A 56,850-nucleotide genomic window follows, 5' to 3' on the forward strand; every position below is an offset into this window, starting at 1 on the left:
GTCAGCGCCGCCTTGCAGCCGCCGCACAGGCCATGGCCCATGACGACCACTTCCTTCACCTTGAGCACCTGCACGGCGAACTCCAGCGCGGCGGAAACGCCGTGATGGCCCGGCGTGGTCTCGAAGGGCGGAACCAGAGCGGCGACGTTGCGGACCACGAAGATCGTACCGGGGTCAACGTCGAAGATCTGGCTGGGGTCGACGCGGCTGTCGGAACAGGCGATGACCATCACTTCGGGCGACTGGCCCTGACCCAGTTCGTCCCAACGGGCGCGGTTGGCGCTCCATCCGGTGTCGCGGAAACGGCGGTAGCCCTCGACCAGGTGGTTCAGCACGCGGTCATTGGATTCGCTCATGGGGGGACTCCATTGCTGTTTTTGAAACCTGCGGTTCGCCTTAAGCCGGATATTCGTGCTGGCAAGGTTGCGTGCATATGACTATCTGGACGACATGAACGATCTCTCCTCCGTCCCGACCCCGGAAGATACCCCCGTGCGGCAGCGCAAGCCCGACTGGATTCGCGTCAAGGCGCCGACCAGCAAGGGTTATGGCGAGACGCGCCAGTTGATGCGCGACCTCAAGCTGAACACGGTGTGCGAGGAAGCGGCCTGCCCGAACATCGGGGAATGCTGGACGAAGAAGCACGCCACGGTGATGATCCTGGGCGACACCTGTACTCGCGCCTGCGCGTTCTGCAACGTGAAGACCGGGATGCCGGGTCGCGTCGATGCGGCGGAGCCGGGCAACGTCGCAGAGATGGTGCTGAAGACCGGGCTGGAGCATATCGTCGTTACTTCGGTCGACCGCGACGATCTTCCGGACGGCGGCGCCAGCCAGTTCGTCAAGGTGATCCAGGCGGTACGCGCAGCCTCTCCGACCACCACGATCGAGATCCTGACGCCCGACTTCCGCAACAAGATGCAGCGCGCGGTCGAAGCCATCGTCGAGGCGCGCCCGGACGTCTACAACCACAACCTTGAGACGGTGCCGCGTCTCTATCCCACCATCCGTCCCGGCGCGCGCTACTACGCCTCGCTGCGGCTGCTGGAGGAGGTCAAGCGCCACGATCCGTCGATCTTCACCAAGTCCGGCGTCATGCTGGGCCTTGGCGAGGAGCGTCTGGAAGTCCATCAGGTGATGGACGACATGCGCTGCGCCGACATCGATTTCCTGACCATGGGCCAGTACCTGCGCCCGACGCCCAAGCATGCCGAAGTCAAGGAATTCGTCACCCCTCAGGCGTTCAAGGCTTATGGCGCTATCGCCCGGGCCAAGGGCTTCCTGCAGGTCGCGGCGTCGCCGCTGACGCGTTCCAGCTATCACGCGGGCGACGATTTCGCCCAGATGAAGGCTGCGCGCGACGCCAAGCTGGCCAAGCAGCAGCTTCAGACGGTCTGACGTGCCAGGCATCCACGAAACCAAGCGCCTGCCTTACAGCGCAGAGCAGATGTTCGACCTCGTCGCCGACGTGGGGCGGTACCAGGAATTTTTGCCTTGGGTGGTAGCCACCCGCGTGAAGTCCGACGATGGGCACGAGATGATCGCCGACATGCTGGTGGGCTTCAAGGCGCTGCGCGAAAAGTTCACCTCGCGCGTCGAGAAGGAACGCCCAAGGGTCATCAGGGTCCATTACGTGGACGGCCCCATGCGCGATCTGGACAACGTGTGGACCTTCCACCCGGTGGACGAGAACGCCTGCGACATCGAGTTCGACGTGAAATTTACCTTCCGCAACCCGCTGTTCGAGAAGCTGGCCGGTCAGTATTTCGACAAGGCCTTCCGCAAGATGGTTGCCGCGTTTGAGACACGAGCCTCGGAACTTTACGGAGTGACGCAGGCGGGTTGAGGCAGGCAAATCCGTAGCGGGCGCAGCGGCGAGGATAAGGCTACAGCGCCCGACATTCCCTACGGCAGCAGCAGTTCAAGAGCGATGATAGCCGCCTGGTGCCGGATTTCAGTCCGGGTCTGGCCGTCCAGCAGCTTCTGTTCCGCATTGACGTTCTCCTGCCCGCGCTGGGCACAGGCGAAAACGACCGTGCCAACCGGCTTCATCTCGCTGCCGCCGCCCGGCCCGGCGATGCCGCTGATGGCCACCGCGATGTCCGCGCGGCTGCGGGTGATCGCGCCCTGTGCCATCGCCCAGGCCGTGGCCGGAGAGACTGCACCGAACGAATCGATGATGTCGGCATGGACGCCCAGCATCTCCATCTTCGCTTCGTTGGAATAGGTCACGAAGCCGCGATCGAGCACTGCGGACGACCCGGCCACTTCCGTCAGCGCCGCGCAGACGAGGCCGCCGGTGCAGCTTTCCGCCACTGACACCATCCGACCCTGTGCCTTGTTCTCGGCAATGACGCGCTCTGCCAGAGCGTAGAGATCTGAGGGGAACAAGGCGCTCATCGCCCGTCCTTGCAAAGCGATACGCTGCCCAGTTTGGGATCTGCGCTACCGGCTACATCCATGGTCAGGGCGATCAGCCCGGCGGTGTTCTCGGGCGGCAGGGGGGAGAGAAGGTCGATGGCGAGGTCCAGTTGCTTGCAGGACTTGGGCGCAATGCGCTGGGCCACGAATCCTTCGACGAACGTGTCCGCCAGCTGTTGCAGGGTGTCGTCTGGCAGGCCGGCGATGGCATTCCCTTGCGATCCCAGCGCCTTGAGAACAGCGGGCTTCGCCTTGGGCCAATAGCGTCCCTTCTGGCCCGCATAACGGCTGGCGAGGGCGGGAGCTTTGGAACTGCGCAGGAAGGCATCGGCGGGCAGCGACGCGGCGCACCGTTTGGCGGTACCGTTGATCGCCTGGGGCAGGGCATAAGCGATGAGGGATGTTGCTTCGGTCTTGCTCAGGCAGATCGGCTGCGCGGCCATAGCGCTGCAGGGCACCATGGCGAGGAGAAGGACGGTGGTTCGGAAAAAAGCACGCATGGAAAGATCCTTACACCCCACTCGTTACAGTCGTTCGAGACTTACTACCGCCTGTGCCGCGATCCCCTCGCGGCGGCCGGTAAAGCCCAGCTTCTCGGTCGTCGTTGCCTTCACGCTGATCGCGCCGGTGTCAACGCCAAGGATCTCGGCAAGTCGTCCCCGCATGGCATCGCGGTGCGGGCCGATCTTTGGCGCCTCGCAGATGATGGTGACGTCGGCATTGCCTAGTGCATAGCCCGCTTCGGCCACCAGCCCGGCAGCGTGTGCCAGGAAGCGGTCCGACGCAGCGCCTTTCCACTGCGGGTCACTGGGCGGGAAGTGCTGGCCGATATCGCCCGCGCCGATCGCGCCCAACATCGCATCGACCAGCGCATGAATGGCCACGTCGGCGTCGGAGTGGCCGGACAGGCCGTGCGTGTGGTCGATCCTGACGCCGCACAGCCACAACTCCTCGCCCAATTCCAGGGCGTGGACGTCGTAACCGGTGCCGACGCGCACCAGCGGCCCGGTTCCGGCAGAACGCTTGGCAAAGTCGGCGGCATAAGTCAGCTTGTGCAAGATTTCGTCCCCTTCGACGAGCGCCACGTCCATGCCCCATGCCTGCGCCACTTGCGCATCGTCGCCCGCAGTGGCTTCGCCTTCCCAGCCTCTGTGTGCAGCCAGCGCGTCGGAGAAGCGGAAGGCCTGCGGGGTCTGTACGCGGCGCAGTTCCTCACGCGCGGCGGGAGCGCCCATCAGCGCGCCATCGGCATGCGTCAGGCTGTCCGCCACCGGCAGCACCGGAATAGCGCCTGCATGGGTGTCCAGCGCCCGATGCAGCCGATCGATCACCTCGGCAGGGATGAGCGGGCGGGCGGCGTCGTGGATCAGCACGCGTTCGGGCGCGGTTCCGGCAAGCACCTCCAGACCCAGCCTCACCGATTGCTGGCGCGTTGCCCCGCCGATGGTGAATTGGATCTCTGATATGCCTGCAAGTGCTTGTCGCGCTACGGGTTCCGCCCCTTCAGGGATCACCACCAGCACCGGCTTGCATCCGGCAGCAGCCAACGCTTCCACTGAATGGCGTACCACCGGCTTCCTCCGCCAGAGGGCGAACTGCTTGGGCACCGGCTGCCCTGCACGAAGCCCCTGACCGGCTGCGACGACCAGCGCGGCTGTGCGTGGCAACACGCGTTTCTCAACATCTGTGACGTTTTGCGACATTGCCCATGCCGGTAATCGCTTGCCCGGGCGAGGGCAATCCACTATGCGCTGCCTGTTTTTTAGGCAGCACTGCGCAGATCATGACATCCATGCCCAATCCTCCGACGCTGAAGCCGATCCAGGTCGGTCCCGTCGCAATCGACTGCCCGGTCGTGCTCGCGCCGATGACGGGCGTTTCCGACCTGCCGTTCCGCCGCATGGTGCGCGCATTCGGGTCCGGCCTCAACGTCACGGAGATGATCGCCAGCCCCGCTGCCATCCGCGAGACTCGCGTGTCGCTGCAGAAGGCGATGTGGGACAAGGTCGAGGATCCGGTCTCGATGCAGCTGGTCGGCTGCGATCCCGAGCAGATGGGCGAAGCGGCCAAGCTGGTCGAGGATCGCGGTGCCGCCATCATCGACATCAATATGGGTTGCCCCGTGCGCAAGGTCGTGAACGGCGATGCCGGATCGGCGCTGATGCGGCAGGTGCCGCTGGCAACCAGGCTGATCGAGGCCACCGTCAAGGCCGTGAAGGTGCCGGTGACGGTCAAGATGCGCATGGGCTGGTGCCATGACAGCCTCAACGCTCCGGAACTGGCGCGCATCGCCGAGGATCTGGGCGCGAAGATGATCACCGTCCACGGTCGCACCCGCAACCAGATGTACAAGGGTGAGGCGGACTGGGCCTTCGTGCGCAAGGTCAAGGACGCGGTGTCGATCCCGGTCATCGTCAACGGCGACATCTGCACGATCGCCGATGCCGCACAGGCGCTGCAACAGTCGGGTGCCGACGGTCTCATGATCGGGCGCGGGTCGTATGGCCGGCCCTGGTTCCTGGGGCAGGTCATGCAGTGGTGGCGTGGCGAGCAGGTCGATGCCGACCCGTCGATAGCGGGTCAATACGCCATCATCCGCCGACACTACGAGGATATGCTGGACCACTATGGCGCCGACACCGGGGTCAGGATGGCGCGCAAGCATCTGGGCTGGTACATCAAGGGCGTGCGCGGCTCGGCCGAGTTCCGGAACAAGCTGAACTTCATCGCCGATCCGGCTGAAGTTCTTCGCGAACTTGAGGCGTTCTATGCGCCTTACTGCAATGGCGATGCGTCCGTCATGGCCGGCGACGACGGGCATCTCCGGGCCGCATGACGCTCGCGGCCGCCACCGCATTTCCCGATCCGCAAAGGCTGCTCGCCAGCCTGCCACACGCCGTGGTCCTGCTGGAGAACGGGCGCACTATCGCCTCGCTCAACCAGGCGGCGGAGCAATTCTTCGGCCAGTCGGCAAGGCGGCTCGTCGGCACGCGGCTGCGGGATATCATGGCGATCTCGGACCGCCGCCTGCTGGATCGCCTTTCGGACTCCGATGCGCCGGTTTCGGCCCGTGAGGTGGTAGTCCAGCTTCGTGGACGCGGCGCGCGGCGCATCGACATCAACGTCGCGCCCGTGGCTGACAGTCCGGGGTGGCAGATCGTCACGCTGCACGACAATGCCGGGGCCGAGGCTCTGGGCGACGATGCCGGCGGGCCGGACAATGCGGTGCTGCGCGGGCCGGAGATCATCGCGCACGAAATCAAGAACCCGTTGGCCGGCATTCGCGGCGCCGCGCAACTGCTCGCGCGCAAGATCGAGGATCGCGACCGCGCGCTGACCGATCTCATCACCGGCGAAGTCGATCGCATTGCGGGCCTGATAGAGCGCATGCAGAAGCTGAGCGGGCGCACCACGCCCCCGGTGGAACCGTGCAATCTGCACGAAGCCGCGCGCCGCGCGATCGACGTCCTCAGCGCGGCCAAGGCGGAGACGGCGGGCTTCCGCCTGGTCGAGGAGTTCGACCCCTCGCTGCCGCCGGTGCTGGGAAGTCCGGATGAACTGGTGCAGGTCATCATGAACCTGCTGTCCAACGCCGCCGATGCCTGTAGGGGCGTGGCCGAGCCGCGCGTCACCATCCGCACGCGCTTCGCCAGCGGTCTGCAACTGCATACCGGCGACGATGGCGCGCCGTTGCGCCTGCCCATCGAAGTCCGTGTCAGCGACAACGGACCTGGCATCGATCCCGCTATGCGCGACCATATCTTCGAGCCTTTCGTCAGCACCAAGAAGACAGGACAGGGCCTTGGCCTGCCGCTGGTGCGCAAGCTGGTGCGCGACATGAACGGTCGCATCACGCACGACCGCGACGACGAGAGCGGCCTCACGCACTTTCGCATCCACCTGCCGCTGGCCCGCGAACCGCGCAGCCGCCCCCGGAGAAAACCGGAATGAACGTCCTTCTGGTCGAGGACGACATGTCCATCGCCATCGTCATTACCGCCGCGCTGGAAGCCGAGGGCTTCGCGGTGGTCCACTGCGATACGTTGGCAGAGCGTGACCGCCAACTGGCGCATAGCGGGTTCGCGGCGCTGGTGACCGACGTGATGCTGCCCGATGGCGACGGGATCGAAACGATCGACCGGGTGCGCTCGCTCCACCCGCAGATGCCGATCGTGATCCTGTCGGCACAGAACACCCTCGACACCGCGGTGCGCGCTACGGATACCGGCGCCTTCGAGTATTTTCCCAAGCCCTTCGACATCGACGAACTGGCACGCACCGTGCGGCAGGCCGCCGGTGCCGCGCAGGGTCTGGCCTCCGACGAGGAACCGGTGGCGGATGGGCTGCCGCTGGTCGGACGCAGTGCGGCAATGCAGTCGGTTTTTCGTATGATAACCCGCGTCCTGCGCAATGACCTGACGGTGTTAATTCTGGGCGAATCGGGCACTGGCAAAGAACTGGTCGCAGAAGCGATTCATCAGCTGGGCAAACGGCGCGAAGGACCGTTCATCGCCGTCAACACCGCCGCTATCCCCGCCGAGCTGATCGAAAGCGAGCTGTTCGGCCACGAGAAGGGCGCATTTACCGGCGCGGTGGCGCGCCATGTCGGCAAGTTCGAGCAGGCGGCGGGCGGCACCCTGTTCCTTGACGAGATCGGTGACATGCCGATGCAGGCGCAGACCCGGCTGCTGCGGGCGCTGCAGTCCGGTACCGTGCGCCGCGTTGGCGGGCGCGAGGAGATCCGGCTCGACACGCGCATCGTCGCGGCCACCAACAAGGATCTGGAACCGGAAATCGCCGCAGGGCGCTTCCGCGAGGATTTGTACTATCGCCTCAACGTGGTGCCGATCCACATGCCCCCGCTGCGCGACCGGCGTGACGACATCGATGTGCTTTCGCGCCATTTCCTGCAGCACGCGGCGAACGAAGGGCTTCCCAGACGCCAGTTGACGACCGACGGAGCCGAACTGCTCAGCCGTCAGCCATGGCGCGGAAATGTCCGCGAACTCAAGAACTTCATCTACCGGCTTGCGCTGCTGGCGCGCGAAGATGTGATCGATGCCGAGGCGATCGTGCCGCTGCTGACGCAGGAGCCGCCGCAGGTTCAGGGCGTGGGAGACGGCGCAGTCTTCGACATCGCCGCAACCGTGGCGCAGTGGCTCGCCAGCACCCGCCCGGCCAGCGGTACCATCTATGACAGCGCCATGGCAGCGTTCGAGCGTCCGCTCTTCGCCGAAGTCCTGCGCGAGACGGCGGGCAACCAGTTGCGTGCAGCGCAGGCATTGGGGATAAATCGCAACACCTTGCGCAAGCGCCTGGGCGAACTTTCGCTCGATCCGGAGGAATTCACTCGTCGATCGTAGAAGTGCCCTCGTGGATTTACTCTTGCAGGTTGGTCACACTCCTGTTGTAACGGCGCAACGATGAGCGAAGTCGCAGTGCAGAATGGTGGCCACAAACAGGCCTGGCCGCGATGGTGGCGGCGGATGCAGGTGGCTGCTCGCCGGGCGAACTTCTTTGCGGTTGTCGAAGTGCTCTCCGTCGTGGCGTTCGTGGCCATGACGGCAACGACATGGCTGGCGCTCAACAGTGGCAGCGACCGACGCGGGCTGCTGCCCTCCAATCTCACAGCTAGCCTCCTGATCGGAACGCTGGTCCCGGCGATGGCGATCCTCGTGCTGCTGGGCAGGCGCATGGCGCTGCGCCGCGCGGTGGAACATGCCACCGGTGGTACCAGTCAGATGCACGTCCGGCTGGTGTTCATCTTTTCGATCATATCCGCGATACCGACGCTGCTGGTCGTGCTCTTTGCGTCCTGGCTGTTCCAGTCGGGTGCCGAGTTCTGGTTCTCTGACAGTTCGCGCGGCCTGCTTGAGAATGCGAACAAGTTGGCGCGCGGCTATTACGAGCAAACCCTGCGCGACGTCGGGTACGAAGCGGCTGCCATGGCCCCCAATGCCGGGGAGTATCTCGCTGCCTACCCCGTCGCCAGTCCCCAGTTCCAGAGCTTCCTGTCGTACCATGTCGTTCGTCGCAACCTGAATGGTGCCGCCATCGTTCAGGTCGATCGCAATGGAGAGCAGCGCACTCCTATCATCGCAGACCCCGATGGCGTCGCCGAGAACAACCGCATCAGCGCTGACTGGCTCGAGCGGATGCGCAAGAACCCTTACGTGGTGGCTGCCAAGGGGCGCAGTATCGTCGCTGCGGCACCGATCGACAGGGCTTCGGGCGTTTATCTGGTGGTCACGCGGGCATCCGATCTTGTATCGCTGAGCCAGGGCCAGCGCGCCCAGAACATCGTGCAGGCCTACGAAGTGCTGACGACGCGCGCGCGTGTGTTGCAACTGCGCTTCAACGTGGCCCTTTTCGTGCTGTCGCTGGTGCTGGTGGGGCTTTCGGTATGGTTCGCGCTCCGGTTTGCCGACCGGCAAGTGGCGCCGCTGTACGAACTTGTGGACGCGGCGCGCGGCGTGGGCGCGGGCAACTATGCCCTCCGGATCGAGGGTCGCACCGGCGCTGACGAGATCGGCCTGCTCAACCGCGCGTTCAATCGCATGACCGCGCAGATCGACAAGCAGACCCAGGCCCTGCTGAGCGCCAACGGCCAGCTTCACGAACGCAGCGTCTTCATCGAGGCGGTGCTGGAATCGGTCACCTCAGGCATCATTTCGCTCGACGAGCAGGGCCGCATCCTGCTGATGAACTCGACCGCGCAGAAGCTGCTAATGACCCCGGCGGAGGAACTGCCTGAGAACATGCCGATTGCCGAACTCACGCCAGCCATCGCCGCGCTGGTGGAGCAGGGGTCGGCCAGCGGTATTGTCCAGTACAACCGCGGCGGCGATCTGCTGACGCTGGCGGTGAAGACCGCGCGCGACGCCACCGGCCATGTCATCACGTTCGAGGATATCACTCGCCAACTGCTCGACCAGCGCAGTGCCGCGTGGTCCGATGTTGCCCGCCGCATCGCACACGAAATCAAGAACCCGCTTACGCCGATCCAGCTGGCGACCGAACGGCTCAGCCGCCGCTATCGCAAGCAGATCACTGACAATCCCGAACTGTTCGAGGATCTGACGCGCACGATCATTCGGCAGGTCGGCGACTTGCGCAAGATGGTGGATGAGTTCTCCTCGTTCGCGCGCCTCCCCAAACCGGTGTTCCGCACCGAAGACCCGGTGGCGCTGACCCGTCAGGCGCTGTTCCTCCAGGAAGTGGCCAGGCCCGACATCGGCTTCCGCTTTTCTTCCACGCCCGGCATCGGCCTGATTGCCTGCGACCGGCACCAGTTTGGCCAAGCGATGACGAACGTTCTCAAGAACGCCGTCGAAGCTACTGAAGCGAAGGCGAAAGACGTTGAGATGAGGGCGGGTGACACGCCCCCATCCGAGCCGTATCGCGGCGCGATTGCCGTCGAAGTCGTCGGCAGCGGTGAAGCCATCCTCGTGCGTGTGACGGACAATGGCATCGGCCTGTCGCAGGACAAGGAACGTCTGATCGAACCCTACGTCACCACCCGTGACAAGGGCACCGGCCTTGGCCTCGCGATCGTCAACAAGATCGTCGAGGAGCACGGCGGCGAAATGACCTTCACCGCTGCACCCGGCGGCGGCACGACCGTGACGATGCGCTTCGCCAACGATCCGCTTTCCCTCGAATCCCCCGGCACTTCGCCTGCCCGCAAGGCCGAAGCTGCCCAATGACCCGTTTCACCGGAAGAAGAATGGCCCATGGCACTTGATATTCTGATCGTCGACGACGAACGCGACATCCGCGAACTGGTCGCCGGCGTATTGAGCGACGAAGGCTACGATTGCCGTACCGCCGGCGACAGCCAGTCCGCGCTTGCTGCCGTGGATGCACGGCGCCCCTCGCTGGTGCTGCTTGACGTGTGGCTGCACGGCAGTCCGATGGACGGGCTGGAAGTGCTTGATGCGATCAAGGCGCGCGAACCGGAACTGCCGGTCATCATCTTCTCCGGGCATGGCAACATCGACACGGCGGTGGCGGCCATCAGCCGCGGCGCCGTCGATTTCATCGAGAAGCCGTTCGAGGCGGAGAAGCTCCTGCACCTTGTTGGCCGTGCGACCGAGACGGAGCGTCTGCGCCGTGAGAACCAGCAACTCAAGCAGGTCTTCTCGGGCGTGGAGGAGTTCACCGGCTCCAGCGGGGCGATCAACCAGGTGCGCGCCACGCTGAAGCGTGTGGCCAACACCGGCAGCCGCCTTCTCATTACCGGCCCCGCCGGCTCGGGCAAGGAAGTGGCCGCCCGCCTGCTCCACGCCTGGAGCCCGCGCGCCGACAAGGCTTTCGTCAGCGTCAACTCGGCCCGCATCACCCCCGAACGCTTTGAGCAGGAGTTGTTCGGCGAGGAAGCGGACGGCACCCTGATCCGCTCCGGCCTGCTGGAAAGCGCGGATGGCGGCACGCTCTACTTTGACGAAGTGGCCGACATGCCGCTTTCCACGCAGGCACGCATCCTGCGCGTGCTGACCGATCAGGCCTTTGTCCGTGTAGGCGGCACCCGTCAGATTCGCGTGGACGTGCGCGTCGTTTCCTCCACCTCGCGCGATCTGGAAAAGGAGATCGCAGAACGCCGCTTTCGCGAAGATCTGTTCTATCGTCTCAACGTGGTGCCGATCACCATCCCCGCCCTTCGCGAACGGCGCGACGATATCCCCGCGCTGATCGACCATTTCTTCGCCCGCTACGCCACGGAGCAGGGCGTCACGCCGCCGCAGGTCAGCGGCGATGCGATGACCGCGCTGCAGGCCTACGAATGGCCCGGCAACGTGCGCCAGTTGCGCAATGTCGTCGAGAGGACAGTCATCATGGCCCCGCGGGAAAAGCTGGCCAGGATCGAGGCGGACATGCTCCCGCCCGAGATATTCAACAGTCAGGGCGGAGCAGACGCGGGCGTCACAGTGATGATGAGCGCCCCCTTGCGCGAAGCGCGCGAAGGCTTCGAGCGCGAATACCTGCGCGTCCAGATCCGGCGGTTTTCGGGGAATATCTCCAAGACGGCGGCCTTCATCGGAATGGAAAGGTCCGCGCTCCATCGCAAGCTCAAGCTGCTCGGCATGTCCGAACGCCGCGATGACGAGGGCGATCTTGACGACAGCGATTGAACCTTGGCACAGCCAGGTTCAAATTCCGGTGTAACATTTCTGCTACAAAAACCCCGTTTACTGCATTGCAGCAAATGGGTAGTTTCCGATTCGAGAACGGCCCGCACCTACTGCGGGACCAGATCGCGGACCGCATGAGCGGCCGCCAAAAAGAAGGAGCATACACATGGCTGGTCGTACCCTCTCCGCGCGCCCCAAAGCCACGCCGCCGGCCCCCGAGGTTGATGCCGCCGAGCTGGACGCGCCCGTCGCTGAAAAGGCTTCAGGCAAGACTGCTGCGCCTGCTCCTGTCACGGGCGGCAAAGGTGGGCAGAATCTTCAGGACCAGTTCCTGAACCTGCTGCGCAAGAACAAGACCCCCGTCACCATGTTCCTCGTCAAGGGCGTGAAGCTGCAGGGCATCGTCACCTGGTTCGATAATTTCTCGATCCTGCTGAGGCGCGATGGCCAGTCGCAGCTCGTCTACAAGCACGCGATCTCCACGATCATGCCGTCGACCCCGGTCGATGCCGCCCAGTTCGGGAGCGGCCCGGAAAACGCCAAGAAGCAACGTGTCCTGCAGGACGTGTTCCTGTCCAGCATCCGCAATGCCGGCGTGCAGGTCACGATGTTCCTGATCAACGGCGTCATGCTGCAGGGCCGCGTCGCCGCCTACGATCTGTTCTGCATGCTGCTGGAACGCGAAGGTTACGTGCAGTTGGCCTACAAGCATGCCGTCTCGACGATTCAGCCCGTGACTCCGGTCGACCTTCAGGCGCATGAAGAAGCCGACGACTGAGAGAAGCTGACAAAACTTGAACGATGAACTTAAGGGCGAGGTCACGCGCGGCGCGCGTGCCCTCGTCGTCTATCCGCAGATGAGGGGCCCTCGGGGCGACCGTAGCGATCTCGATCCCGAGGCACGCCTGGAAGAGGCGAAGGGCCTGGCGCTCGCGATCGGCCTCGAAGTGGTCGAGGCGATGGCGATCGTCATCCGCGAGGCGCGGCCCGGTACGCTGTTCGGCGAAGGCCAGATCCAGAACATCGGCACCGCCTGTACGCTCAACGAGGCGGAGCTGATCATCGTCGATGGTTCGCTGTCGGCGATCCAGCAGCGCAACCTCGAAGAAAAACTCAAGCGCAAGGTCATCGACCGTACCGGGCTGATCCTCGAAATCTTCGGCGAGCGCGCGGCGACCGCCGAAGGGCGCCTGCAGGTGGAACTGGCGCACCTCGATTATCAGGCCGGGCGCCTTGTCCGCAGCTGGACGCACCTTGAGCGTCAACGCGGCGGCTTCGGCTTCCTTGGCGGCCCCGGCGAGACGCAGATCGAGGCGGACCGCCGCATGATCCGCGACCGCATGGCCAAGATCCGCCGTGAACTGGAGCAGGTGCGTCGCACGCGCGGCCTCCACCGGGACCGCCGCGAAAAGGCGCCCTGGCCAATCATCGCGCTGGTCGGATACACCAACGCCGGCAAGTCCACGCTGTTCAATCGTCTGACCGGGGCGAATGTGATGGCGGAAAATCTGCTGTTCGCCACGCTCGATCCGACGATGCGCGCGATCCGCCTGCCAGGGCTGGAGAAGGCGATCCTGTCGGACACGGTGGGCTTCATCTCCGATCTGCCGACCCAGCTTGTAGCCGCCTTCCGCGCGACGCTTGAGGAAGTGACTGCCGCAGACGTCATCGTCCACGTCCGCGACATCGCCAATCCGGATACGGAGGCGCAGAAGAAGCAGGTTCTGGACGTGCTGGCCGATCTCGGCGTGATCCAGCCTCCGGTCGATGACCGCAAGGCGCGTCAGGCTCCGGCGCTCGACTGGTCGGACGATGAGCCGCAGGAACAGCCCGAACCGCAAATCCCGATCATCGAGGTCTGGAACAAGTGGGATCTGCTCGAACCCGAACAGGCGGCTGCCCTGCGCGAAGCCATCGCCCATCGCGATGGAGAGACCATCGTCCCCGTGTCCGCGCTCACCGGCGAAGGCTGCGACGACATGCTGGACATCGCCAGCCGCAACCTGACTTTGGATTCACGGGTCTACCACTTCGTCATCCCGGCTGCCGATGGCCAGCGCATGGCCTTCCTTCACGCCCGCGGCGAAGTCGTGTCTGAGGAAGATGCGGGCGAGGGTGAAGAAGGGCCGCAACTGCGGCTGGGCGTAAGGCTCACGGAACGCGAGTTCGGGCGGTTCAAGGCGCTTCAGGCCTAGCGACTTCGTCCCACGCGGAGGTATGAACTGGCCGGGTCTGCGGCCAGAACACCCATTCGCAAGCGGCGTTTTGCCGGGCAGTTGTCATGGATGATTGTCCTGCGGTAAGGGCCTGATGTTGTATAATCCGCACTGGTGCCCCCCCACATTGACGCCGCCCTTCTACCAGACCCGCGCCGGCATGTTTGCGCTTGCTACATTGTGCTGCCTGCTGTGGGGCAGCGCCTTTCCCGCCGTGAAGAACGGCTATGCCGCGCTGGGTGTCGGCCAAGGGGATACCGGCAGCCAGATCCTGTTTGCCGGCTACCGCTTCGTGATCGCGGGCAGCGTCCTGCTGGGGGCTGCGCTTGTGACACGCCGACCGGTTCTGTCGCTCACGCGCCGCCGGTTCGGAGAAGTCGCCTTGCTGGGACTGGTGCAGACCACCGTTCAGTACGTGTTCTTCTATGTCGGGCTTGCCCATGCCACCGGCGTCAAATCGTCGATCATGAACGCGACGGGCGTGTTCTTCAGCGTGGCGCTGGCGCATGTTGTATATGCCGATGATCGGCTGAACAGGGGCAGGGCGCTGGGCTGCCTGATCGGCTTTCTGGGTGTAGTTGTCGTCAATCTGGGAGGCAGCGGAAAGCTCGATTTCGAATTCAGCCTGCTGGGCGAGGGTTTCATCGTCATAGCCGCATTCATCCTTGCCGCAGGATCGATGTACGGGAAGCGCCTGTCCCGTGACATGGACGCCATGGTGATGACGGGCTGGCAACTGTTCATGGGCGGTGCGCTGCTCACCATCGGGGGTTTCGCCGCCGGCGGGCGCCTTGTCGGTTTCGATCTGCGGGCCGATGGGCTTTTGCTGTACCTTGGATTGCTTTCGGCGGTGGCATTCGGGCTGTGGAGCCTGCTGCTCAAGCATCACCCCGTGGGGTTGATCGCCGCATTCAATTTTCTGGTGCCGGTACTCGGGGTTACGCTGTCTGCCGTCTTCCTGGGCGAATCGCTGGCGCGCTGGAGCTATCTGGCAGCCCTGCTGCTGGTTTCGGTCGGCATCCTTCTGGTCACGCGACCAGCGCGCGCAAAGCGCATCGAAAGTCCGCCGCAGCCGTAAAAAGCCCCGCCGGAGCGGGGCTTTTGTTTTTATTGGTCCAGGAACGAGCGCATCTTGCGTGAGCGGCTCGGGTGCTTGAGCTTGCGCAGCGCCTTTGCTTCGATCTGGCGGATGCGTTCGCGGGTCACCGAGAACTGCTGGCCGACTTCTTCCAGCGTGTGATCGGTGTTCATACCGATGCCGAAACGCATGCGCAGCACGCGTTCCTCGCGCGGTGTGAGGCTGGCGAGCACGCGGGTGACGGTTTCCTTGAGGTTCGCCTGGATCGCCGCATCCACCGGGATGATCGCGTTCTTGTCCTCGATGAAATCGCCCAGATGCGAATCTTCCTCGTCGCCGATCGGCGTTTCGAGGGAGATCGGCTCCTTGGCGATCTTCATCACCTTGCGGACCTTTTCGAGCGGCATCGACAGGCGCTCGGCCATTTCCTCTGGCGTGGGTTCGCGGCCCTGTTCGTGGAGGAACTGACGGCTGGTGCGGACCAGCTTGTTGATCGTCTCGATCATGTGGACCGGGATGCGGATCGTGCGCGCCTGATCCGCGATCGAACGCGTGATCGCCTGTCTGATCCACCAGGTGGCGTAAGTGGAGAACTTGTAGCCGCGGCGGTACTCGAATTTATCGACCGCCTTCATCAACCCTATGTTGCCTTCCTGGATGAGATCCAGGAACTGCAGCCCGCGGTTGGTGTATTTTTTGGCGATCGAGATCACCAGCCGCAGGTTCGCCTCTACCATTTCCTTCTTGGCGATGCGCGCTTCACGCTCCGCCTTCTGGACCATGTTCACGATCCGCCGGAATTCCGGCAGCGCCATACCGGTGGCGGCGGCGATGTCCGAAATTTCCTGCCGGATACGCTCGACCGAATCGGCCTCGTTCTCGGCGAAGGCGGCCCACTTCTTGTCCTTCTTCGCGTTTTCGGCAAGCCAGGTATCGTCCAGCTCGCGGCCAACGTAGACTTCGAGGAAGTCGGCGCGCTTCACCTTATGACGCTCGGCCAAGCGCAGCATCTGACCGCCCAGCGTGGTCAGGCGGCGGTTGAAGGCATAGAGGTTGTCGACCAGATACTCGATCTTGGTCGCGTGGAACTTTACCGATTCCACCTGCGCGGTCAGGTCTTCGCGCAGCTGCTGATACTGGTCTTCCTTGGCAGCCGGGAAGCCGATGCCCAGCGCGAGCGCTTCGAGGCGTTCGGACTGCAGGCGCTCGAACGTCTGGAACAGTTCGGTGATCTGCTGGAACTTCTCAAGCGCTTCGGGCTTGAGGGCCGCTTCCATCTGGGCAAGCGAAAGAGTGTTGTCGTCCTCCTCTTCCTCGGCCTGGCGCTTGGGGATCGGGTTGCCGTCCTCGTCGACTTCCTCGGAGTTGTCCTCGTCGTCCGAATCGTCGTCCTTGAAAGAGGGGCCGGCGGTCTTTTCGCTGATCTCGCCGTCGTCTTCGGTTTCGCCGTCCTCGTTGAGGTTCTCAGGCGCGGGTTCCTTCGACAGCATGGCGTCGAGATCGAGGATCTCGCGCAGTTGCATCTCGCCGTTGTTGAGGGCTTCGGACCACTGGATGATGGCGTGGAAGGTGATCGGGCTTTCGCACAGGCCCAGAATCATCATGTCCCGGCCGGCTTCGATGCGCTTGGCGATGGCGATTTCGCCTTCGCGGCTGAGCAGTTCGACTGCGCCCATCTCGCGCAGGTACATGCGCACCGGGTCGTCGGTACGCTCGACCGTCTCTTTTTTCTTCGCAGGGTCGACGTTGACGCGCGGCGAGACTTCATCGCCGTCTTCGTTATCTTCCTCGGAATCGCGATCGTCGTCGGCCTGATTGTCGGCGTCTTCGTCGCTTTCGACGATGTTGACGCCCATTTCCGAGATCGCGGCCATGATGTCCTCGATCTGGTCGGTGGACATCTGATCCTGCGGCAGCGCCTCATTCAGTTCATCGACCGTGATGACGCCCCGGCGTTTGGCGCGCGAGATCAGCTTCTTGATGGAAGCCTCGTTCAGGTCGATCAGCGGCGCGTCCATGCCCTCGTTGTCCGCGCCGTTGGAGTCGTTCTTGCTCATCAGTTCGCCGTTATCCCGTGCCGTCGTTAAGTCTTCGGACCTGGTATAATTATACAATCACGACGCATGTCTGGTTGCCATTTGCCTGAGACGGCTGTCGAATTCCAGCTTTCTCTTGAGCAGGCGCTGCTGCTCAGCGAACGCCGATTCGGAGAGCTCCGATTCGAACCGTGCAGTTGCCGTCGCCAGCGCCGCTTCGAGCACCGGACGCTCGACCAGGAGGTCGATCGCCTGGGCCAGTTCGGCAGCCGCCTGTTCCTCGCTGGTGTCGGGAAGCAGGAAGCCGAAGCGCAGGCCCGCGTACTCTGCAGCGCTGGGCTGGGCCAGGCCACTTTCATGCAATATGGTGGCAAGGACGCCGGTTTCAAGCGAGTCCGCTGCGCCGTAGCAATCCACCAGCGTTTCGAAACGAGGGTCCAGCCCGGGCGTGCGGGCCAGTGCTTCTGCATGGCGGGCAAGTTGTGCAGGCCAGCGAATCAGTCCAGCCACGATAGCGGCGGACAGCGCATCGCGACTGCCGCTCGCGGTACCGCCCGTGCCGTAGCGGGTGTTCAGGCGGCTGATCGATTCTGGCGAAGACGGTGCTGGTGCGGGCTTGCCGTTCCATTTTCCGGAGCCACGCTGATTGGATCTGGGCTGGAAGTTCTGGCCCCCGCCCTGCTGCCAGCGGCTTTCACGCCGGGGGAAGGCGAATTCGGAATAGCGGTCCTGCAATTCGCGGCGATAGAGGCCGGCAATGTCGGGGTGCTGGATCGTCTCCACATGCGCCATGAGCCGGGCCTTCAGTCCTGCCTTGTCCTCGGGCGTGTTGAGGGGCACGGCGTCGCGCTCGGCCTCCCACAGCACTTCGACGAGGGACTTCGCGTCACCCAGCACATCCTCCATCGCTCTGGCTCCGCGCGCCTTGATGAGGTCGTCCGGATCAAGCCCCTCCGGCAGGCGGACGATCCGCAGGCTGTGGGCAGGGCGCAGCAGGGGCAGGGCGCGGGTGATCGCGCGCATGGCCGCGCGCTGTCCGGCAGCGTCTCCGTCAAAGCACAGCACCGGCGTTTCGACGTGGCGCCACAGCATCTCGATCTGCTGCTCGGTCAGTGCCGTACCGAGCGGCGCCACGGCGTCGGCGATCCCCGAAGCGGCAAGGGCGATGACGTCCATGTAGCCCTCAACCACCACCATCCGGCCTGACTGGCGCGCGGCAGGCGCGGCGCGGTGCAGGTTGTAGAGCGTGCGCCCCTTGTCGAACAGCGGCGTATCGGGCGAATTGAGATACTTGGGCGCATCCGTCTTGCCCTTGGACAGGATGCGCCCGCCAAAGGCGATGACCCTGCCGCGCGCATCCTCGATCGGCAGCATCAGGCGGCCCCGGAAGCGATCGTAAGGGTCGCGTTCCTCCACCGCGATGCGCAGCCCCGCCTCGATCAGCATCGCCTCGGGAAAGCGGGAGAGGGCGTCCTTCAGCGCCTGCCGCCCCTCGGGCGCATAGCCGAAGCCGAACCGCTGCACGGTATGCGCGTCGAACCCGCGCGTGGCCAGATAGGCCCGCGCAGCAGCCCCTTCCGTGCCGGACAGGCTGGCCTTGAACCATTCCTGCGCGGCGGCCATCACGTCACGCAGCGAATCGCGCTTTTCCGCTGCGCGCGCCATCTGCGGATCGGGCGCAGGGACGTCCATTCCGGCTTCCGCGGCCAGTTCCTTGACCGCGTCCATGAAGGCCAGGCCCTGATGATCGGTCATCCAGCGGATCGCGTCGCCATGCGCGCCGCAGCCGAAGCAGTGGTAGAACCCCTTCTCGTCATTGACGTAGAAGCTGGGCGAGTTTTCGTTATGGAACGGGCAGCAGGCGCGATGCTCTCGCCCCGCCTTCTGCAACCTCACTGAACGACCGATCAGCGCGGATAGCGCGGTGCGGGATCGAAGCTGGTCGAGCCATTGGGGAGTGAGCATGACGCCTGCCGCCTGTCAGCAAATCAGGCCAGCGCTTCCTTCACCCAGCCGCTGGCCCTGGTCATGTCGAGCACGGTGCCGTGGCGCGTCTTCAGTTCGCCCATGACCTTGCCCATGTCCTTCATGCCCGAAGCGCCGGTTTCAGCCTTGATCGCCTCGATCGCGGCCTTCGTCTCTTCCTCGGTCAGTTGAGCGGGGAGGAAGGTTTCGATCACTTCCAGTTCGGCCTGTTCCTCGGCGGCCTTCTCGGGGCGGCCGCCCTGTTCGAACAGGGTGATCGATTCGCGGCGCTGCTTCACCATCTTCTGCAGCACGTCGATCACCAGCGCATCGTCGTCAGGCGTGGTGTCGGCGGTGCGCAGTTCGATGTCGCGGTCCTTGATCTTTGCAAGGATGAGGCGGACAGTGGCGAGGCGCTGCTTCTCACCCGCCTTCATGGCGGAGATCTGGGCGGCCTTGATCGAATCACGAAGCATGGGTTTCCTGGCAATCTTGAGTTGAACGGGTATGGTGCGTGTCGCAAATCTAGCAACCTGCGCGCCGATTTGCACGTGTGCGCCCAAATTGCACCCCCACACCTTGACGCGATGCACAACGCTGTCTAGCGGCCACGTCTTAGCACACACTGTTAGAAACGCCGTCAACGGAGCGACCCACCATGGCCGACGCCGCATATTCGCTTGCGCCCAAACCCGAAGGGGCCACGGGCGTTCTGGTTCTCAGCGACGGGCACGTCGTATGGGGACGTGGTTTCGGTCATGTCGGCGAGTCCGTGGGTGAAGTCTGCTTCAACACGTCGATGACCGGCTACCAGGAAGTCATGACCGACCCGTCCTACGCGGGCCAGATCGTGACCTTCACCTTCCCGCACGTCGGCAACGTCGGCGTGAACGAGGAAGACCTTGAATCGCTGGTCGACGGGGCCGTCGGCTGCGTCGTGCGTGAAGACGTGACGCTGCCGTCGAACTTCCGTTCGGCAGGCGGTTACGGCGAATGGCTGGCCAGCAAGGGCAAGGTCGGTATCTCGGGCGTAGACACCCGCGCGCTCACCCGCCGTATCCGCACCGCCGGCGCACCCAACGCCGTGATCGCCCATGACCCTGAAGGCAACTTCGACATCCCCGCGCTGATCAAGCGCGCGCAGGACTGGCCGGGCCTCGAAGGCATGGATCTGGCAAAGATCGTCAGCCGCGAAATCCAGCAGGGCTGGGAAGGCTCCGTCTGGACGCTGGGCCAGGGCTACGGAGCGGGTGAGGGCGAGAGCCGTCCGCATGTCGTCGCCATCGACTACGGCGCGAAAGACAACATCTTCCGCAACTTGGTGAAGGCGGGCGCCCGCGTCACCGTCGTTCCGGCGGAAACGTCGCTGGAAGACATTCTGGCGCTGGAGCCTGCGGGCGTGTTCCTGTCGAACGGCCCCGGCGATCCGGCGGCAACCGGCGTCTATGCCGTCCCCGTGATCCAGGCGCTGCTGGAGCGCGACATTCCGGTGTTCGGCATCTGCCTCGGCCACCAGATGCTCGGCATCGCGGCAGGCGCAAAGACCGCCAAGATGTTTCAGGGCCACCGCGGCGCCAACCACCCGGTCAAGCGCCATGCCGACGGCGTGGTGGAGATCACCTCGATGAACCACGGCTTTGCGGTGGACAACACCAGCCTGCCCGAGAACGTCGAGGAAACCCACGTCTCGCTGTTCGACGGCACCAACTGCGGCATCTCGATCAGGGGCAAGCGCGCCTTCGGCGTCCAGTACCACCCCGAAGCGAGCCCCGGCCCCCAGGACAGCTTCTACCTGTTCGAGAAGTTCGTGGGGATGCTGGGCTAAGGCCCGGCGTCCAAAAGCTGCGGAATCGCCCGCAGGTCGCGTTATACACACTTAAAGTTATCCAAGGCGGAACCCGAGCCCCATGCCAAAGCGCACTGACATCTCCTCGATCCTCGTCATCGGCGCCGGCCCGATCATCATCGGTCAGGCCTGCGAGTTCGACTATTCGGGCACCCAGGCGATCAAGGCGCTGAAGGAAGACGGCTATCGCGTCATCCTGGTGAACTCGAACCCCGCCACGATCATGACCGATCCGGACATGGCCGACGCGACCTATGTCGAGCCGATCTCGCCCGAAGTCGTCGCGCGCATCATCGAGAAGGAGCGCCCCGATGCGGTGCTCCCGACGATGGGCGGCCAGACCGCGCTCAACTGCGCGCTGGCGCTGTTCAACGACGGCACGCTGGAGAAGTTCGGCGTCCAGATGATCGGTGCCGACGCCGACGCCATCGACAAGGCCGAAGATCGCCAGCGCTTCCGCGACGCGATGGACAAGATCGGCCTCAATTCGGCGCGTTCGGGCGTGGCACATACGCTGGACGAGGCGTTCGCCGTGCTTGAGCGCACCGGCCTGCCCTCAATCATCCGCCCCAGCTTCACGATGGGCGGCACCGGCGGCGGCATCGCCTATAACAAGGCCGAGTTCGAAGCCATCGTACGCTCTGGCCTCGATGCCTCTCCCACCACCGAAGTGCTGATCGAGGAATCGCTGCTCGGCTGGAAGGAGTACGAAATGGAGGTCGTGCGCGACCGCCACGACAACTGCATCATCATCTGCTCGATCGAAAACGTCGATCCGATGGGCGTCCACACGGGCGACTCGATCACCGTCGCACCGGCGCTGACGCTGACCGACAAGGAATACCAGATCATGCGCACCGCCTCGATCGAGGTGCTGCGCGAGATCGGCGTCGAGACCGGCGGCTCCAACGTCCAGTTCGCAGTGAATCCCAAGGACGGTCGCCTGATCGTCATCGAGATGAACCCGCGCGTGTCGCGGTCGTCGGCGCTGGCATCGAAGGCCACCGGTTTCCCCATCGCGCGCGTCGCCGCCAAGCTGGCGGTGGGCTACACGCTCGACGAGATCATGAACGAGATCACCGGCGCCACCCCCGCTGCGTTCGAGCCGACCATCGACTACGTCGTGACCAAGATCCCGCGCTTCGCATTCGAGAAGTTCAAGGGCTCCAAGCCCGACCTCACCACCGCGATGAAGTCGGTCGGCGAAGTCATGGCAATCGGTCGCAACATCAAGGAATCGATGCAGAAGGCCCTGCGCGGGCTGGAAACCGGTCTTGACGGCTTCAACCGCGTTCCGGCTCTGGAAGGGGCAGGGCGCGACGTCATCACCGCAGCCCTGTCGCGTGCCACGCCCGAGCGGCTTCTGAACGCGGCGCAAGCCTTCCGCGAAGGCTTCACCGTGGACGAGATCCACGCGATCACGCATTACGACAAGTGGTTCCTGCGCCATATGGAAGAGATCATCGCCGAGGAGAACAAGATCCTTGCGGAAGGTCTGCCCGTGGATGCGCAGGGCCTGCGCAAGCTGAAGGCGATGGGCTTCTCCGACAAGCGACTGGCGGACCTTGCCGTGCGCTCCGTAGGCGTGGCCGGTGGCCTTGCCGAAACGCAGGCAAAGCGCTCCGGCCTGCTGCACGATGCCCTGCGCGCCATGGCCGGCGCCACCAGCGAGAAGGAAGTGCGCCAGCTTCGCCGCAAGCTGGGCGTGTTCCCCGTGTTCAAGCGCATCGACAGCTGCGCCGCCGAGTTCGAGGCGGTGACGCCCTACATGTACTCGACTTACGAAGCCCCGATCTTCGGTGAGCCCGAGGATGAGGCCATGCCGTCAGACCGCAGGAAGATAGTCATCCTGGGTGGCGGCCCGAACCGTATTGGCCAGGGCATCGAGTTCGACTACTGCTGCGTCCATGCCTGCTTCGCTCTGGCAGAAGTCGGCTATGAAACGATCATGGTCAACTGCAACCCCGAAACGGTTTCGACCGACTACGACACCTCCGACCGCCTCTATTTCGAGCCGCTGACCGCTGAAGACGTGCTGGAAATCCTGCGCGTCGAACAGTCGAAGGGCGAACTGGTGGGCGTGCTGGTGCAGTTCGGCGGCCAGACCCCGCTGAAACTGGCGCAGGCGCTGGAAGACGAGGGCATTCCGATCCTCGGCACTTCGCCCGACGCCATCGACCTTGCCGAAGACCGTGAGCGGTTCTCGGCACTGGTCGACAAGCTCGGCCTCAAGCAGCCCGCCAACGGCATCGCCCGCAGCCGCGACGAGGCGGTGAACGTCGCCAACCGCATCGGCTACCCGGTGCTGATGCGCCCCAGCTACGTGCTCGGCGGCCGCGCGATGGAGATCGTCGACAGCGAGCAGCAGCTTGACGACTATATCACCACGGCGGTCCAGGTCTCGGGTGACAGCCCGGTTCTGATCGACCAGTACTTGCGCGATGCGATCGAGTGCGACGTGGACGCGCTGTGCGATGGCGAGCGCGTTGTGGTGGCCGGCGTGATGCAGCACATCGAGGAAGCGGGCATCCACTCGGGCGACAGCGCCTGCACGATCCCGCCCTACAGCCTGCCGCCCGAAATCATCGTCGAGATGGAGCGTCAGGCCGAAGCGCTGGCCTTCGGCCTTGGCGTGCGCGGCTTGATGAACATCCAGTTCGCGGTGAAGGACGGTGAGGTTTACCTCATCGAAGTCAATCCGCGCGCTTCGCGTACCGTGCCGTTCGTGGCCAAGGCGATCGGCCAGCCGGTGGCGAAGATCGCCGCGCGCGTCATGGCCGGCGAGAAGCTGGACACCTTCCCGCCGTTCAAGCGCGACCTGCCGTACATGGCGGTCAAGGAAGCGGTGTTCCCGTTCAATCGCTTCCCTGGTGTCGATCCGGTGCTCAGCCCCGAGATGAAGTCCACCGGCGAAGTGATGGGCATCGACGCCGACTTCGCCCGCGCGTTCGGCAAGGCGCAGCTCGGCGCCGGCATGAAGCTGCCGGTCGAGGGTACGGTGTTCGTTTCCGTCAAGGACAGCGACAAGGCGACCATCCTGCCGGCGGTGAGGACGCTGATCGAGCAGGGCTTCCGCATCGTGGCGACGTCCGGCACGCAGAAGTACCTTGCCGAAGCCGGCCTGCAGGTCGATCTGGTCAACAAGGTGGCTGAAGGTCGCCCGCACATCGTCGACAAGATCGTCGATGGCGAGATCGCGCTGATCTTCAACACCACCGAAGGCTGGCAGAGCCTGGTTGATTCGCAGTCGATCCGTGCTTCGGCGCTGACCGGGAAGGTCTCGATCTTCACCACTGCGGCGGCAAGCGTCGCGGCGGCGGAAGCGATCGCGACTATTCGCGGGAGCAAACTTGAAGTGCGTTCGTTGCAGGACTACTATAGCTGAAATCGATCTTGCCTTCCCCCACATCGCAGCAGATCGGCCCCGCCGCCTGACCCTTTGAAAAGGGCAGGGCGGGGACAGGAGACTAGTCTCAAGGACGGTCCGGAAAGTTTCGGGGGGAAGGCAGCAGAAGGAAGTAGATTATAATGGCAAGTGTCGAAAAGCTGCCGATGCTCGCGGAAGGCTACGAGCGGATGACCGCCGACCTCAAGGCGCTGCGCGATGAGCGTCCGCTCATCGTCGATGCGATCGAGGAAGCGCGCGCTCACGGCGACCTTTCGGAAAACGCGGAATATCACGCCGCCAAGGAACGTCAGGGGCAGGTAGAGGCGACCATCGCCGACCTGGAAGACAAGATCACTCGCGCGCAGATCATCGATCCCGCGACGCTTTCGGGCGACAAGGTGATCTTCGGTGCCACCGTGACCCTGCTCGACGACGACGATAAGCCGGTGAAGTACCAGATCGTCGGCCCTTACGAAGCGGACGCCAAGGTCGGGCGCATCAGCTACAATTCGCCGCTCGGCAAGGCGCTGATCGGTCGCAAGGTCGAGGACGAGGTCGAAGTGACTGTGCCGTCGGGCGACAAGTTCTACCTGGTGCAGCAGATCCAGTTCATCTGATCCGCCTGCTGCATCGCGGATGAAGAAAAGGCTGGCGGAAACGCCGGCCTTTTTTCTTACAGCTTCTGCCGGACCACTCGCAAACGCAAAAAGGCGACGCTTACCTTCGGGCAAGCGTCGCCTTTTTCGCTGATACACCGTGTTAAGGGTGGATCAGGCTGCCGGAAGTTCCGGCTCCAGCAGGCGGTGCAGATGGACGATGACGTACTTCATTTCCGCATCGTCGACAGTGCGCTGCGCAGCCGACTTCCAGGCGCTCTCGGCCTCGGCGAAGTTGGGGTACACGCCCACAAGGTCGAGTTCCTTGAGATCGGTGAATTCGAGGCTGCGCGGATCCTTGACCCGGCCGCCCATTACGAGGTGAAGCTTCTGCATGGGAGAGTGCCGCTTTCCTGCTGGTTGGGAGATAGCGGCCCTATAATTTTGGAGAGGTCCAGGGGCAAGTGCACAAAGACGCACCGATCCCGCGCAACACGCGAAAAGGTGCGCCTTTAGCGAAAACTTATGCGCTGGTTACGATTTGACACGTTTGCGGAGGTCTTCCGCCATGTGCAGCACTTTGTTGGAGCGTACCGAAGCCGCATCGCCGATCCGGTTCGCAGTATCGGCAGCCGCATCGCCCAGCCTGCTGGCGCGGCGGGCGGTGGCCCGGCCCAAGGCACTAACGGTCGCTACAGCGGCGAGCCCGTACTTTTCCAGGTTGAGCACGGCAAGATCGCTGGCCTTTTCGGCACGATCCGCCAGCCGCGATGCCTGCTTGCGCGCATCGATGCCAACATCGTGCGCCTTGTCGCCTGCTCTGCGCCCCAGCACCACGCTTGCGGTGCCAGCCGCTTCGGCGAAGTCCAGCGTCCGCGCGACTACGCGGCGGCTGAACCGGCGCGGAAGGAGTGCGCTGACCGCTACGCCAATGGCAACACCACCGGCGATGGTCAGGACCGGGTGCCTCTTGACGAACGCAACGACCTTTTCGGACGGTGTGGGTTCCGCGACCTTTGCCGGAAGAGCGACGACGTTCGCCCCCTGCGCGCTGGTGCCCGTGGCCGCGCTGCCAGTCTGATTGGATGGATCGATCTTGCTCACCTGACGTTCCTTCCTTCGGCTTACGATGACCGGTCGCGCACGCCATCTATAAGGCGCCGCGACAGCTCGATTATCGGGTTACGCAGGAACCAAAGCACAATCGCGGCCAAGGTTCCGCCGACCGCGGCAGGATGATCCTCCACCACGGCCACAGCTTCGTCGAACATCAGGCGCGCCCTTTCGGCTGCCTCGTCAGCAATGCGCCCCCCGATGCCACGTTCGGCCATGTCGGTCTTCAAAGCCTGGTAATGGCCATCGAATTTCGCTTTCGCGGCGTCACGCGCTGCACGATCGGCGAGAACCTGCGCTGCCTGCTTACCCATTGATCGGCCCCCGTTTTCTTCAATCTTGTGCGCTGCCGGCAATGCTCAGCATCCGACGGAGGCGCGAACGGGCGTTCAGCGCACCCAGAACAGCAGCCGCCAGCAGAACCACAGTCACCGTCGCCATTGCCCCCCAGAGTCCCAGTAGGGGTCCAAGCGCGATAACGGTGCCTACGACAAACGCCATGAACGCAAAGAACACCAGCACTACCGCGATAATCGCAAGGAGTGCGATGGTGCGCGTTTCGGCGCCCACATAAGCCGCGCGTGACCTCTGGAACGCAAGTTCGGCCTGAGCAAGCGTCTTGGCCTCGTCAGCCAGGAGGCGCAAGTCGCGCATCAAGGACAAGTCTTTGGTGTCCGCCGCCCCGGGTGAGGGGGCGGGGGCGGCAAGGGTTTCTGTGTCCTGCATCGGTTCAGGCGATCAGTTCAGGCGCGGGCGCCCTCACTTGCCCCGGAACAGGCGCGAAAGGACGAAGCCGGTTGCAGCGGCTATGCCAAGGGCCTGCCACGGGCTGTTGCGCACGAACGCCTTGGTATCTTCGCCCAGATCCTCGATCGACTTCTCGTTGAGGCGGGTTCCTGCATCGGCGAGCGATTTGGAAGCGCTGCGGGCGTAATCGCCATATTTGACACCGACCTTTTCGTCGATCAGCGCGGCATTATCATCGATCAGCTTCGAGACGCCGACGATTGCCTGGCTGGCCTTGGCCTTGCCTTCCTCGGCATAGCCCGCGGCCTTTACCTTGGCGTCGGCGGCGAATGCGCCGGCCTTGTCCTTGGCTTCGCCGCTGCGGACCTTGCATTCACCCTGCAGTTCGCTTGCGAAGGCCTGTGCGCCGGCTTTGGCTTCCTCGACCGCCTTGCTGAAGTGATTCTTGGCGCTTTCGGTGCCATTTCCGGCAGAGATGGTGGGGTCGACCATGCGAATAATCCTTCCTTGTCTATCCTTGGCGCGTGTCGGCCTTATAGGCCATGTGCGGACAGAGTAACACAACTTGTCGTTCCTTGCTGCAACGCAACTTGTCACGCGAAGTTCCCCTGCTAAGACCGCGTTCGGATGGAAAGGCGCGAAGGTGCGCCCCAGGAGGAGAACCGCAGACATGACCGCGATCATCGACATTCACGGCCGGGAAATCCTGGACAGCCGCGGCAACCCCACCGTGGAGGTGGACGTGCTGCTGGAAGATGGCAGCTTTGGCCGCGCGGCAGTGCCGTCGGGCGCATCGACCGGCGCACATGAAGCTGTGGAACTGCGCGACGGCGACAAGGCGCGTTACCTGGGCAAGGGCGTGCTCAAGGCAGTCGATGCCGTCAACGGCGAGATCGCCGAAGCGCTCGTCGGCCTTGATGCCGAGGACCAGCGCGACCTCGACCTTGCCATGATCGAACTGGACGGCACCGAGAACAAGGCCCGCCTTGGCGCGAATGCGATCCTGGGCACCAGCCTCGCCGTTGCCAAGGCTGCCGCCAATGCGCGTGGCCTGCCGCTTTATTCCTATGTCGGCGGCGTTGCCGCGCATGTCCTGCCGGTTCCGATGATGAACATCATCAACGGCGGCGAACATGCCGACAACCCGATCGACTTCCAGGAATTCATGATCATGCCGGTGGGCGCCTCCTCGATCGCCGAGGCGGTGCGCTGGGGCGCGGAGATATTCCACACGTTGAAGAAGGGCCTACATGAGAAGGGCCTTGCAACCGCAGTGGGCGACGAGGGCGGTTTCGCGCCGAACCTTGCCAGCACCCGCGCTGCTCTGGATTTCGTCATGGCCTCCATCGAGAAGGCAGGCTTCAAGGCGGGTAGCGAGATTCAGCTCGCGCTCGACTGCGCATCGACCGAGTTCTTCCGAGATGGCAAGTACGAGATCAGCGGTGAAGGCCTCAGCCTGACGCCCGTGGCCTTTGCCGACTACCTCGCCGACCTGACCGAAGCCTACCCGATCATCTCGATCGAAGACGGCATGGGTGAGGACGATTTCGAGGGCTGGAAGGCACTGACCGACAAGGTCGGCCACAAGGTGCAACTGGTGGGCGACGACCTGTTCGTGACCAACCCCAAGCGCCTGACGATGGGCATCGAAAAGGGCCTGGCCAACTCGCTGCTGGTGAAGGTCAATCAGATCGGCACCCTGACGGAAACGCTGGAAGCGGTGTCGATCGCCAATCGCGCCGGCTACACCGCTGTCATGTCGCACCGCTCGGGCGAGACCGAGGATGCGACCATCGCCGATCTCGCCGTTGCCACCAACTGCGGCCAGATCAAGACTGGCTCGCTCGCTCGTTCCGACCGGCTTGCCAAGTACAACCAGCTCATCCGTATCGAAGAAGAGCTGGGCAAGGCTGCGCGCTACGCCGGCATCAGCGCGTTCGGCCGTCTGGGCTGACGACCAGGGTCGCCGTCGCCCGGGATTTGCCGGGGCGGCGGCGGTCAGTCTCGCCGGTACTCTGGTGCAGGGTGCTAAACGGATAGCTGGGCTTTCTACGGCAGCAGTCCGGCATCAACCGGCATGACGTATGGCTAGAGCGATGCGAGTGACCGGCGTCGGGGAAATGGCGCCGGGCACTCGGTGGTTCGCCTCAAGGCGACGAGGCGACCCTCCCGGGCCTCACCGCACGGCGTGCCGGGATCAGCGTGCGGCAACGCTCTCCTTTGCGGTTTCATCAAGCAACACGACGGATCGCGATGCGGATGCGAAGTATTCGAGCATGGCGGCATAGCCGCGCGCGCTCAGTTTGACGTAGACCCGCCGCGCGTCGCCCGGATCCGCCTCGCGCATGAGGAAGCCCTGCTTTTCGAGGATTGCGATCCAGCGCAGCGCCGTAGTTGACGGCACTGCGGAGCCTATGCATGCGCTGGTCACGGAAACGCGGCGACGTTCCTTGGCGGCGATGAACAAGTCCAGCAGGATGTCCCAAGCAGGTTCGCCGAACAGTTCCTCCGAGCGAAAGATCTTGGTGCGCCGTCGCCGGTCGTCATAGGTCTGCCGAGCCAGTTCCACCCAGATGGGATGGTCCTGGCTTGCAGCAGTCTTGCTGCTTTCGCGCACTTCTCCGGCGGCGAGGCTTTCGAGGATCGCCGTCGGGCTTTCCCCAATTTCCAGTTCGCGCGCCATCGCCAGCAGTTCGTTGGCGATGCCGATCAGCCGGATCGCCTTCGCCCGGTTGCGCATCAGCTGGTCCGTGTTCTCCATCGAATAGGATCACCAGATGCAGGCCGCAGGATTCCGCCCCCAAAAGACAAGCCTTTCGGGTTCGGATTGCGGCAATTGTTGCCATGCGTGGCGGAGCAAACCGGTTGATCGGTTAACGACCGTAACAGCCGAAACGCCTGATCGGGTTGCCCCCTGCTTCGTCCGCCACGGATCAATGATAGGCAAACATCCGCTCAGCCGTCTTGCGTAGCCTCATCCGTATTGGATACTTCGTTCGCAATGGCGAACTGGCGGCGGAGAGCGTCGATGGCGGCTTCGACGTGAGCAGCGGCTACCATTGCGTCGATAACCTCGATCTCATCGAGATGGGCAGACAGTTTCGCTATAAGCGAATTCGCGATTGCGTCCTTGTTCACTCACGTGTTCTCCGGCGGGCGGAAACATGGTTCCGCGCCCGGGCCCGATACCTCGAACCTTGGTTTGCGACCCGCCAGTTGTCCCGGCGCTGATTGTTTCAGGTTATACATCCGTTTTCGATCTAAATCGGAAGTTACCTGACCGGGGCCTACACGAAGGAATGAAATTGGAAACCGCTAATTTCGCAGTGTCCTACATGTGAACATTTTGTAAGCGGCGTTTAATCGAGAGAGGATTGAGATGGAGTGAATGAAGTTACCGTCATTGTAAGTGGTAATACTTATAAATTGGCCCGGCGGCGCCTTTTCCGGGCGCCGCCTTTATGTCGGCCTCAGGCGCCGAAGCGCTCTTTGAGATCATAGAGGGCAACGGCAGCCTTGGCCGCTTCGCCGCCCTTGTCCTTCTGTGCCGCATCCGCGCGGACAAGCGCCTGCTCTTCATTCTCGACAGTGAGGATGCCGTTACCAATGGCGATGCCGTCCATCGTCAGCGCCATGATGCCGCGCGCGCTTTCGCCGGCGACGATCTCGAAGTGATAGGTCTCGCCCCGGATCACGACACCGATCGCGACGTAGCCGTCATAGTCGCCGGTTGCGTCCGCCAGCGAGATCGCAGCGGGAATTTCCAGCGCACCAGGCACGGTGATGACATCGGCCTTGTGTCCGGCTGCCTTGAGCGCATCCTTCGCGCCGGCGATCAGCATGTCGTTCAGGTGATCGTAGAAGCGGGCCTCTACAATGAGGAAACGGGCCATTTCAGTTCGATCCTTCGCTTGCGGGAGCGACGACGGGCCGCTCTCCGACGATGTTGAGCCCGTAGCCTTCCAGCGCGACCAGCGAGTGGCGCGTGTTGGTCAGCAGGACCATGTCATGAATGCCCAGTTCCGCAAGGATCTGGGCGCCCACGCCGTAGTCGCGCAGTTCCTCCAGGTCGGGAGTGCCGCCATTGCGGAACTCCTGCTTGATGTCCATCACTCGCGACATCAGCTTGTTCATTGGACGGTTGATGACGACGATGACGCCCGAACCTTCCTCGGCGATCATGTTCATCGAATGCTGCAGCAGGTCGGTGCGGCCGCCGGTTTCGCCGAAGATATCCGCGAACATGGACAGCGTATGCATCCGCACGAGCGTGGGTTTGGCGGGGTCGATGCGGCCCTTGACAAGGGCCATCGTCTCGTCGCCGGTGGCCTTGTTGTAGTAGGTGCGCGCCACCCAGTCTCCGCCATGACGCGAGGAGAAGGGAAGTTCACCGCGCTTTTCGATCATGCGGTCGTGCTTGCGGCGATAAGCGATGAGGTCGCGAATAGTGCCGATCTTGAGGTCGTGCAGGCGTGCGAAGCCGATGAGGTCGTCCATGCGCGCCATGGTGCCGTCCTCCTTCATGATCTCGCAGATCACGCCGGATGGGTTCAGACCTGCAAGCCGGGAAATGTCGACTGCCGCTTCGGTGTGGCCAGTACGGACGAGCACGCCGCCGTCGCGCGCGCGGAGCGGGAAGACGTGGCCGGGCGTCACGATGTCGTCGCGGCTCTTGGTGCCGTCGATGGCGACGGAAATCGTTCGGGCACGATCGCCTGCCGAGATGCCCGTGGTCACGCCTTCGCGCGCCTCGATGGAGATGGTGAAGGCGGTTTCGTGCCGGGTGCCGTTGTGGCGGCTCATCAGGTTGAGGCCGAGTTCGTCCACTCGCTGGCTGGTCAGAGCAAGACAGATCAAGCCCCGTCCATGCGTTGCCATGAAGTTGATTGCCGCGGGCGTCGCCATCTGTGCAGGAATGATGAGGTCGCCCTCGTTCTCGCGATCCTCGTCATCGACCAGGATGAACATGCGGCCGTTCCGCGCCTCATCGATGATTTCCTCGATGGGGACAAGGACTTCGCGTTCGTCGTTGGCGAACAGGACTCGCTCCAGCTTGCCGAGCGTGTCTGCCGTGGGGTTCCAGTCCTCCTCCGTGCAGTCGCGCAGGGTGTTGGCATGAAGCCCTGCTGCGCGAGCGAGGCTGGACTTGCTCATGCCGCCCTCGGTTACAAGTGCGCGGACCTTGTCGATCACGTTGGTTGCCACTGGAATGTCCGATCTCACATTATGATGTGAGGCAGGTAATCCCTTATCACATTGCGATCAAGGGGCGTTATTCAGACTCTTCTGTATTGTCGCCATCGGCACGGCGCCGTTCGGCTTCTGCGCGGTGATGCTTGCGGTTCTGGAGTTGGCGCATCGATGGGACTGCGTCGTCGATCAGATCGGCCAGTACTGCGCCCCGTTCGCCTGCCGGTCGGATTGGACCGATCGTGGTATCACAGAAGGTCTGGCGTTCTATCTCGGCGTTGAGGAGGGCGCCGAGCAACACGCCATAGGCTGAAAGAAACAGCCACATCAGGAACACCACGATGGCAGACAGCGATCCATAGGTGGCGCTGTAGTTGCTGATATAAGCGACGTAGAGCGAGAAGCCGAACGAGACCGCCAGCCACAGCAAGGTCGCCAGCAGCGATCCCGGAGCCAGCCAGCGCCACTTCGCAGGCCGCCTGTCGGGACCGTAGCGCATGATGAGGGCAAAGCCCGCGCTGCCGAGCGCGATGGCGGCACTCCATGTCAGCACCTTGAATGTCAGTTGCGCCGCGCCGCCAAGATAGACGCTCGTCTGGGTTTGCAGCCATGCGAAGACACCGCCCGACAGCACGCCGGTCAGTGCCAGCAGGATCGCGGCAAGGGTCAGCCCGCCGGTACGCAAGGTGAGCGCGATCATCCCGCGCGTCTCACGCTCTTCGTTGATGATGTTGAGAGCGCTTACCATGCCGCCCGCCGCGCGCATGCCGCCATAGACCGCGAAGAACAGCGCTATCACCAGCGCCAGCCCGGTCACGCCCGAATTGGTCGCGATGATCCGCAGCAGTTGCTCTTCCAGCAGGCGGGAGACTTCAGGGGGGACGACATCGACGATGCTCGCCATCTGGCTGCGGACCATGCCGACGTCGGCGACCAGTCCATAGACCATGACCGTCGCCGCGATCAGCGGTGTCAGCGCAAGAAAGGTGTAGAACGCCAGGCCCGCCGAAAGCAGGCCGAGTTCGTGAAAGCCTATCATCGCATACACGCGCTTTAGAACACGTACCCATGCGGCGCGCGGCATGCTCCAGGGCGAATTGGCATCGGCGCCGGGAACGTCCGGACGATCATGGGCTGGGGATTGAACAGGGATCGGCATGGGCTGCGCGGCACCTCTTTGTGTAAACTAGGGAACTTTCGCTGTTGCAATGCGATAGGCATGTTCAGGAGGGGCCGGGCGTGCCGGTTCGAGAATGGGGTGATTCGTCGGGGTGTCCATGTTCAAGCTAATCGACCACCGGGCGTATCGTTCCCTGGCGCTGCGCCATGGATGCGCAAGTGGAGCGGTCGCTTGCGCGCTCATGCTGGCGGCAATGTCGCCGCAGCAGGCAACGGCGCAGGCCGGCAAGAGCGGACAGGTAGATACGACGCCTTCCTCGGGTACTTTCCCTGCAACGCCCTCTGCACCTGCCACGGACGATGACGTGGAAGCCGGGAAGGTTGCCGTCCCCGCGCTGCCTGCCGAGCCGCCGCTTCCGCAGGTCGATCCCATCATTGCCGACGATGAATTCAATTCCTCGGTTCCGGCGCTCGACAATGCGCAGGATCCGGAACTCGACAAGCCGCTGGAATCGATCGACGCCTTTGAGCGGCGCATGGCCGCGGAACAGTCCGGCGCGAAGCCCGAAGCGGGGCAGGCGGCCCCGGCGGGCGATCCCGCGCTGGCCGATGGCGACACGACGGAGGAAATCGGCGATGCGCCGGTGCGCGATGCCGAACTTACCGCACCGCTGCCGCCCATCGACCAGTTCGAGGTTACGCCCGTTCAGATCGCTGAAGACAACGCGGATGACGAAAAGGACGTCCAGGTCCGTTATCGCCTGCAGCTCAAGGGGCTGGAACTGGCCGACAAGGAAACCGACAGCGACCTTGCCAGCGTGTTCAACTCCGCATCCGCATTGAAAAAGGGCAATGGCAAGGCGGCCAACACCGCCATGGTAGCTGCTCGGCTCACCGAAGACAGCCAGTTGATGGAGACGGTGCTGGCGTCCGAAGGCTGGTACAGCCCGCAAGTCCGCACCCGCATGGACCCGCCTAGCGATGCGCAGGATCCCACGCTGAACGCCGTGATCCAGGTCAATCCGGGCAAGCGCTATGCCTTCTCGGAGATAAACGTGAAGGCCGATCCCACCGTTCCGTCTACGCTGATTGCCGACAATTTCCCGCTCAAGGTGGGCGAACCCATCGTGGCGGAGCGGGTGCAGGGCGCCGAAGCCCGCGTGGCGGTTGCGCTGCCGGAGAACGGGTATCCGTTCGCGGAACTGGGCGATCGCGACATCCTGCTCGATCAGGACGAGGGCACCGGCGTCTACACCCTGCCGATCACGGTCGGTCCGCGCGGTCGCTTCGGCGGGTTCACCACCGATGGGGATCTGGCCTTCGACGCCGATCACGTCCAGGTGCTGGCCCGCTTCAAGCGCGGGGAACTGTACGACAGCCGGAAGGTGGATGACTTGCGCAAGGCGCTCGTCGCGACCAGCCTGTTTTCATCCGTCTCGGTCGAGCCACAGAAGAGTGGCGAGGATGCGGGAGACGGGACGCAGTACGTCAACCTTCACGTCAAGCAGGATGCCGGGCCGCCGCGCACCATCGCCGGGTCTGTCGGTTACGCCGCTGGCGAGGGCATAACGGCGCAGGCTACGTGGACCCATCGCAACATGTTCCCGCCCGAAGGTGCGCTTATCGCTCACGCCATTGCCGGTACGCGCCAGCAGGGGGCGGGCGTCACGTTCCGCCGTTCCAACGCAGGCAAGCGCGACCGCACGTTCGAGCTGGTGGCCGAAGCGTTCCACAACGATTACGATGCCTACAGCGCCTACACCGGACGCATCGCCGCGCGCATCGCCCGCGATTCCACGCCAATCTGGCAGAAGCGCTATACCTATGCGTTCGGCGTCGAGATGCTGGGCACGGCGGAAACCGACTACGATGCTGCAACCGGCGGGCGCAAGCGACGCACTTACTACGTCGCCGGACTGAACGGGCAGGTCGGGTTCGACACCTCGGACGACCTGCTCAACCCGACCAAGGGTTACCGCCTGACGGCGCTGGTCCAGCCTGAAGCGACCGTGCGCGGCGGCTTTGACCCTTACGTGCGCGCGCGGCTGGATGCATCGACTTACGTACCGCTTGGAGACAGCTTCGTGCTGGCAGGGCGCGTCAGGCTGGGCACCATCCAGGGCGCCGGACTGTTCGACATCGCGCCATCGCGCAGGCTCTATGCAGGCGGCGGCGGGTCGGTTCGCGGCTATGCGTATCAGGCACTTGGCGAGCAGGCACCGGACGGCAACCCCGTGGGCGGACGCAGCCTCAACGAGGGTTCGGTGGAAGCGCGCTACCGTTTCGGCAACTACGGCGTGGTCGCCTTCGTCGATGCGGGTCAGGCGTATCGTGAGACGATGCCGCAGTTCAACGACTTGCGTTACGGCGTGGGCATCGGTGGACGTTTCTATACCAATTTCGGACCCATGCGCCTTGATGTGGCGACGCCGATCAACCGGCGACCGGGCGAAGCGAGGCTGAATATCTACGTATCGATCGGGCAGGCGTTCTGATGGCTGGCGAGGACAACGGGGGCGGCGTGGACGCGCAGGTTGAACACGAAGCAGAGATCGCGCCCGCGCGCCGCTCGCGCTGGCACGCGGTCCGGGTAAGGGCGCTCAAGACCATTGCTTTCGTGGTGCTGGGCGTGGCGGCGTTCCTGATCGCCGTCGTGCTGGGCATCAACACCGGGCCGGGCCGTCGTTTCGTGGCCGATCAGATCGCCGCGCTGGAATTTCAGAACGGCATGCGGATCACCGTGGCGCGTATCGACGGGTCGCTGTACGGCAAGATGATCCTGCGCGGCCTGTCCGTGCGCGATCCGAAGGGTGAGTTTCTCTATTCGCCCGAAATCCGCGTTGACTGGCGTCCGTTCGCCTACCTCGACAATCACGTGGATGTCCGCAGCGCCGCCGCCCAGCGCGTGGTTCTGCGTCGCACACCGCATTTCCGGGAAACCCCGCCCAGCGACGCGCCGCTGCTGCCCGACCTCGACATTGACGTCGGCACGCTGCGCATCGACCGCTTCATCGCCGAACCGCCGGTATCGGGCGTGCGCCGCATCATGACCGTGGCTGGCCGTGCGCATATCGCGGATGGACGTGCGCAGGTAAGCGCCGAGGGGGGCACGATCGCCGTCGAGGGCAAGGGCGGCGGCGACCGCTTCACCGCCAGCCTCGACGCGGTGCCGGAACGCAATCGCCTCGGCCTCGACGTCGACATGGACGCGCCGCGGGGGGGGCTTATCGCCGGGCTGATGGGCTTTACCCAGCCGGTCAACCTCAAGCTTTCGGGCAAGGGCGACTGGGCGGCATGGAACGGCAACCTCAACGCCAATCTCGGGCGGGGCGAACTGGCCAGACTGGCGCTGACCGCCCGCAACGGCACGTTCACGGTCAAGGGGCCGACGCAGGTCGCGCGGCTGTTCACCGGGCCGACCGCGAACCTGTTGGGGCCGATCACCAACCTCGACGTCACCGCTGCGTTCGACAAGCGCCGCGCCAACGTTTCGGGCCTGATCTCCAGCGATGCCTTCAGGCTGACGCCCACCGGGCAGGTCGATCTGGGCGAGAGCCGCTTCAAGGATCTGCGGCTGGCGTTCATGCTGCTCAAGCCCTCGGCCATCGCCGAGAACCTGAGCGGTGCCGGGCTTACCGCCAACCTTGCGCTTGACGGCGCCTTCACCACTCCTTCGGTCAACTACGAGATCGCCGCAAGGCGCATCGTGATGAACGACATGGGGCTGGATAACCTTTCGGCCAAGGGCGCAGCGAAGGTTGATGCCGGGCATATCATGATCCCGGTTGCAGCGCGCGTCAGTCGCATCACCGGGCTGGACAGCGTGGCGGGTGGCAAGCTCGACAACGTCACCCTCAACGGCGATCTTGCCATCGAAGGGCCGCGCATCCTGTCTGACAACATGCGCCTTCGCTCTGACCGTATCGATGCCGGGCTGATCCTCGTCGCCGACATGAGCAAGGGCCTCTACACCGGCGCGATCGACGGCAAGATCGACAACTACCGCGTCGACAGCGTGGGGATCTTCAACATCCGCACCGACATGGACCTCAAGACCGAGGGCCAGGGCTTTGCATTGCAGGGCACGGTGCGCGCCCGCTCGACCAAGCTGCTGAACGACAGCCTACAGACATATCTGGGCGGCAACTTCTCCGCATCGTCCAACGTGAAGTACGGGTCGGACGGGGTGGTGCACTTCTCCAACGCACGTATGAACGCGCCGCTGCTGACAGTGACGGGCGGGCGCGGCAGCTGGTCGCCGGATGGGCGCATCGCGCTGGCCGCGAACGGATCGTCGAAGCAGTACGGCAAGCTGGGCGTGCGCGTCACGGGCACCATCGCCAATCCCGATGCGCACATCACCGCCGAAAAGCCCGGCCTCGGCATCGGTCTTGCCAATCTCGACGCGCGCATCCGGGGTGCCCGAATCGAAGGCGGCGGCACCGGCTATCGGCTCGATGCCAAGGCCGACACCGACTACGGCCCGCTGACCGCCGATGTCACGCTGGGGCTTGGCAAGGCGACTTCGGTGCAGATCAACAAGGCGAACCTGTCCGGCGTCGATTTCGCAGGTCGGATCGTCCAGACACCGTCCGGCCCATTCGCCGGTCAGTTGACCGCCAACGGCAACGGTATCGGCGGCATTGTCCGGCTCGATGCAGAGGGCAAGTATCAGGCCGCCGACTTCAACCTGCGCGCCAGGAACGCCATCTTCGACGGCCCGGCCAAACTCGCGATCGGTTCTGCCATCATCGACGGGCGGGCCGTGCTCTACGATCAGCCCTACGTTGTTGCCGACGCGCAGATCGCAGGGATGAACCTGGGTGCGCTCGATCTGGCCGCTGCCCGCTTCATCGTCGATTATCGCGACGGGCGCGGCAAGGCGAAAGGTCTGGTCGAAGGTGTCAGCGGCGTGCCGTTCCGCCTCGGCGTCAATGCCGATCTTCAGCCTGAACTGTGGCGCGTGGCGTTGCAGGGCAGGGTGCGCGGGCTGGATGTCAAGACGACCACGCCTGCGCGTATTCTGCCTCGGGACGGCACGTACGAACTCCTGCCCACCAACATCGGCTTCGGTGGCGGCAGCCTGAAGGTTGCGGGCAAATACGGCGAAGGCATGAAGCTGCAGAGCCGCATGGAAGGCGTCGATCTGGCGATCCTCAATGCCTTTGCGCCCGGCTACGGCATCGGTGGCAAGGTGAGCGGCAGTCTTGATTTCGAGCAGGCCACCGCCACTGCCTTCCCGCGCGCCGATGCCCGGCTCAGCCTGACCAACTTCACCCGGACCAGTTCCGCTGCCGTCAGTCAGGGGATCGACGTCAATCTCGTCGGCAAGCTGCTGGCGGACGGCGGCGAGGCGCGCATGGTGTTCCGTCGCCGGGGCACGGTGATCGGGCGGATGCAGGCCAGCCTCAAGCCGCTTCCCGCAGGCAATGGACCTTGGGCAACGCGGCTGATGGAGGCCCCGCTGGGCGGCGGTATCCGCTACAACGGGCCTGCCGATACGCTGTTCTCGTTCGCGGGCCTTTCGGGCCAGACGCTGACGGGGCCGATCGGGCTGGCGGCGGACTTCTCGTGCCGCGTCTCCGATCCGTGCATCAATGGCGTCGTGCAGGGCCGCGACATGGTCTATGAGAACCAGGCCTACGGCACCCGCCTCAGCCGCATGGCGCTGTCGGGCAAGTTCAGCGGCAACACGCTGGAGCTGACCTCGCTCACCGCCAAGGCGGGCGATGGCAACGTCAGCGCCAGCGGGCGGGTGAGCCTCGCCGCCGATGCGGGCTATCCCATGGACCTCAACGTCAAGCTGGACCGCGCGCGCCTGGCCCGCAGCGACGCGCTCTCGGCGACGGCGACGGGCAACCTGCACCTGACCAAGGCGGCGGGCGAACCCGCGCTGCTGTCGGGCGAGATCCGCCTGCCGGAAACCCGCTACCAGATCGTGCGCGAAGGCGCGGCGCAGATTCCGCGCCTGACCGGCGTGCGCTTCAAGCCGCCCCTCGGGCCCAAGCGCATCACCGGCGACGAACCGGCGCCCACTGCCGCCAGCGCCTTTGCGCTGATCCGTCTCGACCTGCATCTGCGGGCACCGGAGAAGCTCTACGTCTCGGGAATGGGACTGGAGTCGGAATGGAGCGCCGATTTCCGCATCAACGGCACCACGGCTGCACCTTCGCTGTCGGGTGAGGTGGAACTGGTGCGCGGCACGCTGGGCTTCGCAGGCCGCTCGTTCGAGCTGAGCGACGGTCTGGTGTCCTTCACCGGTGGCAAGACCATCGATCCCACGGTCAAGATCACCGCGACCGACGACATCGAGGACGTGACCGTCAACATCAACGTCACCGGGCAGGCCTTCAATCCGCAGATCGATTTTTCGTCCTCGCCCAGCCTGCCGGACGACGAGGTGCTCTCGCGCATCCTGTTCGGCAGTTCGATCGCGAACCTGTCGGCACTCCAGGCGGTGCAACTGGCGTCGTCGCTCAACTCTCTGCGGGGCACGGGCGGCGGGCTGAACCCGCTGGGCACCTTGCGCTCGGCAGCGGGCATCGACCGTCTGCGCATCCTCGGCCCCGACGAGGCGAGTGGGCGCGGCACCGCGGTTGCGGCTGGCCAGTACCTGACCGACGATATCTACGTCGAGCTGATCACCGACGCGCGCGGGTTCACCGCCACGCAGCTGGAAGTCAGCGTCACCAAGTGGCTTTCGGTGCTGAGCCAGGCCGGCGGCTCGGGCGTCAACAGCCTGAACGTGCGCATCAAGAAGGACTACTGATGCGCGCCGGCATAGCCACGATCCTCGCGCTTGCGGCCCTGCTGGGCGGTTGCAAGCGCGAGGCGACGTTCGAGGAACGCTACGATACCGCGAACCGGACCATCGTCGATCGCGCCAAGCGCATCGACGCGCAGATCGCCGGTTCTGCGCCGGCCGAGGATGATTCCGCCGAAGAAAACGCCGCCAACTGAAACCCGGGGTTTACTTTCATCCCGCTAGGTACCTCTCCGAATTATCGGTTTGGCGGGGCGTGATGGTTACCAATGACAATGGCGACAGGCTGGCACCGCGGCGCGAGGTGCTGCTGCAGGCACGCTGTCGCAAATCCAGCTGGCATGTGTTCTCCGTGGAACTCGGCGACATATCCCAAGGTGGCTGCAGCATCATCGGTAGCGCCGGGAACTTCGAGGTGGGCGACATCGTCCAACTGCGGATCACCGGCTTTCGCCCTTTGAAGGCGCAAGTGCGCTGGATCAGCGGAGATTGCGTCGGCGTCGAGTTTCAAAGCGCCCTGACGCGTGCCGTGATAGATGACCTTGCGGCAACATACGGCATCGCCATACGCGTCGGCTCCGTCCCCTGCTGATCGGCATCCGCCGGCAATTCAGGTGATTCGACCTTTTCGGTAACATCGTTCCTGCAAGGGTCCGGATGCTTTTCAGCCGGACTTTCAAAGGGCTCCGGTGATCGTCAGCTAATCCATGTTACCCAGTGGGCGGCCCGTCATCTGGCACAACTCATCCCTAATAGAATGACCATATTATCCCTTAGAGTGCACTTTTGCCCGGTCGGCACCCGCCGATTTCGATGAGCGATCACGGCGGCAGTCGACGAACGAAGCAAAAGGGTGAAGTCCGATGAAGATGCGTATTGCATTGGCAACGATCATCACGACTGCAGCTACACTTTCCGCCGGGGAGGCCTACGCGGGAACGCGTGCGGGGCAATCCTATGTCAGTTCTCCTGCCGGCAAGGGCTGGCAGTCCGGTCACGGCTCGCGAGGGCTTCTCAATGGCCTGCACAATCCTCGCGGAAGCGGCCACAACTGGGGCCGTGGCAATGGCTGGGGCAAACCCGGCAAGGGTCATGGCTGGGGCAAGCCCGGTAACGGCTGGGGCAAACCTGGCAAGGGCCACGGCTGGGGCCACGGCGGTGGCCATGGTTGGCCCCACGATCCGGACAAGTCGCACGGCTGCTGATGCCGTTCGCACGGGCGGGGAACCCGTAAGCGACCGATCGTAGCGCACGACGATGCGCTCGACGGTGGGGAGTCTGAAAGGTACCGTGGTGCAAGCGCCTATCGCGGCCCCACCCAGTACCGAATTTCGAAAATCGCTGGAAATGGTGGACGCACTTGGGCTCGAACCAAGGACCCGCTGATTAAGAGTCAGCTGCTCTACCAACTGAGCTATGCGTCCCCACGGGTATCCGCAGGAGAAGGTGGTGGTGGACGCACTTGGGCTCGAACCAAGGACCCGCTGATTAAGAGTCAGCTGCTCTACCAACTGAGCTATGCGTCCCCACAGGGTCTCCGTAAGAAAGGTATGGTGGACGCACTTGGGCTCGAACCAAGGACCCGCTGATTAAGAGTCAGCTGCTCTACCAACTGAGCTATGCGTCCACGCTACCTGTCCGGGAGGGCCTTGCGGCCCCGCCTCTCGGCGGCGGAGAGGCCCCTATAACGGCAGATTTTCGGATTGGAAGCGAAAACTTGAAAAAGTTTCAGGACAATGACCCTCTGCCCTGATTCCAACGATTTACCGCCATGATGGTGCCCAGGCAGATCATGTTGGTGAGCATCGAGGTGCCGCCATGGCTCATGAAGGGCAGGGGGATGCCGACCACGGGTGCCAGTCCCATGACCATCATCAGGTTGATCATCACGTAGAAGAACATTGTCGCGGTCATGCCCGCAGCCAGCAGGCTGGAGAAGCGGTCCGGTGCGCGGCGTGCCACCCCCATGCCCCAGCCGATGACGATGGTGAAGACGACCAGCACGAACAGCCCGCCCATCAGTCCCCATTCCTCGGACATGGTGGCGAAGACGAAGTCGGTATGCGGTTCAGGCAGGTACTGCAGATGGCTTTGCGTGCCGTTGCCGAAGCCCTTGCCGAAGATGCCGCCCGAACCGATCGCGATCTTGGACTGGGTGATGTGGTATCCGGTGCCCAGCGGATCGTTCTCCGGGTCCATGAACACCAGCACGCGGTTGCGCTGGTAGTCGTGCAGCAGGGTGAAGAAGGCGATCGGTGCAAACACCATCAGCGCGCCGCCTGCGCTCAGGAACCACCACAGGGGCAACCCGGCCAGGAACATTGTCACCACGCCGCCGAAGCACACTGCCGTCGCGGTGCCTAGGTCAGGCTGGATCAGCACGAACAGCGCGGGCACTCCGATCAGGACGCCCGCAGGCACCAGTCCCCGCCAGCTGGCGGTCATCGCGTGCGGGAGCGTTTCGTAGAAGCGGGCAAGCACCAGCACGATCGCGGGTTTCATCAGCTCGGACGGCTGCAGAGACATGAAGCCGAGGTTCAGCCAGCGCTGGCTGCCGCCCCCGACTGCGCCGATCAGTTCGACCAGCACCAGCAGCAACAGGATCGTTCCATAGACCGGGTAGGCAAGGCTGCGGAACAGGTTGCGGTTCACACGCGCGATAACCATCGCCATGACCAGGAACACGCAGAAGCGCACGACATGGCTGAGCGCGTACCGCTTCAGATCGCCGCCCGCCGCAGAATCGAGCACCGCCGCACCCAGCGCGACCAGCGTACAGAGCGGGATCAGCATCTGCCATGGCTGGCGGGAGATGGCTTCCGGAACGATGGAGCGGCTCATTGCGGCGATCCTGTGCCGGGGGTGGGGCTGGTCGGGGCGGCAGGCGTTGCCGGAGCGGCGGGCGCAGCAGTGGCAGCGGCAGGGCGTTCGTCAGGCTCGGGGGCAGGAGAAGCAGCCTCGCTGATAGCCTGACGCGGCTCGTCCGGCTGCTCCGCGCCCTGCAACCGGCGGCTTTCTTCCTCGGGAGAGACCTTGGGCGCACCCACGCCGTACTGCGCCGAGTAGGCGCGGTAGCGGGCGTCAAGGCGCTCCTTGGGCGTGCCACCCCAGGTCTTTTCAAGGCCGGTCAGGATTTCCATGCCCTTCTCCTTGTCGAAGATGTAGGTCATGACGTCGCGTGCGATCGGATATGCCGCGCCCGAACCGCCACCGTGTTCGACGATGACGGAACACGCATAGCGCGGATTGTCGACCGGCGCGAAGCAGATGAAGTGGCCATGGTCGCGATGCTTCCACAGGCCGCCCTTGCCGTTGCCGACATTGAGGCCGACGACCTGGGCGGTCCCCGTCTTGCCCGCCAGCTTGACGTCGGTCAGCGGCATCCGCGCGTGGGGCGCGGAACCGGGGCCGTTGGCGACGTCTGACATAGCCTGCCGAACATAGGCAAGGTGCTCGTCCGGAATGCCCAGCGAAGACTGCGGCTCATGCTCGTGCCCGTGCAGCAGGCGCGGCATGATGAGGCGCCCGCTGGCGATGCGCGATACCTGCACCGCCTGTTGCAGCGGATTGACGAGGAAATAGCCCTGGCCGATCGTCGCGTTGACGGTGTCGAAAGTCTGCCATTCCTTCTTGTACTTGCGCAGCTTCCAGGCCGGATCGGGCACCGTGCCATAGGACTGTCCGGCGACCGGAAGCGGAAACTCCGCTCCCAGCCCCAGCCGGTGCGCCATCGCCGCGATCGGGTCCATGCCGATGCGCTGGGCGAAGTGATAGAAGTAGACGTCGCAACTCTGGTAGATGCCCTTGGCCATGTTGACCTGACCGTGCCCCCGCCGGTTCCAGCAGTGGAACACGCGGTTGCCGACGCGCAGGCCACCTCCGCAGAACACAGATTCGTTGGGGTCCAGCCCCGCTTCGAGGAACGACAGGCCGACCATCGGCTTCACCGTCGAGCCGGGTGGATAAAGGCCTCGCAGAACCTTGTTGCGCAGCGGCACGTGGTCGTCGTCAGACAGCATCTTCCATTCGAGACGACCGATGCCGTCGGAAAAGCTGTTGGGGTCGAAACTGGGCATCGAGCACATCGCCAGCACATCGCCGGTCTGGCAGTCCATCACTACGACTGCGGCGGATTCCAGACCGATGCGGCGGGCGGCGTAGTCCTGAATCTGGCCGTCGATGGTCAGCTTGACGGTCTTGCCGGGAATGTCCTCACGTGTGTCGAGGTCACGCACGATGCGACCCGAGGCAGTGACTTCCACGCGACGGGCGCCCGGCGTACCGCGCAAATCCTTCTCGTAGAACTTTTCCAGCGCGTCCTTGCCCAGCTTGTAGCCGGGGGTCAGCAGCACCGGATCGTGGTCCTTCTCGTACTCTTCGGCCGAAGCGGCGCCGACGTAGCCGATCAGGTGGCCGACGTTGGGACCACCGGGGTAGAAGCGCGAATAGCCGCGCTGAGTGACCACGCCGGGCAGGTCCGGGAGCCGCACGCTGACGGCGGCGAACCGCTCCCAGTCGAGGCGCGAGGCGACTTCGACCGGCTGGAAACCGTGCGAACGGTCCAGCTTGTCCTGCAAGTCCTGCATCGCGATGGGCGACAGTGACAGCAGCTTGCCCAGTTCGGCGATGGTGCGGTCGGCATCGGTCATTCGCTCTGGAATGATGTCGACACGAAAGTCCGCGCGGTTGGATGCCAGCGGCTGCCCATGGCGGTCGAGGATCCAGCCACGGCGCGGCGGCATCAGCGACAGGTTGACGCGATTGCTTTCGGCCTTGAGCTTGTATTTCTCGTTCTCGAAAACCGACAGATACGTCATGCGAGCGGCCAGCAGGCAGCCGATGCCGCCCTGAATGCCACCGACGATGATGGTACGGCGGTCGAAGCTGTTGCGCAGGGTGCCGGTCGTGACGTGCGGCGCACGGATAAGGCGCCGGAAATTGAACTTCATCGCATGACCAGGAACGGGGTCAGGCGAACGCGGTCCATCAGGGCCACGAAGCGTCCGACGAGCGGGTAGACTATCACGGAAATCACCACCTGCGGCACGATGACTTGAAGCGGGGCGGATGCTCCGGCGACGTTCGCGACGCCAAGGCACAGCACAATATAGGCGATGATGAGCCCGATCGCCACCAGCCACTCGGTCAGGAAGTTGCGCCAGGGCAATCGCGCCTCGACATTGTCGAGCACGATCGTCGACACCGACCAGAGCAGGGCGGCGGTGCCGAAAGGAGATCCGGAGAACAGGTCGTCGAAAAGGCCCAGCGGCAGGCCGGCCCACATCGGCAGCAGGCCGGGGCGCAGCTGACGCCACGCGACGAAGATCAGGAAGCCCATCGGCGGCAGGACGGGGGCCGAGGCGATCAGCAGCCAGCCCGGCGTCAGCGATCCCAGCATGACCACCAGCCAGGGCAAGGCGTTCGCGATCATCCGCGACGGGCGCCGATTGATCCTCTGCCTGACGACCGTGTCGTTGCCGGACAGCAATGTCACGCTCACTGCGCTCCGGGCTGGGGTTCGGAAGGCGGCGGAGGCGGCGGGGGCGCCCAGGTCCGTTCGACCATGACGTAGTCAGTGTCCGACGGGTTGCTCAGCACGCGTGCCACTGCGCCATCGCGCAGCAGTTCGGTGATGACCGCCAGCGGTGTGCCGGGACGATAGAGGCCGCCTGAACCGGACGTCACCATGACATCGCCCTTGCGCAGCGGGTTGAGACCAAGGTTGACCAGGCGGATGCGGATCGTGCCGTCGCCATGCCCCTGCGCAAAAGCGGGAATGCCGTCCTTTGCACGGCGCACCGGCACGACGCTTTCGGTGTCGGTGATCAGCAGGACGCGGGAACTGGACGCACCCACTTCGAGAACGCGGCCCAGCAGCCCCAGTTGAGAGCGGATCGGCATGCCCTTGACCACGCCCTTGTCGGCGCCTGCGCCCAGCGTGGCGAAGCGACGTACGCTGGCACCGGTGGAACTGACCAGACGGGCATAGGCGACCGGCTGATTGTCGTCCTGGCGCAGGCCAAGCAGGCCCTTGAGCCGGCGGTTTTCGTCCTCGGTCGCCTGCGCCTTTGCGAGGCGGACCTTGGCTTCGGCCAGTTCGCGTTCGAGGCGCACGCGTTCACGACCGGTCTGGAAGAAGCCGCCGATCTCGCCAAGGAAATCCTTGCCGATGCGTCTGCCACCCGAAGACGCCTGCGCAGGCGCTTCGGTCACGTCCGCCGCCGCGCCGCGCAACATCGAAAACGCACCGGGATTGACGATCGACACCACCAGCAGGGCAAGCCCCACCACTGCGCCAAGCACGCCGGCAGCATAGTGGAAGAACGTCGTGTACTGCGCCCTGCGCGAAAAGCCGGAGCGCCGATTGGCTGGCGGTGCCATGCGCCATGCACTCCTGTCATTCCCACGCGGCGGTCCGATCAGGAACTCCGCCGCGCCTGTAAGGGAGTTCCGCGCCGACTGTCAGCCCGCAACTCCCGCTTTTCAGCCGATCAGGCCGACATCAGGACGCCGTTGTAGATCGGATCCTCCATCGCGCGGCCGGTGCCAAGCGCGACGCAGGACAGCGGATCTTCGGCAACGCTGACGGGCAGGCCGGTTTCCTCACGCAGGTAATCGTCCAGACCCTGGATCAGCGCGCCGCCGCCAGTGAGCACGATGCCCTGATCGACGATGTCTGCAGCCAGTTCGGGCGCGGTGTTTTCCAGCGCGATGCGCACGCCCTCGATGATCTGGCCGATCGGTTCCGCCAGCGCCTCGGCGATGTTCGCCTGGGTGATGGTGATTTCCTTGGGGACGCCGTTGACGAGGTCGCGGCCCTTGATGTGGATCGTCTCGCCGATGCCGTCTGCGGGCATGACGGCGATGCCGTAGTCCTTCTTGATGCGTTCCGCCGTGGCGTCGCCGATCAGCAGGTTGTGGTGACGGCGCACGTAGGAAACGATCGATTCGTCCATCTTGTCACCGCCCACGCGCACCGAGGTGGTGTAGGCGAGGCCCCGCAGCGACAGCACCGCGACTTCGGTGGTGCCGCCGCCGATGTCGACCACCATCGAGCCGACCGGCTCGGTGACGGGCATGTCGGCACCGATCGCTGCGGCCATCGGTTCCAGGATCAGGAACACCTGGCTGGCGCCGGCGTTGCTGGCCGCATCGCGGATCGCGCGGCGTTCGACCGAAGTGGAGCCTGAGGGCACGCAGATCACGATCTTGGGATAGCGGAACAGGCTCTTCGATCCGTGCACCTTGCGGATGAAGTGCTTGATCATCTCTTCCGCGATTTCGATGTCGGCGATCACGCCGTCGCGCAGCGGGCGGATGGCTTCGATGTTGTCGGGCGTCTTGCCCATCATCATCTTGGCGTCATCGCCAACGGCCTTGACCTTCTTAACGCCGTTCATCGTTTCGATCGCGACGACCGAAGGCTCGTTCAGGACGATGCCGCGATCCTGCACGTAGACCAGCGTATTGGCCGTGCCGAGATCGATCGCCATGTTCTGGGAGCCGAGTTTGAAGAATCGCGAGAAGGGGCCGGCCATCTAAAATCCGTTTCTTACCAATCGCTTGCCGAATCATCCTCGACAACCGCGACAGGGGGTTGCGGGTAGGAGGGGACGCCTTAGCCCATCGATTCGCGAAAGGCCAAAATTTTGTTCCTGATTCCGGGGGGAAACGACCGTCGTCCGTCTCGAATTGACGGCGGTTCATCGCTAGGTTCCGTTTTGCAGGCCAATGCCGTGCATCGTCGCTGTGGACACCTACCCGCACGATGAATTTCGAGGAACACGATGCCAACGATCCGCCGCCTGCCCGAACATCTCGTCAACCGGATTGCAGCGGGCGAAGTGGTGGAGCGACCGGCTTCCGCGCTCAAGGAACTGGTGGAGAACGCGATCGATGCCGGTTCCACCGAGATAACGGTGCGACTGGCGTCAGGCGGGCTCGACATGATCGAGGTCACCGACGACGGCTGCGGCATGCGCCCCGAAGAAATCGCGCTGGCGCTGGAGCGGCACGCCACCTCCAAGCTGCCGGACGAGGCGATCGAACTGGTGGCGACGCTGGGTTTTCGCGGCGAGGCGCTGCCCTCGATCGGGTCGGTGGCGCGACTTACCATAGAAAGCCGTCCCCACGACGCGACTGAGGGGTGGAAGCGCGTGGTCGATCACGGCGCCGTGGCGCAGGACGCGCCTGCTGCCCTTCCGCCGGGCACCCGCATCCGGGTGGAGGATCTGTTCGGGAAGGTTCCGGCACGTCGCAAGTTCCTGCGCACGCCGCGCTCCGAATATGCCGCCTGCCTCGATGTCGTCCGCCGGCTGGCCATGGCGCGGCCCGATGTCGGCTTCACCATGGAGCATGACGGGCGGCGCGTCCTGTCCGTGCAGCCGCGTGAGGAACTGGCGGCGCGGGTCGCCCGTCTGGTTGCGCGCGAACTGGCCGAAGACGGCGTCATCATCGAAGCGGAGCGGGAAACTGCACGGCTCACCGGGGTGGCCGGACTGCCCACCTACAACCGCGGTGTCGCCGACCACCAGTACCTGTTCGTTAATGGCCGTCCGGTGCGCGACAAGCTGCTCGTCGGCGCGGTGCGCGGGGCCTATTCGGACATGCTGGCGCGCGACCGCCATGCTGTGCTGGCGCTGTTCCTCGACATTCCGCCCGAAGAAGTGGACGTCAACGTCCATCCCGCCAAGACCGAGGTGCGCTTTCGCGATCCCGCATTCGTGCGCGGCTTCCTGGTGGGCGCGCTGCGCCATGCGCTGGAAGGTGCAGGCCAGAAGAGCGCGCAGCCGCCGCAGTCCTCAGCCATGAACATGTGGCAGGTGGAGCCGGTAGCGCCGTCAGTGACGCCGTCCATTGCGCCCGCGCCGTCCATTGGCTCGCTGTTCGCGCGCGAATATTCCACGCCTTCCACGAACTACCGGCCGTCTCGCGTGTCGGAGGCGGGCGAGGCATGGCGCTCTTACGAAGCGGACGTCATGGCTCAGCCTGCCGCGCGAGCGGAAGTGGCGGAGCAGGCGGATGCCGAGGCGCTGCGCTATCCATTGGGCGTGGCGCGCGGGCAGGTGGCAGGCACCTATATCGTCGCGGAGGCGGAAGACGGGCTCGTGATCGTCGACCAGCATGCCGCGCACGAACGTCTCGTCCTTGAAAGGCTCAAGGCCGCGGGTGCAGAGGAGGCGATGAACCGGTCGCAGGCGCTGCTGTTGCCCGAAGTCGTCGAACTGGAGGAAGTCGCCTGCGACGCGCTGGAGGACAAGCTGGCCGATCTCGCGCGTCACGGGCTGGTGCTGGAACGGTTCGGCCCCGCCGCCATGCTCGTGCGCGCGGTGCCCTCCGTCCTCTCCAAAAGCGATGTCGCCGCGCTGGTGCAGGATGTGGCCGACGATCTTGCACGTAACGGCGATGCGCTGCTGCTGGGCGAGAAGCTGGACCTCGTTCTGGCGACGATGGCCTGCCACGGCTCGGTCCGTGCCGGGCGCGCGCTCTCGGTGGCGGAGATGAACGCACTGCTGCGCGAAATGGAGCGAACGCCGCGTTCCGGCCAATGCAACCATGGCCGCCCCACGTGGGTTAAGCTTGCCCATCAGGACATAGAAAAACTGTTTGGGCGGAAATGATGCAAAAACATGTGATCGTGCTGGCTGCGCTTGTCGTTCTGGCAGGCTGCAACAGGGAAAGCCCTGCCGAAAAGGCCGCCGATGACGCCCGCGACATCGCGATGGTCGAGAAGATGAGCAAGGAACCGTTCAAGCCCATCCTGCCGATCGCCATCACCTCCGTCGATATAGACCGCTATGGACTGGACAAGCCGGGCTGCACCTTCAGCAAAGGCAAGTCCACCGAGCCGCTGTTCATCGCCACGCGCGACGAAGGGTTCATGCGGGTGGCCGGTGATCTCAAGCGGTTCTCCGCGCGCAGCCTCAGCGCCGATCTGCCGGGCGGAGCGCGCACCACATACGTCGGGCTATCCAGTTGGGTGGATATCATACGCCAGCCCGATGCGGGAACCGCCAGCGACCAGTCGATCTGGCCGGCACGCCTGATCGTTCACGACTCGCAGGAGCGCGTCGCCTTCCAGGCCGACGGGACGATGCGCTGCAGGGAGTGACGTTCACGCCATGACGGGGCGGACCAGCATCCACACCGCCATGGCGACCATCAACATATTCTCCAGCAGCGACACGAACCCCAGCGGCACGTTGCCCGACCCGCCGACGCAGGCGCACTTCAGTTCGCGTTTCTGCACGTAGACTGCGTAGTAGACGGAGGCTGTACCGATGCCGCCGATCACCAGTGCCACCGGGATCGACAGCCATGGCAACACGCCTGCCGCCATCAGGGCGCCCGTGCTCCACTCCAGAAACGGATAGGCGTAGGCATAGGGCACCCAGCGTCGGGCCAGCAGGTCATAGCCCAGGAACATCGACGAGAATTTATCGATGTCCTGTAGCTTGAGCATGGCGAGCAGCATCATCGAGAAGGCCACGAACCATTCTGCCGCCTGCACGGTGAACACGCTGCCCAGCGTGACCCGGCTTGCCACCAATGCGATGGCCGCAGCAGTGGCGAAGACCCACAGCACGGGGCCATATGTCAGCTTTGCAGGATCCTTGTCCTTGCCGAAGAAGCGCAGCAGATCGGTATGTCCGCCGATCCGTCGGCCGTCGATGAAGGTCTGGGGCGTGGTGGCAACGTCGTGCGCGGCCTTGAAGGCATCGACTTCAGTGCGAGTCGTCAGCCAGTGGTCTTCCACCTTATAGCCCCGGCTTTTCAGCAGGTGCTTCGATTTCAGGCCGAAGGGACAGACGTGCTTGTCCATGACCATGCGGTAGAGGACGGCTGTTTTGTCCGAAGGATGAGTGAGGGACTGGTCATTGCTCATGCCGGGTCTATAACTTCCGTACCATGGTACGGAGTCAAGCATGGCCCTGACGATTTCCGAACTCGCGCGCGCAGGGGGCGTCGGTGTCGAGACGGTGCGGTTCTACCAGCGCAGGGGATTGCTGCACGATCCGCGGCCGGCCCGCAGCGCCGGATCGCGTGGGCAGCGGCATTACGGCGAAGATGACGTGCGCCGCTTGCGGTTCGTGCGCGCGGCCAAGGATGCGGGGTTCATCCTGCATGAGATCGCCGAGTTGCTGGACCTGGACGCCAGCGAAGACCGGGCGCGGGCGCGCGCCATGGCGGCGACGCGGATCGCGCATCTCGATGCGGAGATCACCCGGCTCGAACGGGCGCGCGCGTCGCTGCGCCGGTTGGCGAAAGAGTGCGCGGGCGGCAAGACCGGCCCATGCCCGATCATCGCCGCGTTCGAGGAGGGGGAATGACGCGCCGCGTCTTCACCCCGCCCCGGATCGCATAATCAGACGTTGAAGCGGAAGTGCATCACATCGCCGTCGGCGACGACGTATTCCTTGCCTTCCTGGCGGAACTTGCCCGCTTCCTTCGCGCCGGCCTCGCCCTTGCAGGCGACGAAGTCGGCGTAGGCGATGGTTTCGGCGCGGATGAAGCCGCGCTGCATGTCGGAGTGGATCGTACCCGCCGCTTCAGGAGCCTTGGCGCCCTTGTGCACGGTCCAGGCGCGCGCTTCCTTGGGGCCGACGGTAAAGAAGGTCAGCAGTTCCAAAAGGTCGTAGCCGGCACGGATGATGCGGGCCAGACCCGCTTCGGCAAGGCCCATCTCCTCAAGGAAGACCATGCGGTCCTCCGGCTCCATGCCGGTCAGTTCAGCCTCGATCGCGGCGGAGACGATGACGGCGCTGGCGCCTTCGGCCTTCGCCTTTTCGAACACGCGGGCCGAGAAGGCGTTGCCTTCCGCAGCGGCTTCTTCCTCGACGTTGCAGACGTAGAGCACCGGCTTGGCGGTGATAAGCTGCGCCTGTGCGAACACGCGTGCTTCGTCCTCGTCCCTGGGCTGGGTGAGGCGGGCGGGCTTGCCGTCGCGCAGCAGGTCCAGCGCCTGGCCCAGCACCGAGGCGACGATCTTTGCTTCCTTGTCGCCCTGCGTCGCCTTCTTCTGGGCGGCGGGGACGCGCTTTTCCAGGCTTTCGAGGTCGGAGAGCAGCAGTTCGGTCTCCACCGTATCGGCATCGGCGATCGGATCGACCTTGTTGTCTACATGCTGGATGTCATCGTTCTCGAAGCAGCGCAGGACGTGGATGATGGCGTCCACTTCGCGGATGTTGCCGAGGAACTGGTTGCCCAGCCCTTCGCCCTTAGATGCGCCGCGTACCAGCCCGGCGATGTCCACGAAGGACAGCTGCGTCGGGATGACCTTGGCGGAGCCGGCGATCTGCGCCAGCGTGTCAAGCCGCGTATCGGGCACACCGACCTGGCCGACGTTCGGCTCGATCGTGCAGAACGGATAGTTGGCCGCCTGCGCCGCCTGCGTCTCGGTCAGCGCATTGAACAAGGTCGACTTGCCGACATTGGGCAGACCCACGATTCCGCAACGGAAACCCATCAAAAACTCCGAATACTGCTTGGCCACACGCCAAGGTGAATGGGGCGCCCATAGCCGCGTACGCGCAGGTTTACCAGCATCGCGGCATCGGCATTGCGCGCGGTTGACGGAAATTTCAGGTCTTGGCCTATAGAGCGCACTCATGAAGCGTCTTGCCCCGGTACTCCTTCCTCTTGCGGCTCTCGCCCTGGCGTCCTGCGGCGACAGCCCGGATACTGTGCTGGCCAAGGCGCGCCAGGATCTGGGGGCGGGCAACGCGCAGGAAGCGCGTTATCGTCTGGCGGAGGCGTTGCGCAGTGCTCCGGGTGATGCGCGCATTGTGATGCTGCTGGCGCAGGCGCATCTGCAGCAGGGCGATGTGGACGGGGCCGAACGGGTGCTTTCGCGGCTGGGTAAGGACGCGGGTTCCCCGCAGGCGTTGCGGCTGCGCGCAAGGATCGCGTTGCAGCGCGGCAAGGCAGCGGAGGCTCTGCGACTGCTCGCCCGGGATACTTCCGCCGAGAGCTCCGCCATCCAGGCGGAGGCGTATCTTGCGCAGGGTGACAGCGACGCGGCCCGCAAGGCCTTCCAGAACGCGCTCGATGCCGGGGGCGGTGCCGATGTGGCGGCGCAGTACGCGCGGTTCCTGCTGAAGGCCGGTGAACTCGATCGTACTGCACAAGTCCTGCGCGGCATGCAGGCGCGCGATCCCGGCGCTTACCAGACGCTGGTGCTGGCGGGCGATCTGGCTGTGGCGCGCGGGCAGACGGACGCTGCCATGGTAGCTTTCCAAAAGGCGGTGGACGCCTACCCCGACCGCGTGCCGCCCATGCTCGCGCTGGCGGACCTATATGGCGCGGCGGGGCGTTTCGACGATGTCGAGCCATTGCTCGACAAGGCGCAGACCATCGATCCCGACAATGAAACCGTCGCTGCAATGCGGCTGCGCGTGCTGGCCGGGCGCAAGCGGTGGAAGGACATCCGCAACATGCTGCAGACCCGCGAATCCCAGTTGGAGCCGGGATCGGAAGCGGCGCTGACGTATGGACGGGCCTTGCTCAACCTGGGACAGCCGGGGCAAGCACGGATGCTGGCAGGTCGTGCCGTGCTGATGCAGCCGGACAACCGCGACGCGCTGCTGCTGTTGGGCGAGGCGCGGCTGGCCACAGGCGATGCGCCGGGCGCATGGTCTGTACTGCAGCCGCTGGCCGCCGGAGCGTTGGCCGCAGGAGACGTGCTCCGCCCGGCATCGCGTGCGGCAAAGGCGGTCGGCGCCCCACAGGCCGATGCCCTGGCCCGAAGGACCGAGCCTGCGCAGCTTGCCCGGACCGAGGCGCTGGTGGCGAAGGGGGAAGCGGCTTTGACTGCCGGGCAGTGGGATGTGGCGCTTGGCGTCTATCGCACTCTGCTGGGCACCCGCGAAGATCCCGAAGTCCTGGCGCGGCTGGCGTTCGTGTGCACGCAAATGAGGCAGACCGCGCTGGCGATTGCCTATGCGGATCGTGCGGTGGCCGTCAGCGATGCGCCCCAATACCTTTATGTGGCGGGGCTTGCCCGGTTGGAAGGCGGGGTGCAGCTACCTCGCGCGCTTGCACAGTTGAAGCGCGCTGCCGAGGCTCAGCCCGACGATGCCGACATTGCGCAAGCGCTGGAAAAGGCAAGGGCCGCCGCGGGGTAGTCCCGCAGCGGCCCGTGGCCCCCGATTCGAAAGATCAGCCGCGGGTCTTGCGACGACGCGCGTAGGCCAGGCCGATGAGGCCCGCACCCAGCATGCCCAGCATGCCCGGCTCCGGAACGGCGGTGCCGCCCGACGACGAACCGCCCGAAGTTCCACCCGACGTGGTCGTGCCACCGGACGTGGTCGTTCCGCCCGAGGTCGTGGTGCCGCCCGAAGTCGTGGTCGTTCCGCCCGAAGTGGTGGTGGTGCCGCCCGAAGTCGAGGTGGAGGTCGTTCCGCCCGAGGTCGAGGAAGAGCTGGACGACGAAGAGCACTTCTTGCTCCACGGATAGCAGCCCTTGCCCCAGGTGGCGTGGGCAGGTGCGCTCATGGTCATGGCCATGCCCAGAGCGAGCGTGGAGGTCAGGATGATCTTGCGGTTCATTCGGTGTCCCCTTGGTAAGTCAATTCAGCTTACCATCATCTTAGCAATCACCGTGCCAATCGCAGTTTTGCGTAGTTTTCGGGCTATTCCAGTCTAACGATACCTGCATATTGTAAGCTAACCCGACAGATTATGCAGGGTGTCAGTCCTGCTGGCGCAGCGCGACGTCGTTCATGAACCGGGCATCGTCGTTCGCCGCCAGCCGGTCGGCCTCGGCAGAGATCGCGCCCAGCATGTCCGCAAGCGGGTCCATCTCGGCCTTGGCGTAGTTGCCCAGTACGTAGCCATGAACCCGGTCCTTGTGGCCGGGATGGCCAATGCCCAGTCGCACACGGCGGAATTCCGCGCCCATGTGCTGGTCGATGGAGCGCAGCCCGTTGTGCCCGGCATGACCTCCGCCGCGCTTCACCTTGACCTTGAAGGGGGGCAGGTCCAGCTCGTCATGGAAGACGGTGAGGGCGGACAGGTCCAGCTTGTAGAAGCGCATTGCTTCACCCACCGAACGGCCGCTTTCGTTCATGAAAGTGGCAGGCTTGAGCAGCAGTACCTTGTCGGCGCCGATGCGCCCTTCCTGCAGCCAGCCCTGGAACTTCTTCTGGACGGGCCCAAAGCCGTGGATCTCGGCAATGGCATCGGCGGCCATGAAACCGACGTTGTGGCGGTTGAAGGCGTATTGCGGGCCGGGATTGCCCAGGCCGACCCAGAGCTGCGTGGGCATTCGATGATCCTTTCAGGCCGCCCGCGGGAAGGGTCGGTCAAAGAAAAGGCCCTCCGTGCGGGTGCAGGGAGGGCCAATTCGTTCCACGATGGAAAAAGGCTTACTCGCCTTCGCCTTCCGTGGTGGTGTCGCCTTCCTCGCTGCGCAGGGCAGAGGGAGCGGCGATCGAGGCGACGGTGTCGTCTTCACCGTGAACCACGACTTCGGCGCCCTTGGGCAGCTTGATGTGGTTCAGGTGGATCGATTCGCCGACGTCGAAGCCGGTCACGTCCACGACGATTTCGTGCGGGATGTTGTCGGCATCGACGACCAGTTCAAGGTCGTGGTGCACGATGTTCAGCACGCCGCCGCGCTTCAGGCCCGGCGAAAGCTCTTCGTTCTGGAACACGACGGGGACCTTGACGGTCACGGTCGCGCCCTTGGCAACGCGCAGGAAATCGGCGTGGAGCGGACGCTCGGACACCGGGTGGAAGGCAACGTCCTTGGGCTGGGTACGGAACTTCTTGCCGCCAACTTCGACTTCGACGATCGAGTTGAAGAAGTGGCCGGTTCCGAGCTGGCGAGCCAGCTCCTTTTCCTGGACGTGGATCGCGAGGGGCTCTTCGTTGCCACCGTAGATGACGGCGGGCACGCGACCATCACGACGCAGTGCACGGGAGGCTCCCTTGCCAGCCCGATCACGCGTCTCGGCCGGCAGGTTAAGCGTATCGCTCATGGGACTTGCCTTTCAAAACTGGATAAACATGCGATGCAGCCCCGCTCATCGGTGCGCACCGTCCCGCCACGCCTCCAGGGATGACCATGACGGGAAGGCGCGGCCCTTACTGGCAGACGGGCGCAAATGCAAGGGGGAGGGTGCCGGGTGCGGCGGGGCGGCGGCGGGTTTCCTCGCCCGTCACTCCACCCGCTTTACTGCAAAGCCCTGCGCCGCCAGCATTGCGAGCAGGCCTTCCGGCCCGGCCATGTGCGCCGCGCCCACGGCGACAAAGGGTGCGCGCCCGGATTTCAGTGCCTGGGCGATCTTCGCGGTCCAACTGCGATTGCGCCCGGTGAACAGCACCGCCCGCAGTTCCGGGTCGGCCAGCAGCCCCGCGCGCGTTTCGCGCTCTATCGTTGCCATGTCGCCCTTGCGCCAGCTGATGGAGAGGTCGCGGTCGGGGACGGAGGCCTCTGCCACCACTGCGCTCAGCAGGTCGCGCTGTTCCTTTTCGGGCAGGGCATCGAACAGGCCAAGCTGCATCGCGGCACCTTCCAGCTCCACCACCGGGCGCCCGCCCGCCGCCGCGATCACCGCGCGATCGACGCCGTTGCGGGCATCGCCCTCTTTTGCGCCGGAACGCGCCAGGGTCAGTGCCGCAGCCCAGGTGTCCATGCCTGCAAAGTCGCCGTCGGCATGGCCGCTCTTTGCCAGTAGTGCGGCAAGGGCAGGGCGGTCCTTTGTAGGCACCCGCTGCGACAGGGGCGGCTGCCCTTCGGTGCGGGCGAGCCGGGCGAACGTGGCAGCAACTTCGGCCTCGTCCGCCAGATTGCCGACTTCGACCAGGATCGCCTCGGCACGCGCAAGGGCGACCTCCACTTGCGGGGTGCGCCACGCCAGCGGCCGGTCCGACGAATGGATCGTGCCGAACAGCCACCCTTCGTGCCCCTGCGCATCAGTGACATGCCACAGCGCAGGGTTCGCCTCCTGCGGGCCGGAGGAGCATGCGAAAAGGCCAAGGAGGCACAGCAATGCAGCGATGCGACGCATGGGCGGCTTACTGCACCCGCGTCGATGCGATGCCTTGTGCGGCCAACTGGTCCTGTACGCTGCCCGGACCCGCCAGATGCCCGGCCCCGACTGCAACGAACACGATCCCCGGCTTGTCCAGCCGCGCCTTGAGCCACTTCGCCCAGTTCGCGTTGCGATCGGTAATCAGCACCTTGCGCACGGTGGGGTCGCTCTCGTCCTCGTTCATGAGTTCGGCCAGATGGTCGGC

Annotated in this window: 52 protein-coding genes and 3 tRNA genes (2 of these 55 cut by a window edge); 23 read left to right on the forward strand and 32 right to left on the reverse strand. The window is 64.4% G+C overall.

The window, feature by feature from the left end; genetic code table 11:
- Positions 1-356: the 5' portion of a carbonic anhydrase gene (locus tag GGR40_RS02670; RefSeq protein WP_429274646.1), read on the reverse strand. Its footprint begins 298 nt before the window's first position; 356 of the gene's 654 nt are visible here — the first part of the coding sequence; the start codon lies at positions 354-356; its stop codon lies beyond the left edge, outside the window.
- Positions 357-450: 94 nt separating this feature from the next.
- Between GGR40_RS02670 and lipA the strand changes: the two genes are divergently transcribed.
- Both lipA and GGR40_RS02680 read left to right on the forward strand, forming a co-directional pair.
- Positions 451-1,398 carry a lipoyl synthase gene (lipA, locus tag GGR40_RS02675; RefSeq protein ID WP_429274647.1) on the forward strand — a complete coding sequence of 316 codons (948 nt, stop codon included), beginning with the start codon at positions 451-453 and terminating at the stop codon, positions 1,396-1,398.
- A gap of 1 nt (position 1,399) precedes the next feature.
- Positions 1,400-1,846, forward strand: a complete 447-nt coding sequence (locus tag GGR40_RS02680; RefSeq protein ID WP_429274648.1) for a type II toxin-antitoxin system RatA family toxin — start codon at positions 1,400-1,402, stop codon at positions 1,844-1,846.
- A 59-nt stretch (positions 1,847-1,905) separates the two neighbouring features.
- On the opposite strand, the gene GGR40_RS02685 is transcribed toward GGR40_RS02680, so the two are convergent.
- From GGR40_RS02685 to GGR40_RS02695, 3 genes are read right to left on the reverse strand one after another with little or no spacing between them, the layout of a single operon-like run.
- Positions 1,906-2,400, reverse strand: coding sequence for a CinA family protein (locus GGR40_RS02685; RefSeq protein WP_429274649.1), 495 nt, complete (start codon positions 2,398-2,400; stop codon positions 1,906-1,908).
- The gene (locus tag GGR40_RS02690; RefSeq protein ID WP_429274650.1) at positions 2,397-2,921 is read right to left on the reverse strand and encodes a hypothetical protein; all 525 of its coding nucleotides are present in this window, start codon (positions 2,919-2,921) and stop codon (positions 2,397-2,399) included. Before GGR40_RS02690 ends, GGR40_RS02685 begins: the two co-directional genes overlap by 4 nt.
- A 24-nt stretch (positions 2,922-2,945) precedes the next feature.
- Entirely contained in the window at positions 2,946-4,124 is a 1,179-nt protein-coding gene (locus GGR40_RS02695) for a bifunctional 2-C-methyl-D-erythritol 4-phosphate cytidylyltransferase/2-C-methyl-D-erythritol 2,4-cyclodiphosphate synthase (protein ID WP_429274651.1), read from the reverse strand.
- A gap of 80 nt (positions 4,125-4,204) precedes the next feature.
- Here GGR40_RS02695 and dusB point away from each other — a divergent pair, with 80 nt between their 5' ends.
- The 8 genes from dusB to GGR40_RS02735 all read left to right on the forward strand — a co-directional run bounded on the left by dusB (position 4,205) and on the right by GGR40_RS02735 (position 14,846).
- Positions 4,205-5,257 (forward strand): tRNA dihydrouridine synthase DusB, encoded by a 1,053-nt coding sequence (gene dusB, locus GGR40_RS02700; protein WP_429274652.1) that lies wholly within the window; start codon positions 4,205-4,207, stop codon positions 5,255-5,257.
- The gene (locus tag GGR40_RS02705) at positions 5,254-6,372 is read left to right on the forward strand and encodes a two-component system sensor histidine kinase NtrB (RefSeq protein ID WP_429274653.1); all 1,119 of its coding nucleotides are present in this window, start codon (positions 5,254-5,256) and stop codon (positions 6,370-6,372) included. Before dusB ends, GGR40_RS02705 begins: the two co-directional genes overlap by 4 nt.
- Positions 6,369-7,784, forward strand: coding sequence for a sigma-54-dependent transcriptional regulator (locus tag GGR40_RS02710; RefSeq protein ID WP_429274654.1), 1,416 nt, complete (start codon positions 6,369-6,371; stop codon positions 7,782-7,784). Before GGR40_RS02705 ends, GGR40_RS02710 begins: the two co-directional genes overlap by 4 nt.
- Positions 7,785-7,907: 123 nt before the next feature.
- On the forward strand, positions 7,908-10,127 hold the full coding sequence (locus tag GGR40_RS02715) for a sensor histidine kinase (RefSeq protein ID WP_429275203.1): 2,220 nt from the start codon (positions 7,908-7,910) through the stop codon (positions 10,125-10,127).
- Between the two features lie 27 nt (positions 10,128-10,154).
- Positions 10,155-11,552, forward strand: coding sequence for a nitrogen assimilation response regulator NtrX (gene ntrX / locus GGR40_RS02720; RefSeq protein ID WP_429274655.1), 1,398 nt, complete (start codon positions 10,155-10,157; stop codon positions 11,550-11,552).
- A gap of 166 nt (positions 11,553-11,718) precedes the next feature.
- Positions 11,719-12,330 (forward strand): RNA chaperone Hfq, encoded by a 612-nt coding sequence (hfq, locus tag GGR40_RS02725; protein WP_429274656.1) that lies wholly within the window; start codon positions 11,719-11,721, stop codon positions 12,328-12,330.
- Between the two features lie 16 nt (positions 12,331-12,346).
- Positions 12,347-13,747: a GTPase HflX gene (hflX, locus tag GGR40_RS02730; protein ID WP_429274657.1), complete on the forward strand. Its 1,401-nt coding sequence runs from the start codon at positions 12,347-12,349 to the stop codon at positions 13,745-13,747.
- A 181-nt stretch (positions 13,748-13,928) separates the two neighbouring features.
- Positions 13,929-14,846 carry a DMT family transporter gene (locus GGR40_RS02735; RefSeq protein WP_429274658.1) on the forward strand — a complete coding sequence of 306 codons (918 nt, stop codon included), beginning with the start codon at positions 13,929-13,931 and terminating at the stop codon, positions 14,844-14,846.
- Positions 14,847-14,875: 29 nt separating this feature from the next.
- On the opposite strand, the gene rpoD is transcribed toward GGR40_RS02735, so the two are convergent.
- The 3 genes from rpoD to GGR40_RS02750 are packed head-to-tail and all read right to left on the reverse strand — an operon-like array spanning position 14,876 to position 19,323.
- The gene (rpoD, locus tag GGR40_RS02740) at positions 14,876-16,903 is read right to left on the reverse strand and encodes an RNA polymerase sigma factor RpoD (protein ID WP_429274659.1); all 2,028 of its coding nucleotides are present in this window, start codon (positions 16,901-16,903) and stop codon (positions 14,876-14,878) included.
- Positions 16,904-16,960: 57 nt separating this feature from the next.
- Complete coding sequence (gene dnaG / locus GGR40_RS02745) at positions 16,961-18,847, reverse strand: DNA primase (RefSeq protein ID WP_429274660.1); 1,887 nt, start codon at positions 18,845-18,847, stop codon at positions 16,961-16,963.
- A 23-nt stretch (positions 18,848-18,870) separates the two neighbouring features.
- Positions 18,871-19,323, reverse strand: a complete 453-nt coding sequence (locus GGR40_RS02750) for a GatB/YqeY domain-containing protein (RefSeq protein ID WP_429274661.1) — start codon at positions 19,321-19,323, stop codon at positions 18,871-18,873.
- A gap of 182 nt (positions 19,324-19,505) precedes the next feature.
- Between GGR40_RS02750 and carA the strand changes: the two genes are divergently transcribed.
- The 3 genes from carA to greA all read left to right on the forward strand — a co-directional run bounded on the left by carA (position 19,506) and on the right by greA (position 24,698).
- A complete protein-coding gene (gene carA, locus GGR40_RS02755; protein WP_429274662.1) occupies positions 19,506-20,672 on the forward strand; it encodes a glutamine-hydrolyzing carbamoyl-phosphate synthase small subunit in 1,167 nt (388 codons plus the stop codon).
- Positions 20,673-20,754: 82 nt separating this feature from the next.
- On the forward strand, positions 20,755-24,078 hold the full coding sequence (gene carB, locus GGR40_RS02760) for a carbamoyl-phosphate synthase large subunit (protein ID WP_429274663.1): 3,324 nt from the start codon (positions 20,755-20,757) through the stop codon (positions 24,076-24,078).
- 143 nt (positions 24,079-24,221) lie between these two features.
- Complete coding sequence (gene greA / locus GGR40_RS02765; protein WP_103094600.1) at positions 24,222-24,698, forward strand: transcription elongation factor GreA; 477 nt, start codon at positions 24,222-24,224, stop codon at positions 24,696-24,698.
- A 153-nt stretch (positions 24,699-24,851) separates the two neighbouring features.
- On the opposite strand, the gene GGR40_RS02770 is transcribed toward greA, so the two are convergent.
- From GGR40_RS02770 to GGR40_RS02790, 5 genes are all read right to left on the reverse strand, one after another.
- Entirely contained in the window at positions 24,852-25,073 is a 222-nt protein-coding gene (locus GGR40_RS02770) for a DUF4170 domain-containing protein (RefSeq protein ID WP_429274664.1), read from the reverse strand.
- A 138-nt stretch (positions 25,074-25,211) separates the two neighbouring features.
- Positions 25,212-25,781: a hypothetical protein gene (locus GGR40_RS02775; protein WP_429274665.1), complete on the reverse strand. Its 570-nt coding sequence runs from the start codon at positions 25,779-25,781 to the stop codon at positions 25,212-25,214.
- 20 nt (positions 25,782-25,801) lie between these two features.
- Positions 25,802-26,104, reverse strand: a complete 303-nt coding sequence (locus tag GGR40_RS02780; protein WP_429274666.1) for a hypothetical protein — start codon at positions 26,102-26,104, stop codon at positions 25,802-25,804.
- A gap of 19 nt (positions 26,105-26,123) precedes the next feature.
- Positions 26,124-26,444: a phage holin family protein gene (locus tag GGR40_RS02785; protein WP_429275204.1), complete on the reverse strand. Its 321-nt coding sequence runs from the start codon at positions 26,442-26,444 to the stop codon at positions 26,124-26,126.
- Positions 26,445-26,549: 105 nt separating this feature from the next.
- Entirely contained in the window at positions 26,550-27,029 is a 480-nt protein-coding gene (locus GGR40_RS02790) for a glycine zipper domain-containing protein (RefSeq protein WP_429274667.1), read from the reverse strand.
- Between the two features lie 178 nt (positions 27,030-27,207).
- On the opposite strand from GGR40_RS02790, the gene eno reads away from it, so the two are divergent.
- Positions 27,208-28,491, forward strand: a complete 1,284-nt coding sequence (eno, locus tag GGR40_RS02795; protein ID WP_429274668.1) for a phosphopyruvate hydratase — start codon at positions 27,208-27,210, stop codon at positions 28,489-28,491.
- Between the two features lie 243 nt (positions 28,492-28,734).
- On the opposite strand, the gene GGR40_RS02800 is transcribed toward eno, so the two are convergent.
- The 5 genes from GGR40_RS02800 to GGR40_RS02820 all read right to left on the reverse strand — a co-directional run bounded on the left by GGR40_RS02800 (position 28,735) and on the right by GGR40_RS02820 (position 32,775).
- Positions 28,735-29,298: a MarR family transcriptional regulator gene (locus GGR40_RS02800; RefSeq protein WP_429274669.1), complete on the reverse strand. Its 564-nt coding sequence runs from the start codon at positions 29,296-29,298 to the stop codon at positions 28,735-28,737.
- A 194-nt stretch (positions 29,299-29,492) separates the two neighbouring features.
- Complete coding sequence (locus GGR40_RS02805; RefSeq protein WP_429274670.1) at positions 29,493-29,675, reverse strand: hypothetical protein; 183 nt, start codon at positions 29,673-29,675, stop codon at positions 29,493-29,495.
- 332 nt (positions 29,676-30,007) lie between these two features.
- The gene (ribH, locus tag GGR40_RS02810) at positions 30,008-30,430 is read right to left on the reverse strand and encodes a 6,7-dimethyl-8-ribityllumazine synthase (RefSeq protein WP_429274671.1); all 423 of its coding nucleotides are present in this window, start codon (positions 30,428-30,430) and stop codon (positions 30,008-30,010) included.
- Between the two features lies 1 nt (position 30,431).
- The gene (gene ribB / locus GGR40_RS02815; RefSeq protein WP_429274672.1) at positions 30,432-31,742 is read right to left on the reverse strand and encodes a 3,4-dihydroxy-2-butanone-4-phosphate synthase; all 1,311 of its coding nucleotides are present in this window, start codon (positions 31,740-31,742) and stop codon (positions 30,432-30,434) included.
- A 67-nt stretch (positions 31,743-31,809) separates the two neighbouring features.
- A complete protein-coding gene (locus GGR40_RS02820; RefSeq protein WP_429274673.1) occupies positions 31,810-32,775 on the reverse strand; it encodes a YihY/virulence factor BrkB family protein in 966 nt (321 codons plus the stop codon).
- Positions 32,776-33,088: 313 nt separating this feature from the next.
- Between GGR40_RS02820 and GGR40_RS02825 the strand changes: the two genes are divergently transcribed.
- The 5 genes from GGR40_RS02825 (at position 33,089) to GGR40_RS02845 (ending at position 40,814) form a co-directional block, all read left to right on the forward strand.
- Positions 33,089-35,341, forward strand: coding sequence for an autotransporter assembly complex protein TamA (locus GGR40_RS02825; protein ID WP_429274674.1), 2,253 nt, complete (start codon positions 33,089-33,091; stop codon positions 35,339-35,341).
- Positions 35,341-39,615 carry a translocation/assembly module TamB domain-containing protein gene (locus GGR40_RS02830; protein ID WP_429274675.1) on the forward strand — a complete coding sequence of 1,425 codons (4,275 nt, stop codon included), beginning with the start codon at positions 35,341-35,343 and terminating at the stop codon, positions 39,613-39,615. The genes GGR40_RS02825 and GGR40_RS02830 overlap by 1 nt, the downstream gene beginning before the upstream one ends.
- Positions 39,615-39,806, forward strand: a complete 192-nt coding sequence (locus GGR40_RS02835) for a hypothetical protein (RefSeq protein ID WP_429274676.1) — start codon at positions 39,615-39,617, stop codon at positions 39,804-39,806. The genes GGR40_RS02830 and GGR40_RS02835 overlap by 1 nt, the downstream gene beginning before the upstream one ends.
- A 62-nt stretch (positions 39,807-39,868) precedes the next feature.
- Positions 39,869-40,201 carry a PilZ domain-containing protein gene (locus GGR40_RS02840; protein WP_429274677.1) on the forward strand — a complete coding sequence of 111 codons (333 nt, stop codon included), beginning with the start codon at positions 39,869-39,871 and terminating at the stop codon, positions 40,199-40,201.
- A gap of 271 nt (positions 40,202-40,472) precedes the next feature.
- Positions 40,473-40,814 carry a hypothetical protein gene (locus GGR40_RS02845; protein WP_429274678.1) on the forward strand — a complete coding sequence of 114 codons (342 nt, stop codon included), beginning with the start codon at positions 40,473-40,475 and terminating at the stop codon, positions 40,812-40,814.
- A 143-nt stretch (positions 40,815-40,957) separates the two neighbouring features.
- Here GGR40_RS02845 and GGR40_RS02850 read toward each other — a convergent pair.
- The 8 genes from GGR40_RS02850 to GGR40_RS02885 form a co-directional block, all read right to left on the reverse strand.
- Positions 40,958-41,033 (reverse strand) — tRNA-Lys (locus GGR40_RS02850).
- A 26-nt stretch (positions 41,034-41,059) separates the two neighbouring features.
- A tRNA-Lys gene (locus tag GGR40_RS02855) sits at positions 41,060-41,135 on the reverse strand.
- A 25-nt stretch (positions 41,136-41,160) separates the two neighbouring features.
- Positions 41,161-41,236, reverse strand: a tRNA-Lys gene (locus tag GGR40_RS02860).
- Between the two features lie 101 nt (positions 41,237-41,337).
- Complete coding sequence (rodA, locus tag GGR40_RS02865; protein ID WP_429274679.1) at positions 41,338-42,450, reverse strand: rod shape-determining protein RodA; 1,113 nt, start codon at positions 42,448-42,450, stop codon at positions 41,338-41,340.
- Complete coding sequence (mrdA, locus tag GGR40_RS02870) at positions 42,447-44,558, reverse strand: penicillin-binding protein 2 (RefSeq protein ID WP_429274680.1); 2,112 nt, start codon at positions 44,556-44,558, stop codon at positions 42,447-42,449. The genes rodA and mrdA overlap by 4 nt, the downstream gene beginning before the upstream one ends.
- Positions 44,555-45,103, reverse strand: coding sequence for a rod shape-determining protein MreD (gene mreD / locus GGR40_RS02875; RefSeq protein WP_429274681.1), 549 nt, complete (start codon positions 45,101-45,103; stop codon positions 44,555-44,557). The genes mrdA and mreD overlap by 4 nt, the downstream gene beginning before the upstream one ends.
- A 2-nt stretch (positions 45,104-45,105) precedes the next feature.
- Positions 45,106-45,990: a rod shape-determining protein MreC gene (gene mreC, locus GGR40_RS02880; protein ID WP_429274682.1), complete on the reverse strand. Its 885-nt coding sequence runs from the start codon at positions 45,988-45,990 to the stop codon at positions 45,106-45,108.
- Between the two features lie 110 nt (positions 45,991-46,100).
- Complete coding sequence (locus GGR40_RS02885; protein ID WP_429274683.1) at positions 46,101-47,147, reverse strand: rod shape-determining protein; 1,047 nt, start codon at positions 47,145-47,147, stop codon at positions 46,101-46,103.
- A 249-nt stretch (positions 47,148-47,396) separates the two neighbouring features.
- Between GGR40_RS02885 and mutL the strand changes: the two genes are divergently transcribed.
- Both mutL and GGR40_RS02895 read left to right on the forward strand, forming a co-directional pair.
- A complete protein-coding gene (gene mutL / locus GGR40_RS02890) occupies positions 47,397-49,229 on the forward strand; it encodes a DNA mismatch repair endonuclease MutL (RefSeq protein ID WP_429274684.1) in 1,833 nt (610 codons plus the stop codon).
- The gene (locus GGR40_RS02895) at positions 49,226-49,720 is read left to right on the forward strand and encodes a hypothetical protein (RefSeq protein ID WP_429274685.1); all 495 of its coding nucleotides are present in this window, start codon (positions 49,226-49,228) and stop codon (positions 49,718-49,720) included. Before mutL ends, GGR40_RS02895 begins: the two co-directional genes overlap by 4 nt.
- A 3-nt stretch (positions 49,721-49,723) precedes the next feature.
- Here GGR40_RS02895 and GGR40_RS02900 read toward each other — a convergent pair whose 3' ends face one another.
- Positions 49,724-50,494 carry a MauE/DoxX family redox-associated membrane protein gene (locus tag GGR40_RS02900; protein ID WP_429274686.1) on the reverse strand — a complete coding sequence of 257 codons (771 nt, stop codon included), beginning with the start codon at positions 50,492-50,494 and terminating at the stop codon, positions 49,724-49,726.
- 40 nt (positions 50,495-50,534) lie between these two features.
- Here GGR40_RS02900 and GGR40_RS02905 point away from each other — a divergent pair, with 40 nt between their 5' ends.
- A complete protein-coding gene (locus GGR40_RS02905) occupies positions 50,535-50,939 on the forward strand; it encodes a MerR family transcriptional regulator (RefSeq protein ID WP_429274687.1) in 405 nt (134 codons plus the stop codon).
- A gap of 35 nt (positions 50,940-50,974) precedes the next feature.
- On the opposite strand, the gene ychF is transcribed toward GGR40_RS02905, so the two are convergent.
- Positions 50,975-52,075: a redox-regulated ATPase YchF gene (ychF, locus tag GGR40_RS02910; RefSeq protein ID WP_429274688.1), complete on the reverse strand. Its 1,101-nt coding sequence runs from the start codon at positions 52,073-52,075 to the stop codon at positions 50,975-50,977.
- 142 nt (positions 52,076-52,217) lie between these two features.
- Here ychF and GGR40_RS02915 point away from each other — a divergent pair, with 142 nt between their 5' ends.
- Positions 52,218-53,732, forward strand: a complete 1,515-nt coding sequence (locus tag GGR40_RS02915) for a tetratricopeptide repeat protein (RefSeq protein ID WP_429274689.1) — start codon at positions 52,218-52,220, stop codon at positions 53,730-53,732.
- A gap of 34 nt (positions 53,733-53,766) precedes the next feature.
- Here GGR40_RS02915 and GGR40_RS02920 read toward each other — a convergent pair whose 3' ends face one another.
- From GGR40_RS02920 to GGR40_RS02940, 5 genes are all read right to left on the reverse strand, one after another.
- The gene (locus tag GGR40_RS02920) at positions 53,767-54,156 is read right to left on the reverse strand and encodes a PEP-CTERM sorting domain-containing protein (RefSeq protein ID WP_429274690.1); all 390 of its coding nucleotides are present in this window, start codon (positions 54,154-54,156) and stop codon (positions 53,767-53,769) included.
- A gap of 142 nt (positions 54,157-54,298) precedes the next feature.
- Positions 54,299-54,874, reverse strand: coding sequence for an aminoacyl-tRNA hydrolase (gene pth, locus GGR40_RS02925; protein WP_429274691.1), 576 nt, complete (start codon positions 54,872-54,874; stop codon positions 54,299-54,301).
- A 100-nt stretch (positions 54,875-54,974) separates the two neighbouring features.
- Entirely contained in the window at positions 54,975-55,589 is a 615-nt protein-coding gene (locus tag GGR40_RS02930; RefSeq protein WP_429274692.1) for a 50S ribosomal protein L25/general stress protein Ctc, read from the reverse strand.
- Positions 55,590-55,769: 180 nt separating this feature from the next.
- A complete protein-coding gene (locus GGR40_RS02935; RefSeq protein ID WP_429274693.1) occupies positions 55,770-56,621 on the reverse strand; it encodes a TraB/GumN family protein in 852 nt (283 codons plus the stop codon).
- A 7-nt stretch (positions 56,622-56,628) separates the two neighbouring features.
- Positions 56,629-56,850, reverse strand: the 3' portion of a protein-coding gene (locus tag GGR40_RS02940) for a TraB/GumN family protein (protein ID WP_429274694.1). 666 nt of this gene lie beyond the right edge of the window; the window shows 222 of its 888 coding nt (coding positions 667-888); its start codon lies beyond the right edge, outside the window; it ends in the stop codon at positions 56,629-56,631.

It is taken from the genome of Novosphingobium gossypii, assembly GCF_050433305.1.
GTDB classification, from domain to species: Bacteria; Pseudomonadota; Alphaproteobacteria; order Sphingomonadales; family Sphingomonadaceae; genus Novosphingobium; species Novosphingobium gossypii.

Bases quoted from the DNA above. Each gene is read 5' to 3' on its own strand.
- GGR40_RS02845 (WP_429274678.1), top strand. From the start codon at position 40,473: ATGAAGATGCGTATTGCATTGGCAACGATCATCACGACTGCAGCTACA.
- carA (WP_429274662.1), top strand. From the start codon at position 19,506: ATGGCCGACGCCGCATATTCGCTTGCGCCCAAACCCGAAGGGGCCACG.
- GGR40_RS02930 (WP_429274692.1), bottom strand. From the start codon at position 55,589: ATGAGCGATACGCTTAACCTGCCGGCCGAGACGCGTGATCGGGCTGGC.
- hfq (WP_429274656.1), top strand. From the start codon at position 11,719: ATGGCTGGTCGTACCCTCTCCGCGCGCCCCAAAGCCACGCCGCCGGCC.
- eno (WP_429274668.1), top strand. From the start codon at position 27,208: ATGACCGCGATCATCGACATTCACGGCCGGGAAATCCTGGACAGCCGC.
- mreC (WP_429274682.1), bottom strand. From the start codon at position 45,990: ATGGCACCGCCAGCCAATCGGCGCTCCGGCTTTTCGCGCAGGGCGCAG.
- GGR40_RS02905 (WP_429274687.1), top strand. From the start codon at position 50,535: ATGGCCCTGACGATTTCCGAACTCGCGCGCGCAGGGGGCGTCGGTGTC.
- GGR40_RS02705 (WP_429274653.1), top strand. From the start codon at position 5,254: ATGACGCTCGCGGCCGCCACCGCATTTCCCGATCCGCAAAGGCTGCTC.
- rpoD (WP_429274659.1), bottom strand. From the start codon at position 16,903: ATGAGCAAGAACGACTCCAACGGCGCGGACAACGAGGGCATGGACGCG.
- mutL (WP_429274684.1), top strand. From the start codon at position 47,397: ATGCCAACGATCCGCCGCCTGCCCGAACATCTCGTCAACCGGATTGCA.
- lipA (WP_429274647.1), top strand. From the start codon at position 451: ATGAACGATCTCTCCTCCGTCCCGACCCCGGAAGATACCCCCGTGCGG.
- pth (WP_429274691.1), bottom strand. From the start codon at position 54,874: ATGCCCACGCAGCTCTGGGTCGGCCTGGGCAATCCCGGCCCGCAATAC.
- GGR40_RS02830 (WP_429274675.1), top strand. From the start codon at position 35,341: ATGGCTGGCGAGGACAACGGGGGCGGCGTGGACGCGCAGGTTGAACAC.
- GGR40_RS02935 (WP_429274693.1), bottom strand. From the start codon at position 56,621: ATGCGTCGCATCGCTGCATTGCTGTGCCTCCTTGGCCTTTTCGCATGC.
- ychF (WP_429274688.1), bottom strand. From the start codon at position 52,075: ATGGGTTTCCGTTGCGGAATCGTGGGTCTGCCCAATGTCGGCAAGTCG.
- GGR40_RS02835 (WP_429274676.1), top strand. From the start codon at position 39,615: ATGCGCGCCGGCATAGCCACGATCCTCGCGCTTGCGGCCCTGCTGGGC.
- dusB (WP_429274652.1), top strand. From the start codon at position 4,205: ATGACATCCATGCCCAATCCTCCGACGCTGAAGCCGATCCAGGTCGGT.
- rodA (WP_429274679.1), bottom strand. From the start codon at position 42,450: ATGAGCCGCTCCATCGTTCCGGAAGCCATCTCCCGCCAGCCATGGCAG.
- GGR40_RS02695 (WP_429274651.1), bottom strand. From the start codon at position 4,124: ATGTCGCAAAACGTCACAGATGTTGAGAAACGCGTGTTGCCACGCACA.
- ntrX (WP_429274655.1), top strand. From the start codon at position 10,155: ATGGCACTTGATATTCTGATCGTCGACGACGAACGCGACATCCGCGAA.
- GGR40_RS02800 (WP_429274669.1), bottom strand. From the start codon at position 29,298: ATGGAGAACACGGACCAGCTGATGCGCAACCGGGCGAAGGCGATCCGG.
- greA (WP_103094600.1), top strand. From the start codon at position 24,222: ATGGCAAGTGTCGAAAAGCTGCCGATGCTCGCGGAAGGCTACGAGCGG.
- carB (WP_429274663.1), top strand. From the start codon at position 20,755: ATGCCAAAGCGCACTGACATCTCCTCGATCCTCGTCATCGGCGCCGGC.
- GGR40_RS02885 (WP_429274683.1), bottom strand. From the start codon at position 47,147: ATGGCCGGCCCCTTCTCGCGATTCTTCAAACTCGGCTCCCAGAACATG.
- GGR40_RS02790 (WP_429274667.1), bottom strand. From the start codon at position 27,029: ATGGTCGACCCCACCATCTCTGCCGGAAATGGCACCGAAAGCGCCAAG.
- GGR40_RS02920 (WP_429274690.1), bottom strand. From the start codon at position 54,156: ATGAACCGCAAGATCATCCTGACCTCCACGCTCGCTCTGGGCATGGCC.
- ribH (WP_429274671.1), bottom strand. From the start codon at position 30,430: ATGGCCCGTTTCCTCATTGTAGAGGCCCGCTTCTACGATCACCTGAAC.
- mrdA (WP_429274680.1), bottom strand. From the start codon at position 44,558: ATGAAGTTCAATTTCCGGCGCCTTATCCGTGCGCCGCACGTCACGACC.
- GGR40_RS02900 (WP_429274686.1), bottom strand. From the start codon at position 50,494: ATGAGCAATGACCAGTCCCTCACTCATCCTTCGGACAAAACAGCCGTC.
- GGR40_RS02895 (WP_429274685.1), top strand. From the start codon at position 49,226: ATGATGCAAAAACATGTGATCGTGCTGGCTGCGCTTGTCGTTCTGGCA.
- GGR40_RS02735 (WP_429274658.1), top strand. From the start codon at position 13,929: ATGTTTGCGCTTGCTACATTGTGCTGCCTGCTGTGGGGCAGCGCCTTT.
- GGR40_RS02685 (WP_429274649.1), bottom strand. From the start codon at position 2,400: ATGAGCGCCTTGTTCCCCTCAGATCTCTACGCTCTGGCAGAGCGCGTC.
- GGR40_RS02715 (WP_429275203.1), top strand. From the start codon at position 7,908: ATGCAGGTGGCTGCTCGCCGGGCGAACTTCTTTGCGGTTGTCGAAGTG.
- dnaG (WP_429274660.1), bottom strand. From the start codon at position 18,847: ATGCTCACTCCCCAATGGCTCGACCAGCTTCGATCCCGCACCGCGCTA.
- GGR40_RS02915 (WP_429274689.1), top strand. From the start codon at position 52,218: ATGAAGCGTCTTGCCCCGGTACTCCTTCCTCTTGCGGCTCTCGCCCTG.
- GGR40_RS02690 (WP_429274650.1), bottom strand. From the start codon at position 2,921: ATGCGTGCTTTTTTCCGAACCACCGTCCTTCTCCTCGCCATGGTGCCC.
- GGR40_RS02770 (WP_429274664.1), bottom strand. From the start codon at position 25,073: ATGCAGAAGCTTCACCTCGTAATGGGCGGCCGGGTCAAGGATCCGCGC.
- GGR40_RS02825 (WP_429274674.1), top strand. From the start codon at position 33,089: ATGCTGGCGGCAATGTCGCCGCAGCAGGCAACGGCGCAGGCCGGCAAG.
- GGR40_RS02785 (WP_429275204.1), bottom strand. From the start codon at position 26,444: ATGCGCGACTTGCGCCTCCTGGCTGACGAGGCCAAGACGCTTGCTCAG.
- GGR40_RS02780 (WP_429274666.1), bottom strand. From the start codon at position 26,104: ATGGGTAAGCAGGCAGCGCAGGTTCTCGCCGATCGTGCAGCGCGTGAC.
- GGR40_RS02710 (WP_429274654.1), top strand. From the start codon at position 6,369: ATGAACGTCCTTCTGGTCGAGGACGACATGTCCATCGCCATCGTCATT.
- GGR40_RS02750 (WP_429274661.1), bottom strand. From the start codon at position 19,323: ATGCTTCGTGATTCGATCAAGGCCGCCCAGATCTCCGCCATGAAGGCG.
- GGR40_RS02840 (WP_429274677.1), top strand. From the start codon at position 39,869: ATGGTTACCAATGACAATGGCGACAGGCTGGCACCGCGGCGCGAGGTG.